Here is a 55,521-nt window from a genome sequence, read left to right as displayed (position 1 = left end):
TCGATGGCTTGACGATCATCCGCGATGGCCAGGATGTCGCGGACCGACTCAGGACCGGCCGCCACCGTCTCGACGGGGGTCGCCAGGATCCCGGAAGGATCACAGGTGCTCACACCGATCCGTACGTCGCCGACGTCGACCCCGATTCGGGTCCCGCGGCGCACGTCAGACCGCGTCCTGGATCGCGCGGCGAACCGCCTCGAGCGCAGCCGGTGCCGCACCGACCTCGGTGCCGCCACCTTGCGCCACGTCGGCCTTGCCGCCGCCACGTCCGCCGAGCGCGTCCATCGCCGGCTTGATGAGGGTGCCGGCAGCGAGACCCGCAGCGCGCCCGGCGTCGTTGACCGCGACGACGCAGGCCGCCTTGCCGTCCGCCGTGCCGATCACCGTGACCACCGACGGCCGCGCGGGGTCGAGACGCCCACGAACGTCGAGCGCGAGTGTCCGTGCGTCCTTGGCGGCGAGCCCGTCGGCGACGTGGCCGACGTACGCGACGCCATCGACGTCCGCCGCGCCCGCGGCGAGGTCGGAGACCGACGACAGAAGCTGCGCCGAGCGGAGCTTCTCGACCTCCTTCTCGACCGCGCGGAGCCGCCCGACGAGGTCGGCGACCCGTCCCGGCACGTCCGCGCGCTGCACCTTGAGCAGGTCGCTGACCTGGGCGACGAGATCGCGCTCACGGGCCAGGTACGAGAAGCCCTCGAGCCCGACGACAGCCTCGACGCGTCGGTTGCCCGCGCCGACCGACGAGTCCGACGTGAGCACGATCGTCCCGATCTGCGACGACCGTGAGACGTGGGTGCCACCGCACAGCTCGCGCGACCACGGCCCGCCGATCTCGACGACCCGCACGTCCTCGCCGTAGGTCTCGCCGAACAGCGCCAGCGCGCCGATCTCCTTCGCCCGCGCGAGCGACATGGTCGCGGCGCTCACGGGCAGGTCCTCGCGGAGCGCGACGTTGGCGGCCTGCTCGACGTCGTGCAGCTGCTCCGGCGACAGCGCGCTGGACCAGCCGAAGTCGAGCCGGAGGTAGCCCGGCCGGTTGTACGAGCCGCTCTGGAGCGCGGTGGGGCCGAGCACCTCGCGCAGAGCGGCGTGGACCACATGGGTGCCCGAGTGTGCCTGGCACGCACCGACACGCCACTGCGGGTCCACGTCGGCCTGCAACGACGTGCCCTCGGTCAGCTCTCCCTCGAGGACCCGCACCTGGTGGACGACCAGACCGCGCACCGGGCGCTGAACGTCGAGGACCTCCGCTCGACCGCCGTCCCACACGAGCACGCCCGCATCCGCGCTCTGCCCGCCGGACTCGGCATAGAAGGGGGTCCGGTCGAGCACGACCTCGGCGACCTGGGACTCCCCCACGGCCTGCGTGCGTCCGGCCTCCTGGATCAGCGAGCGCACCGACGACTCGGTGCTCAGCGTCTCGTACGCCAGCCACTCCGTCGGACCGGACGCACTGAGGGCGTCACGGTAGATCGTGGTGTCGGCGTGCTGGCCCTTCTTGGACTTCGCGTCCGCCTTCGCACGTGCTCGCTGCTCGGACATCAGGGCCCGGAAGCCGGCCTCGTCGACCGCCAGCCCTTGCTCGGCGGCCATCTCGAGCGTGAGATCGATCGGGAAGCCGTACGTGTCGTGCAGCTGGAACGCCTTGTCGCCGCCGAGGGTGGAGGCACCCTCCTGCTTGACGGTGTCCGCCGCGAGGTCGAAGATCTGCGTGCCCTTGGCCAGGGTCTGGCGGAACGCGTCCTCCTCCGCGTACGCGATCTGCGAGATGCGCGCGAAGTCGGAGGCGATCTCCGGGTACGCCCGAGACATCTGGTCGCGGCTGACCGGCAGCAGCTCGGGCAGCGCCGGGTCGTCGTAGCCGAGGAGCCGCATCGAGCGCACCGCGCGACGGAGCAGACGGCGCAGCACGTAGCCGCGCCCTTCGTTGCCCGGCGTGACGCCGTCGCCGATGAGCATGAGCCCGCTGCGGACGTGGTCGGCGATCACGCGGAAGCGGACGTCGTCACCAGCGTCAGCGCCGTAGCGACGACCGGAGAGGGCCGAGGCCCGCTCGATCACCGGGAAGACCTGATCGATCTCGTACATGTTCTGCTTGCCCTGCAGCAGGTACGCCACCCGCTCGAGACCCATGCCGGTGTCGATGTTCTTGCGGGGCAACGGCCCGACCACGTCGAAGTCGGCCTTGCTCCGGACCTGGCTGAGCTCCTCCTGCATGAACACGAGGTTCCAGATCTCGAGGAAGCGGTCCTCGTCGACGACCGGGCCACCGTCCGGACCGTACTCGGGCCCACGGTCGATGTAGATCTCCGAGCACGGACCGCCCGGTCCGGGGACGCCCATGTGCCAGTAGTTGTCCTCCAGCCCGCGGTCCTGGATGCGCTCGTCCGGCAGCCCGGCGACCCGCCGCCACGCGTCGCGCGCCTCGGTGTCGCTCGGCAGGACCGTCACCCAGATCTTGTCAGGGTCGAACCCCAGCCCGCCCTCGGCGACCGACCCGGTGACCAGGGTCCAGGCCAGCTCGATGGCGCCTTCCTTGAAGTAGTCGCCGAACGAGAAGTTGCCGTTCATCTGGAAGAACGTGCCGTGCCGGGTGGTCTTGCCCACCTCCTCGATGTCCTGAGTGCGGACGCACTTCTGGACGCTCGTGGCGCGGGCGAACGGCGGGGTCTCCTGACCGAGGAAGTACGGCTTGAACGGCACCATGCCCGCGTTGACGAACAGCAGGTTGGGGTCGTCCAGGATCAGGGACGCCGACGGCACCACCGTGTGCCCGGACTTCTCGAAGTGTTCGAGGAACCGGCGGCGGATCTCGGCTGTTTCCATGGAGGGTGGCTGTCCTTACTCGTCGTACGGGGAGAGCGGAAGTGGAGCGTGCGGGGCCGCAGGCGGGGCGGCACCGAGGCTACGCCGGTCGTCAGCGGCCGGGGACAGGGCCGGAAGCCCGAGCTGGGCGGCGATCTCGGCCTCGCGGTGGGCCATGCCGGTGCGGAGCTCGTCGGCGAACGCCTGGGCGCCGAGCTGCCAGGCGGCGATCTGGTCGGTGACGCCTGCGGGGGTGAGCCGGTAGGCCAGGCGTCGAGCCTTGACGCTCCCGTACACGCCCGCGGTCGTGCCCGCGACGAACCACAGCACGCGGCCCTTCATCGTGTGCCCTCCTGCTCGGTCGTCGGGGGTGAGCCACCGATCCACGACGTCGTGCTCGTGTCGTCGTGGGAGACCGGGACCGACCGTGCCGCCATCCGTGCGGCACGCCGCCTGAGCTTGCGGCGACGGCGGAACTCGCGACGGACGATCCCTCGGATCCGGTCCCTGCTCTCGGGCCGCAACGCGTACATCAGTCCGTGGCTGAGCACGGCGCCGCGGACCAACGGACGTCCCATGGTAGCCGCCACCACCTGCTCTCCCGAAGGAAGGACGATGACAGTCCCGTCCTGGGTGACCACGGCGTGCTCGTGCGGGAGGACCTGACGCGCACGTCCGTCGGTGCGTTCGAGCGGAACCGGGGCGTAGACGACCTCCCCCGTCCCGTGCTGCGTCGTCGTCGCGTGCGGCGTCTCTGCCGGCAGACGCCGATCGACGTCGTGCGGCAGGTCACCGGCGCGCTCCTGGAGGCCCCGTACCTCTCGTCGTAGCCGCCGCAGCGCGCGAAAGGCCATCAGCGCGGCAGCGAGAGCGAGGATCGCGACGCCGCACGCGAGCACGGTGACCCAGGACTCGTTCGGCATGAGCCGACCCTACCGATCGACGCCGAGCCCTTACCGATCGACGGCGCTCTCAGCCGCCACCGCGGGCACGGGGGTCGCGCAGGATCTCTCGCAGCCGGGCCACGCGCTCGGCGTACGCCGCCTCCTGCCCGCGCCCGGTCGGGCGGTAGTAGTCCTGCCCGTCGATCTCGTCCGGGGCGTACTGCTGGGCCGACACGCCGCGCGGGTCGTCGTGCGCGTACTTGTAGTCGTGGCCGTGCCCCAGCTTCTTGGCGCCGGCGTAGTGGGCGTCGCGCAGCGCCGGGGGGACCGCACCAGCCTTGCCCGCGCGTACGTCGGCGGTCGCGGCCGCGATCGCCTTGTAGGCGGCGTTGGACTTGGGGGCGAGCGCGAGCGTGATCACGACCTGCGACAACGTCAGGGCGGCCTCGGGGAAGCCGATCATCGCGACGGCCTGCGCTCCCGCGACCGCGGTCTGGAGGGCGACCGGGTCGGCGAGGCCGATGTCCTCGCTCGCGAGGATCATCAGCCGGCGAGCGAGGAACTTCGGGTCCTCCCCCGCCTCGACCATCCGCGCCAGGTAGTGCAGCGACGCGTCGACGTCGGACCCACGGATCGACTTGATGAGCGCGCTCGTCACGTCGTAGTGCTGGTCGCCCTGGCGGTCGTAGCGCACGGCCGCCCGGTCGACCGCGCTCGCGGCGTCCTCGACGGTGATGTGCTCCCGCTCCTGAGACGCCGCGGCACCGGCCGCCGCCTCGAGATAGGTGAGGGCACGGCGCGCGTCGCCGCCTGCCAGCCGGACGATGTGGTCACGCGCCTCGTCGTCGAGGCTGACCGTGCCGCCGAGCCCTCGCTCGTCGAGCACCGCCCGCTCGACGAGGGTCGCGACGTCGTCGTCGGTGAGCGGCTCGAGCGTCAGGAGCAGCGACCGCGACAGCAGCGGCGAGATCACGGAGAAGTGCGGGTTCTCCGTGGTCGCGGCGATCAGCGACACCCAGCGGTTCTCGACCCCGGGCAGCAGGGCGTCCTGCTGCGCCTTGGAGAAGCGGTGGACCTCGTCGACGAACAGGACCGTCTCCCGACCGCCCTGGGAGAGCTGTCGCCGCGCCGACGCGAGCGTCTCACGGACCTCCTTGACCCCGGCGGAGACCGCTGACACCTCGACGAAGCGCCGGTTGGTCTGATGACTCACCAGCGAGGCGAGCGTCGTCTTGCCGGTGCCCGGAGGTCCCCACAGGATCAGCGACATCGACTGGTCGCCGTGGATCATGCGCCGAAGCGGCGACCCAGGGCCGAGCAGCGACTCCTGGCCGACCAGCTCGTCGAGGGTGCGCGGGCGCATCCGCACCGCGAGCGGCGCGGCGCGGTGCTGCGCATCGCTCAGGCTGCCGCCACCCGACGCAGGCGGAGCGACGTCGGGGACGTCGAACAGGGCGTCGGAGTCCATCGCACCAGCGTACGCGGCGCCTCAGGTGCCCTGGTCGACGTACGACTCAGTTGCCCTGGTCCACGTACAGGTCCGCGAAGATCGGCATGCCGAGCATCTCGTTGACCGACATGCCCCCGACCCTGCTCCCCCGCGCGAGAGCCACTCCGCGGTGGCCGAGCACCACCGCCGGGTAGTAGCGCGTGCCGATCCGCTCGTCGAGCGCACCCCACGCCCTGGCCGCGGCCGCGGCGGTGAGGGTGCCGAGGATCCGGTCGATCTCGCGCTGGACGCCTGGCTCAGTCAGCATCGACGGATTGGGCCGACCAGGGCCATCAACCGGGGCGGTCTCCCACTGCGCAGGGAACCACGACGAACCCGTCGGCCAGTCGGAGCACCGAGCCGCATCGACCACGTCGTGCGGGCCGTCGGGGTCGAGCTGAACGGTGCGGAGACGATCGGCGGTGGTCGCGATCGGTCGTGGATCGAAGCCTGCACGGCGCAGCGACGTGACCACGACGTCCTTGACGGCGACCTTCTCCGGGACGTCACTGGCGTAGTACCACCGGACCCGCGACCCGAGGGCATCGGCACGCGTCAGGAGACGCCGTGCCTCGGCGACGTCCGTACGACGCCCGCCGTTGCCCAGCGGGTCGTACGAGCGGTGTCCTGTGGTCCCCGGCGGGAGGATCGTCGTGCCCGGGAGCCGGGTCGCCCCGACGGTCTCTCGGCCGGCCCGCCACGCCGCCTCGTACGGGTAGGCCCAGCCGAGTGCACGTCGCACGCGCAGGTCGGGGATCCGGCGGGTGTCGACGTGCCACAGGTAGGTGCAGGGCGACGCCGCCACAGCGACCCGCGAGGGGGCGCGTTCGCGCATCGCGACCAGGCCCTCGGGGCCGAGGGAGTCGTAGCTCAACGCGCGCTGGGCGTCACCGTCGTTCTCGAGCAGCAGCTCGTCGATGCGGTCGGGGGCCTGTCCCCAGAGGAACGTCCAGCCGTCGGCGTACTGGTGGCGTCCCGGATCGGTCGCCGGGTCCCACTGCGCGTTGCGGACGAGGACGAGGGTGGTGCCGCGACGCAGGCTCGCCACCCGGTAGGGGCCGGTGGAGACCAGCCGGTCGCCGTACGCCGCCGGGCGGGCGTCGGCGGCGCGGGGCACCGGCGAGAACTGTGGCAGGGCGACGACGTAGGGCATCTCGGCGACCGGCCGCCGGAGGCGGAAGGTGATCGTCCGTCCGCGCACCTCGACGCCGCGGAAGGCTGCGCCGGCGTACCACCCACGGGCGTACCCGGGACGGCGACGCAGCTCGGCCGCGGACGCGTACGGCCCTTGATAGCGGTCCCCGTCACGGAAGAACGCACGGAGGTACGACGGGGCGCCGGGCAGCACGTCGGCGGCGAAGGCACGCTGGAGGCCGTAGGCGATGTCCTGCGCGGTCACGGCGGTGCCGTTCTCGAAGCGGACGCCCGACCGCAGCGTGAACGTCCAGGCGGTGCGGTCGTCATTGGCCACGCCGAGGTCGGTCGCGAGATCGGGGACGAGCTCCATCCGGCCCGTGACGGGGTTGCGGCGGAGCTGCGTCAGCGAGCGGGTCAGCAGCCCCGACAGGATGCCCCGGGTGTCGACGAACGACGATCGCGCTGGATCGAGCGACTCGGGCACCGTGGAGCTGAGGACCGTCAGCAGTCCGCCGCGCGTCGCCCCCGGGACCTCGGCGGCGGGCGCGGCGGCGTCCGGGGCCGTGGCGCTGCCCGCACGGCCCGCTGCCACCTGGTCCGGCGTCTCCGTGGTCGCCGCGGGACCCGCCGGCCGGTCAGGCGAGGTGCAGGCGCCGAGCAGCACGCCGACGCAGAGCACCGCGAGAACCTGCCTCAGCCCGCGTCTCACGAGCACTCCTCCGTCCCGGGCCCCGTGGGCGGGACACGCTCCCACGACCCTAGGGGAGCCCACCGACACGCGGCGACCACACCGCGGTCACGGTTTCGTCAACCGTCGCTACCCGGCGGTGGCGCGTCGATGCCGGCCTCCTTGCGCTGCTGAGCCGTGATCGGCGCGGGCGCGCCGGTCAGCGGATCGCCGCCGGAGGCCGTCTTCGGGAAGGCGATCACGTCGCGGATGGTCTCCGCGCCGGTCAGCAGCGCGACCACGCGGTCGATCCCGAGGGCGATGCCGCCGTGCGGCGGCGGGCCGTACTGGAAGGCCTCGAGGAGGAAGCCGAACTGGCCCTGCGCCTGCTCCTCGGTCAGTCCGAGCACGTCGAAGACACGCTTCTGCATCTCCGAGCGGTGGATACGGATCGACCCGCCACCGAGCTCGCTGCCGTTGAGCGTGATGTCGTACGCCTGGCTCAGCGCCGAGTCCGGATCGGTGTCGAAGGTGTCGGCGAACTCCGGCGCCGGGGCGGTGAACGGGTGGTGGATCGACGTCCACGCGTCGTGGCCGTCCTCCCCCACGTACTCGAACATCGGGGCCTGGTTGACCCAGAGGAACTCCCACCGCTCGTGGTCGATGAGGCCGCAACGCTCACCGATCTCCACGCGCACCGCCGCCAGCAGCGCCTTGGCGGCGTTGTACTGGTCGGCGGCGAAGAAGATGCAGTCACCCGGCTTGGCTCCGGCGTGCGCGACCAGACCCTCGCGCTCGGACTCCGAGAGGTTCTTGGCGACCGGACCGCCGAGGGTCCCGTCCTCCTGGACGAGCACGTACGCAAGCCCCTTCGCGCCGCGCGCCTTCGCGAACTCCTGCCAGGCGTCGAGCGTGCGTCGGGGCTGGTCGGCGCCGCCGGGCATCACGACCGCGCCGACGTGCCAGTGACGGCCCTTCGGAGCGAAGACGCGGAACGGTGTGTCCTTGAAGTAGTCGGTGAAGTCGACCAGCTCGCACCCGAACCGCATGTCGGGGCGGTCGATGCCGAACCGTGCCACCGCCTCGCGGAAGGACATCCGCGGGATCGGCAGCGGGATCTCGTAGCCGAGGATCTCGCGCCAGATGCGCACGAGGATCTCCTCGGTGAGCGCGTAGACGTCCTCCTCCTCGAGGAAGCTCATCTCGACGTCGAGCTGGGTGAACTCGGGCTGCCGGTCGGCGCGGCTGTCCTCGTCGCGGAAGCACCGTGCGATCTGGTAGTACCGCTCCATGCCGGCGACCATCAGCAGCTGCTTGAACAGCTGCGGCGACTGCGGCAGGGCGTACCAGGTGCCCGGACGCGTCCGGGCCGGCACCAGGAAGTCGCGAGCGCCCTCCGGCGTCGACGCCGTGAGGTTGGGCGTCTCGAACTCGAGGAAGCCCTGCTCGGCCATCACCTCGCGGATGATCCGGGTGACGGCGGCGCGGGTGCGCAGGTTCTTGGCCATCTCGGCACGGCGCAGGTCGAGGTAGCGGTACTTGAGGCGCACCTCCTCGCCGACGGGGCTGGCGTGGAACTCCTCGACCGGGAACGGCAGCGGCGCCGACTCGCTGAGGATCTCCACGGAGTCCGCGATGACCTCGATCTGACCTGTCGGGAGGTTCGGGTTGTCGTTGCCCTCGGGCCGGCGCTCAACGGTGCCCACGACCTTGAGGCAGAACTCGCTGCGCAGGGGCCGGGCCACCTCCTCGTCCCTGATCACGACCTGCGCCACACCCGAGGCGTCGCGCAGATCGATGAACGCCACGCCTCCGTGGTCACGGCGGCGGGCCACCCAGCCGGCCAGCGTGACGCGGGTCCCTGCGTCGGTGGCGCGGAGGCTGCCTGCCTCGTGGGTGCGGATCACGATGTTGCTCCTCGGGTGTCGTTCGTGGGGGTCGGGGCGTTCGGGGTGACGACGGCGGGCCGCAGGTCGTCGGCGGGTGGGGTCCAGACGTCCGGATCGGCGTCGGCCTGGTCTCCGCTGCGGATGTCCTTGACCTGGTCGGCACCGTCGCCGGTCGCCGGGAACCAGACGTACGGGATGCCCCGACGCTCGGCGTACCGGATCTGCTTGCCGAACTTCTGCGGAGCGGCGGCGACCTCCGTCGGGACACCGCGTGCCCGCAGGCGCTGCGCGATCGCGTTGCTCAGCGGACGTGACTCCTCGTCGACGAGCGCGACGAGGACAGCGGAGGGGACGGCACGCGACGTCGTCAGGTGCCCTCGGGAGATCAGCGGGACGAGCAGGCGGGTCACGCCCAGCGAGATGCCGACGCCCGGATAGACGTTGCGGCCGTCGTCGGCCAGCTTCTCGTAGCGTCCGCCGGAACAGATCGACCCGAGGCTCTCGAAGCCTTCGAGCACCGTCTCGAACACCGAGCCCGTGTAGTAGTCGAGGCCGCGCGCGATGCGGAGGTCGGCAGTCACCGTGACACCGTCGAGCTCGACGGCTGCGAGTGCCTCGACCAGCTGGGCGAGCTCCTGCAGGCCCTCGTCGAGCAGCGGGTCGTCGATCCCGAGCGCGCGGACCTGGTCCACGAACGACGCGTCGGAGGTCCGGATGCCGGCGAGCGCCAGGCACTTGCCGGCCTGCTCCTCGTCGAGGTCCTCCTTGGCGAGGAGGTCACGCACGCCGTCCGCCGGGAGCTTGTCGATCTTGTCCATGACCCGCATGACGGCAGCAGGGTCGGCCGCGCCGAGCCCGCGGTAGAAGCCCTCGAGGAGCTTGCGGTTGTTGACCTGGATCCGCAGCGGCGGGACCGGCAGACCAGACAGCGCCTCGGCCATCACGGTCGCGATCTCGACGTCGAAGTGGAACGGGAGCTCGTCCTTGGCCACCACGTCGATGTCGGCCTGGGTGAACTCCCGGAACCGCCCTTCCTGGGGCCGCTCGCCTCGCCAGACCTTCTGGATCTGGTAGCGCCGGAACGGGAACTCCAACTTTCCGGCGTGCTCGAGGACGTACCGCGCGAACGGCACGGTGAGGTCGAAGTGCAGGCCGATCCCGGCGTCGCCCTCCCCCTCGGCCGCCTGGAGGCGCCGCAGGACGTAGACCTCCTTGTCGATCTCACCCTTGCGGAGCAGCTGGTCCATCGGCTCGACGGCGCGAGTCTCCACGGGCGCGAAGCCGTGGAGCTCGAACGTACGACGCAGGTGGTCGAGGACGTGCTGCTCGGCGAAGCGGTCGGCAGGCAGCAGCTCGGGGAACCCCGACAGGGGTGTGGGGCGTGCCATCGTCAGGCGTCCTCTCGTCCGGACGCAGACGGCGAGCCGACGTACTGCTGCACGAACGGGTTGGTCGCGCGCTCGCGGCCCACCGAGCTCTGGGTGCCGTGCCCGGGCAGGACCGCCACGTCGTCGGGCAGCTCCATGAAGCGCCGCAGGCTGGCCACCATCTCGTCCATGTCGCCGCCGACGAGGTCCGTGCGTCCGATCGAGCCGGCGAAGAGGAAGTCGCCGGTGAACGCGACCTGGGAGACGGGCTCGTCGCCGGTGTGGTCGACCCGGTAGACGACCGTGCCCGGAGTGTGACCGGGGAGGTGGTCGACGGTGAAGCTCAGGCCTGCGGCCTCGATCACCGCGCCGTCGGTCGCGTCACGCACGTCGGCGGGCTCACGGAACTCCGGAGCGTCGTCCAGGCCGAACTGCGTACGGAGCATCGCCGCGGACTCCCCCGAGATCGCGGCCATCGGGTCGGCCAGGAGGTGCCGGTCGGCCGGGTGGACGTAGACCGGCACGCCGTATTCCTCCGCGACATCGGCGACCTGCCACATGTGGTCGAAGTGGCCGTGCGTGACGAGGACGGCGACGGGCGTGAGGTTCTGCTCGGAGACGACCGTACGGATGCCCGTGAGGGACTCCATCCCGGGGTCGACGATCACGCACTCCGTACCGGGTCCGCGACCCACGAAGTAGCAGTTGGCCGCCAGCGGGCCGGCGGGAAAAGCGGCGATCAGCACACGGAACAGCGTACGCGAGCGCCCGTGGCGGCGGCGACTCGCTTCGTCGCGACGAGCGCCGCGCTCGCCAAACGGACGGACAGGAGCACCATCGGCCCGTCATCCTTCTAGACTGTGCCCGACACAACGGACAAGGTGGATACGTGAGCGAGAACCTCTCGAACCCTTCTGAGGCCTGGGGCCGCATCGACGACCAGGGGACGGTGTACGTCCGGACCCGGGACGGCGAGCGCGTCGTCGGGCAGTGGCCGGACGGCGACCCGGCCGAGGCCATGGCCCTCTTCACCCGCCGCTACGAAGGGCTCGCGGTCGAGGTGGAGCTCCTCGAGAAGCGGATCGCCTCCGACAGCCTGTCGCCGGAGGACGCCAAGCGTGCCGTCGACCAGGTCCGTACGGCCGTCGACAACGCGGCCGCCGTCGGAGACCTCGACGCCCTGAAGGACCGGCTCGACGCGCTCGGCCCGCTGATCGAGGCCCAGCGTGAGCGCCGAAAGGCCGCCCGCGCGGAGCGAGCCGCCGAAGCGCAGGTCCAGAAGGAGGAGATCGCGCGCACCGCCGAGGAGATCGCCGTCAGCGACGACTGGCGACGGGGCGCCGACCGTCTGCGCGAGATGCTCGAGCAGTGGAAGTCGCTCCCCCGGCTCGACAAGGCCGTCGACGACGAGCTGTGGCACCGGTTCTCCACCGCCCGTACGGCCTACACCCGCCGCCGCAAGGCGCACTTCGCGGAACAGAACGAGCGGCGTGGTCAGGCCCAGCAGATCAAGGAGCGCCTCACCCTGGAGGCCGAGGCGCTCGCCGACTCCACCGACTGGGGACCGACCGCCGGCAAGTTCCGTGACCTCATGGCGCAGTGGAAGGCCGCCGGCCCGGCGCCGCGCGGGATCGACGACCGCTTGTGGAAGAGGTTCCGCGGCGCTCAGGACACGTTCTTCGGCGCGCGCGACGAGGCCAACTCGCGCCTCGACGAGGAGTACGCCGCCAACGCCGAGGTCAAGCTGGAGATCCTCGCCGAGGCCGAGGCGCTCCTGCCCATCGAGGACCTGGACGCTGCTCGTGCCGCATGGCGCGGCATCGCCGACCGCTGGGAGGCCGCCGGCAAGGTGCCGCGTGGGCAGATGAAGGAGCTCGAAGGCCGTCTGCGCGCGGTCGAGAAGGCGATCGCCTCCGCCGCCGACGAGGAGTGGCGCCGGAGCAACCCGGAGACGCGTGCCCGTGTCGACGACACGGTGAGCAAGCTCGAGAAGTCCGTGGCTGACATCGAGGCCCAGCTGGAGTCGGCCAAGACATCGGGCAACGACCGCAAGATCCGCGAGCTGCAGGATGCGCTCGAGGCCCGGCAGGCGTGGCTGGACCAGGCACGCAAGTCCGCGGCCGAGCTCACCTGACCCGTCCGTGCTCGCGGGTCGCCGACGGTGACCCGCGAGCGCCAGACGGTGACCCGCGAGCGCCAGACGGTGACCCGCGAGCGCCAGACGGTGACCCGCGAGGCTACTGGTTGACGCGGTAGACGTCGAAGACGCCCTCGACCGTGCGTACGGCCTTGAGGACGTGACCGAGGTGCGCCGGGTCCCCCATCTCGAAGGTGAAGGTCGACTTCGCCACGCGATCGCGCCCGGTCGACAGCGACGCCGACAGGATGTTGACGTGCTGGTCGGAGAGCACACGCGTCAGGTCCGACAGCAGCCGCGCCCGGTCGAGCGCCTCCACCTGGATCGCGACCAGGAACATGCTCGACGCGCTGGGCGCCCACTCGACGTCGACGAGCCGCTCCTGCTCCTTGAGCAGGCTCGTGGCGTTGGTGCACGACCGCCGGTGGACCGAGACCCCCTGGGTGCGGGTCACGAAGCCGATGATGTCGTCGCCCGGCACCGGGGTGCAGCAGCGCGCCAGCTTGATCGCCACCGAGCCGTCCATGCCCTTGACCAGGACACCCGGGTCGCCACGGCGCACACGGCGACGGCGCGTGGACTCGTCGGGGACCAGCACCGCCTCGGCGAGATCCTCGGTCGCACCCTCCTCGCCGCCGAGGAACGCGAGCACCCGCTCGACGACGTTCTGCGGGCTCACGCGTCCCTCGCCCAGCGCCGCGTAGAGCGAGGTCACGTCCGACAGGTGCAGATCCTTGGCCACCGTCGCCAACGTCTCGTGCTTCAGGAGACGCTGCAGCGGCAGGCCCTCCTTGCGCATCTGCCGCGTCAGGGCGTCCTTGCCGCGTTCGACCGCCTCGTCGCGCCGTTCCTTGGTGAACCACTGCTTGATCTTGTTGCGCGCCCGCGGGCTCTTGACGAAGTCCAGCCAGTCTCGGCTGGGTCCGGCGCCGGGTGCCTTGGACGTGAAGACCTCGACGACGTCGCCGTTCTCGAGCTTGGACTCGAGCGACACCAGGCGCCCGTTGACACGCGCACCGATGGTGGCGTGCCCGACCTCGGTGTGGACCGAGTAGGCGAAGTCGATCGGTGTGGCGCCGGCGGGCAGCCCGATCACGTCACCGGCAGGCGTATAGACGTAGACCTGGTCGGACAGGTCGAAGCGAAGGCTCTCGAGGAAGTCCTGCGACTCCTCGTTCTCCTGCTGCCACTCGAGGAGCTGGCGGATCCACCCGAGGTCGTCGGTCCCGTCGGCCTTGCCCGCGGGCGCGCCGGCGGCACCCTTGACCGCGCCGTCCTCCTTGTACTTCCAGTGGGCCGCGACGCCGTACTCGGCGCGCCGGTGCATCTGCCTGGTCCGGATCTGGAGCTCGACCGCGTTGCCCTGCGGACCGATGACGGTCGTGTGCAGCGACTGATACATGTTGAACTTCGGCATCGCGATGTAGTCCTTGAACCGGCCAGGCACAGGGTTCCAGCGCGAGTGGACGACGCCGAGCACCGCGTAGCAGTCGGTCAGCGAGTCGACGAGCACGCGGATGCCGACCAGGTCGTAGATGTCGGCGAAGTCGCGGCCGCGCACGATCATCTTCTGGTAGATCGAGTAGTAGTGCTTGGGTCGCCCCGTCACCGTCGCCTTGATCTTGGACCGCTTGAGGTCCTCGTTGACCTGGCTGATGACCGTCGACATGAAGTCCTCGCGCGACGGCGCGCGGTCGGCGACGAGGCGGACGATCTCGTCGTACACCTTCGGGTGGAGGGTCGCGAACGACAGGTCCTCGAGCTCCCACTTGATGGTGTTCATGCCGAGACGGTGCGCGAGCGGCGCATAGATCTCGATCGTCTCGCGGGCCTTGCGCTCCTGCTTGTCCTGCCGCAGGTAGCGCAGCGTACGCATGTTGTGGAGGCGGTCGGCCAGCTTGATGATGAGCACTCTGATGTCACGGCTCATCGCGACGATCATCTTGCGGATCGTCTCGGCCTCGGCGTTCTCGCCGTAGCGGACCTTGTCGAGCTTGGTCACACCGTCGACGAGCTGTCCGACCTCCTCACCGAAGTCCTTGGTGAGCTGGTCGAGCGTGTAGGGCGTGTCCTCGACGGTGTCGTGGAGGAGCGCGGCGACGATCGTCGGCGGGGTCATGCCCAGCTCGGCGAGGATCGTGGAGACCGCTAGCGGGTGCGTGATGTAAGGGTCACCGCTCTTGCGCTTCTGACCGCGGTGCATCTTGGCCGCGATCCGGTAGGCACGGACGATCGCCGCGGTGTCGGCCTTCGGGTGGTTGGTGCGGACGATGCGCAGCAACGGGTCGAGAACGACCGGGTTGTCCGAGGACGACCGTCCACCACCGAGCCGGGCCAGACGGGAGCGAACCCGCGCGGGAGTCGGGACGGACTCCTTGCGGGGCTCAGACTCGGTACGAGCGCGATCGGCCACGTGCACCTCCCCTTCCATCGTAGGCCCGCCATCTTAGGGTGCCGGGACCAACGACATGGAAGGCGGTGACGCGAGCTGGGGATCAGCCGAAGAGGACACCGAACGCGGTGGCGCCGCCCGCGAGGACGAGGGCGATCACGACAACGATGGCGACCAGCTTGGTGCTCTCAGGGCTCACGCTGACAATCCTAACCGGCGGCTCGGCAGTGCCGGGTCAGTACGTCCGCAGGGCACCGAACCGCTCCGGGTCGAGCCGCGCCCGTCCGCCGAGCGCGCTGAGCTCCAGGACGACGACGTTGGCGGCGGCCTTGGCCCCGGCCTGCGCGATCACCGCGTCGACCGCGGCCATGGTGCCCCCGGTCGCGAGCACGTCGTCGACGACGAGCACGCGATCTCCGGGGGCGATGGCGTCGGTGTGGATCTCGACCGTCGCCGACCCGTACTCGAGGTCGTAGTCCTCGGCGTACGTCGTCGACGGCAGCTTGCCGGCCTTGCGTGCCGGGACGAACCCGGCGCCGAGGGCCACCGCGACCGGCGCCCCGAAGATGAAGCCGCGCGCCTCGATCCCGACGACCTTGTCGATGTCGGTCCCGGCGAGGTCTCTCCCCAGCGATGCCAGGGAGTCGACGGTGGTCCGGAAGCCCTCGGCGTCGGCCAGCAACGGCGTGACGTCACGAAACGTGATCCCCGTCTCCGGCCAGTCGAGGATGTCGCGGACCAGCGAGTCGAGCATCTCGTCGAGCCCGAGCGGCATCAGACCTTGCCGTCCTCATCCTCGATCGGACGGGTCTCGACGACCTCGTGGGTCGCGGTGCCGGCGTCGGTGCCGTCGATGATCTTGGCGACGACGTTGCGGTGGACCTCGATGTCGACACCGGGGGCGATCTCGAGCGTCATCGTCTCGTCCTCAAGAGCCTTCACCGTCCCGAAGACGCCGCTGGTGAGCATGACGCGAGAGCCGACGACCACGCGATCCTGCATGCTCAGGAACTCGCGGCGACGCTTGCCCTGCGGGCGGATGATGAAGAGATAGAAGATGGCGACGAGCAGGATGATCGGCAGCAGTGCTGCGAGGTCGTTCACGGGTGGCTCCAGCCAGGTCGGTGTCAGGGGGCTTCGTGGTGCGGGACGAGTCTAGCCGGAGCCCGTCAGTCCAACGGCAACGTGGGATCGGCGGTCGTCGTCGGTGGAGTCAGCCCGAGATGCCTCCACGCGGCCGCCGTCGCGACGCGTCCCCGGGGCGTGCGGGCCAGGAACCCCTGGCGTACGAGGAAGGGCTCGGCGACCTCCTCGACGGTCTCCCGCTCCTCGGCGACCGCGACGGCGAGGGTCGAGACACCGACCGGCCCGCCCCCGAAGCTGCGGCACAGCGCGTCCAGCACCGCACGGTCGAGACGGTCCAGGCCGATCTGGTCCACCTCGTAGAGGTCCAGCGCGCGGTGGGCGATGTCGAGGTCGACGACCCCGCTCCCCCGGACCTCGGCGTAGTCGCGGACCCGGCGAAGGAGCCGGTTGGCGATCCGTGGCGTGCCGCGCGACCGCGACGCGATCTCGAAACCGCCCTTGGGTGTTGTCTGGACGCCGAGCAACGCTGCGGAACGGTCGACGATCCGGTGGAGCTCGGTGGCCTCGTAGTACTCCAGCTGCGCGGTGAACCCGAACCGGTCGCGCAGCGGTCCCGGCAGCAGACCGGCCCGCGTCGTGGCGCCGACGAGCGTGAACTGCGGGATCTGCAGCGGGATGGCCGTCGCTCCTGGACCCTTGCCGATCACGACGTCGACCCGGAAGTCCTCCATCGCCATGTAGAGGAGCTCCTCGGCGGGACGCGACATCCGGTGGATCTCGTCGACGAACAGCACGTCGCCCTCGTTGATCCCCGACAGGATCGCGGCGAGGTCTCCGGCGTGCTGGATCGCGGGCCCGCTCGTGAGCCGCAGCGCCGTGCCCAGCTCGGCGGCGATGATCATCGCCAGGGTGGTCTTGCCGAGCCCGGGAGGACCCGAGAGCAGGACGTGGTCGGGCGTACGACCGCGCGCCCGCGCCGCGGTCAGCATCAGCGCGAGCTGCTCGCGGACACGCTCCTGCCCGATCAGCTCGTCGAGCGACCGAGGGCGCAGAGCCGCCTCGTACGCCTGCTCGTCGGAGACGACGTCCGGGCCGACGAGCCGCGCTTCGAGCTCGGCCCGCTCGGCCGCCTCGAGCCGGCTGGTGTCCTGCTCCTCCATGCCGATCTCCTCCCTCATGCCTTCGAGAGCGTACGGAGGGCCGCGCGCAGCAGGACGGACACGTCGACCGCGCCGGTCCCCTCGATCTGCTCGGTGGCGACAGTGACCACGGCGGCGACCGCGGACTCCGCCTCGCGGGTGCTCCATCCGAGCCCGACCAGGGCGGCGTGCACCTGAGGACGCCAGTCCGCGTCGGCGGGCGTCGAGGCAGGTGCGGTCGCGGTCGCCTGGGAGACAGCCGCCGCAGCACCGAGACGGTCCTTGAGCTCGAGCACGATCCGCTGGGCTCCCTTGCGCCCGATGCCGGGGACCTTCGTGAGCGCGACGAGGTTCTCCTCGGCGACCGCACGGCGCAGACCCTCGGGGCCGAGGACCGCGATGATCGCCTGCGCGACCTTGGGGCCCACGCCGCTGGCGGTCTGAGCGAGCTCGAAGGTGTCACGCTCGTCGTCGTCGGCGAAGCCGTACAGCGTCATCGAGTCCTCGCGCACCACGAGGCTGGTCGAGACCTGCGCCTGCTCACCGTGCCGGAGGTCGGCCAGCGTGCCCGGCGTGCACTGCACGAGCATCCCGACCCCGCCGACGTCGAGGACGGCGGAGTCGAGGGCGGTCGAGGCGACGGTGCCGCGGACGAAGGCGATCATCGAGGCTTCCTCTCGGGGAATCTGGGGTTGGTGCGCGCAGCGCCTGGGATGCGGGAACGGATGGGCTCGGCGGCCGTCCGCATCGGACCTGACGGGCGTGCCGCGGCGGCGAGGGCGTCGTCGAGCCGGCTGACCGACGTGCCGCGCCAGACGTGGCAGATCGCGAGGGCGAGCGCGTCGGCGGCGTCGGCGGGGCGCGGCGCCTCGACCAGGCCGAGGATCCGCTTGACCATCGCCGTGACCTGCGCCTTGTCGGCGCGACCGTTGCCGGTGACCGCCGCCTTGACCTCGCTCGGGGTGTGGAGGACGACGGGGAGGCCGTGGCGGGCTGCGACGACCATCGCGACCCCGCTGGCCTGGGCGGTGCCCATGACGGTCGAGACGTTGTTCTGGCTGAAGACACGCTCGATCGCGACCACGTCCGGCCGGTGCGTGGCGATGGCTTCGGCCAGGCCGCGTTCGATCGCGAGGAGCCGGTGGGCGACGTCGTCGGCGGCCGGCGTACGGATCACCCCCACCGAGACCGCCCGCAGAGCGCCCCCCACGCGTCCGTCGACCACGCCGACCCCGCACCGCGTCAGGCCGGGGTCGACTCCGAGAACACGCATCGCGCCGGCGGTCATGCCACCTCGCGGAGGACCCGCAGCGAACACATGTTCGACACCCTAGTCGCACGACGGACGAGTGTGGCGGCGACGCGCCGAGGACCCGTACGAACGACGAGGCCCCTCCACGGCGTACGTGGAGGGGCTTCGTGTCGTAACCTCCACGGCGTACGTGGAGGAGACTTGCGCCGAGCGCGGCGGCTACTTCTTGAAGGCGTCCTTGACGTTGTCGCCGGCCTTCTTGAAGTCGGCCTTGCTCTGGTCGGCCTTGCCCTCGGACTCCTGCGACGTGTCGCCGCGGAGCTTGCCGGAGGCCTCCTTGGCCTTGCCCTCGACGTCCTCGGCCAGGTGCTTCAGCTTGTCATCCAGACCCATCGCACTCACTCCTCGAGATCGGGTTCGGGTGTACCCCGACCCTAGGACGGATCGAGCGCGGGCGCAGATCGCCGTGGCGCGCGCAGACCCATCACCCCGAGCCCGAGTTATCCCCCAGGTGGGGCGACTGCATCGGGTGCCCCCACCCGCCGGTGGTGCCAGGCCCAGGCGGCGGCGCGTACGGAGCCTGCGATGCGTCGTCGCTGGTGCTCACCGTCAGGGGCAGCGCGTACACCGCGTCGCCCAGCTCTCTCATCCGGGCCTTCGACGTCGCGCGTCCCGGGGCCGGCTCGACGTGCACGACGACCCCGCCGCGGGTGACCACGAGAGGGCGCCGGCCCACCTCGGCCGTCGGTGCGACTCCCTCGCCCGCCAGCTCGCGCATCCACGGGAGCGGGTCGGGGAGAGTGCCTCGCCGACGTCGCGCGATCCGCCACATGATCCCGCCGGGCCTCAGGATGTCCATGGCCCATCCTGGCACGCCGGCAGCTCGGGCAGGCGGGTTCGCCGCGCGCCTTCCGCCCGGCACGGGAGAATCCCTCCGCCCCGAGCCGGGCAGAAGGTGGAGCGGCGTGTCAGCCGACCTGCGCCATGACCTCGTCGGAGGCGTCGAAGTTGGCGAACACGTTCTGGACGTCGTCACAGTCCTCGAGGGCGTCGATGAGCCGGAGGACCTTGCCGGCCGCGTCGGCGTCGACCTCGACGGTCATGGAGGGCACGAACGACGACTCGGCGGAGTCGTAGTCGATCCCGGCGTCCTGGAGAGCCGTGCGCACCGCGACCACGTCGCCGGCCTCGCTGATCACCTCGAACGAGCCGTCGTGGTCGTTGACGTCCTCGGCGCCCGCGTCGAGCACCACCTCGAGGACGTCGTCCTCCGCGAGCGTCTTGCCGTCCTGCTCGGCCGGGACGATGACGACGCCCTTGCGGGAGAACATGTAGGACACCGAGCCGGGGTCGGCCATGTTGCCGCCGTTGCGGGTCATCGCCGTCCGGACCTCCATGGCCGCACGGTTCTTGTTGTCGGTGAGGCACTCGACGAGCAGCGCGACACCGCCGGGGGCGTAGCCCTCGTACATGATCGTCGTGTAGTCGACGCCCGCGCCGTCGAGACCGCCGCCGCGCTTCACGGCGCGGTCGATGTTGTCGTTGGGGACCGACGACTTCTTGGCCTTCTGGATCGCGTCGTAGAGCGTCGGGTTGCCCGCGGGGTCAGGCCCGCCGGTGCGTGCGGCGACCTCGATGTTCTTGATCAGCTTGGCGAACATCTTGCCGCGCTTGGCGTCGATGACCGCCTTCTTGTGCTTGGTGGTCGCCCACTTGGAGTGGCCAGACACGGCACTCACCTGCTCTCGCTGTTACGACGGCGTACGGCCGCGGCTCGCGACCGCCCTCGATCCTAGCGGCTGGCCACGTCGCCGTTCGCGTGCACCGACCGGACGAACATCTGGTGGAGGCGGTGGTCCGCCCCGAGCTCGGGGTGGAAGGACGCGGCGAGCAACGCCCCCTGCCGCACCACGACCGGGCGGCGCCCCTGGTCGCCGCGGTCGACCGCCGCGAGGACCTCGACACCGGGACCGTGGCTCTCGACCCAGGGACCGCGGATGAACACCGCGTGCAGCGGGTCGTCGAGGCCCTGGACCCGGAGATCGGTCTCGAAGGAGTCGACCTGCCGGCCGAACGCGTTCCTCCGCACGGTCACGTCCATCCCGCCGAAGGTCTGCTGGTCGTCGGTGCCGCCCTCGACGCGGTCGGCGAGCAGGATCATCCCGGCACAGGTCCCCAGCACCGGCATGCCCGACCCGATGCGCTCACGGATCGGGTCGCGGAGCTCGAAGGCCCGCGACAGCTTGTCGATGGTGGTCGACTCCCCGCCCGGCACGACGAGGGCGTCGACCACGTCGAGCTCGCTCGGCCGCCGCACGGTGGTCGCCTCCGCGCCGCTCGCCGCGAGCATCCGGAGATGCTCCCGGACGTCGCCCTGAAGGGCGAGGACACCGACCCGGGGCGCACTCACGCGTCGGTGAGGCGACGGTGCCAGAACGCCCGGACCTCGATCCGTCCTTCGTCGAAGTGCGCCGCGAGACCGGCAGCGTCCAGCGTCGCGACGACCGCGGAGCACAAAGGGTCGCCGTCGGCGATGTTGGCGGAGTCGGGGTGCCACACGTTGACCTCGAGCATCCCGTGATCGACGGCGTGCCAGACATCGGACGGCGTGAACCACACGATGCCTCGGAGCGCGCTCCCCGTGGCTCCCCCGGCCGCCTCGCGCACGACGCCGGCCGCCGCCCAGTGGTCGTCGACGCCCTGGAGCACGACGAAGCCAGCGGCCTCCAGTGCCTGGAAGGCCTCCTGCAGCGCGTCGTAGTCGGTGCGCGCCGGCCAGCCCGACTGCTCCTCCGCGAGCGCCGCGCGCTCGTCGTCGACGAGTCGCTGGGCCTCGGTCCGGGCCTTCGTGTCAACCAGCCCGGCATCCTCGCGTGCCGCGATCTCGACCTCGGTGACGCAGGCAGCGCGCTCGGTGAGGCCGGCGCGTACGAGGACCCGGGCGTAGCTCCGCAGCGCGTCGGCGTCGGTCAGGCGCGGTGCTGAGAAGAAAGGCACCGTTCACCAGCCCCGCTCGGCCAGCCGGTGCGGCTCGGGGAGGTCGGCGACGTTGATGCCGACCATCGCCTCGCCGAGCCCGCGCGAGACCTTGGCGATGACGTCGGGGTCGTCGTAGAAGGTGGTGGCCTTCACGACCGCGGACGCGCGCTCGGCCGGGTTGCCCGACTTGAAGATGCCCGAGCCGACGAACACGCCCTCGGCACCGAGCTGCATCATCATGGCGGCGTCCGCGGGCGTCGCGATGCCTCCCGCGGTGAAGAGCACTACGGGCAGCGCGCCCTTCTCGGCGACCTCGCGGACCAGCTCGTATGGCGCCTGAAGCTCCTTGGCCGCCACGTAGAGCTCGTCGGCCGGAAGCGTCTGGAGACGGCGGATCTCATCACGCATCGCCCGCATGTGGGTCGTCGCGTTGGAGACGTCGCCCGTGCCGGCCTCGCCCTTGGACCGGATCATCGCCGCACCCTCGGTGATGCGACGAAGCGCCTCGCCCAGGTTGGTCGCGCCGCACACGAACGGCACCGTGAAGGCCCACTTGTCGATGTGGTGGGCGTAGTCGGCGGGTGTGAGGACCTCGGACTCGTCGATGTAGTCGACGCCGAGGGACTGCAGCACCTGCGCCTCGACGAAGTGGCCGATGCGCGCCTTGGCCATCACCGGGATGGAGACGGCCTCGATGATGCCGTCGATCAGGTCGGGGTCGCTCATGCGGGCCACGCCGCCCTGGGAGCGGATGTCGGCGGGCACGCGCTCGAGGGCCATGACCGCGACGGCACCGGCATCCTCGGCGATCTTGGCCTGCTCGGCGTTGACGACGTCCATGATGACGCCGCCCTTGAGCATCTCCGCCATGCCGCGCTTCACGCGTGCGGTGCCCGTGTCCTCCCGGGACACGGCCGGTGTCGGGGCAGTCGGGTTCTCGGACATCGTTCACCTCGGGGCCTGGGACGCGGTGCGCCCGCTCGGACATTGGCCTCATCGTACGACCGTGCACCGACGCCGGAGCGGTCCCGCCACGAGGTGAGCCGATCAGCCCTGCTGCTGCCCCATCTCGGAGGAGGCCACGGGGCGCTCGTGCGCGACGAGGTGCGGCGGCGGCGTGTCGTCGAAGTCCATCCGATTCGGCCACGGCGCGTAGCCGGCGAGCCTCGCCCACCGTACGATCCGCTTGCGCCGCATCCGCTGGGTGCGGGCGACGAGGTCGTCGTGGAAACGGTGCGCCAGCTGGACGCGTTCGCACGCGTCGCCGAGGTCGGCCAGCAGCTCGGCCTGCGGCTCGTCGGCGGCCGCCCACAGCGCGTCGACGTCCTCGGCGTCACCGAAGACGGTGCGCATGACCTCGCTCAGCGCCGTCTCCCGCTCGGCCTGGTCGCTCTTGCCGATCGCCGCGCGCGAGGCATCGGCGGCTTCGACCGCGACCAGAGCGCTGGCAGGGTCCAGGACTCCGCCCACCGCGACGTTGCGCAGGCACGTCGACCGGTCGAGGAGCTGACGGTCCAACGAGGCCTGGGCGGTCGCCAGACGGATGTGCAGCCGGTCGAGCCGGCCGGCCGTCGTCGACAGCGCGACCGTGATCGCCGCGACCACGGCACCGACGACGAGGATCCACTCGAGCGTGCTCATCCGACGCTGCCTCCTCCGAGGACTGTCTCGTACACACGGACCACCTGCGGCGCGACCACACTCCAGTCGTACCGCCGGACCTCGCGTCGCGCCAGGTCCGCACGTGCCTGACGAGCCCGGTCCTCGAGCGTCGAGACGAGGGTCTTGGCCAAAGCCCCGGGGTCCTCGTTGGCGAAGAGGGCACCGAGGCGGCCGTTCTCGAGCACGTCCGCGAACGCGCGGATGTCGCTGGCCACCACTGGTGCGCCCGCCGCCATCGCCTCGATGAGGACGATGCCGAAGCTCTCGCCACCGGTGTTCGGCGCGACGTAGACGTCGGCCCGGGCGAGCAGCTGGGCGCGCTCGGCGTCCGAGACCCGCCCGACGACCTCGACGTGGTGGCGCAGCCCCTCGGGGACCATCGCCGACCCGACCTTGGGGTCCCCCGCCCCGGCGACGACGAGACGGAGGTCAGGGAACCGGTCGACCACCGGCGGCAGGGCGCCCAGCAGGACGGGAAGACCCTTGCGTGCCTCCTCGAACCGCCCCAGGAACAGCAGCTCCGTGCGGCCGGTGGTCCCCGCGCTCCGCGGTACGGCGTCGAAGTCGTCGACGTAGAGGCCGTTCGGGATGATCACCGAGTCGCCGCCCTGGTACTGCTCGACCACGCGGTGCGCCTCCCGCGAGACCGTGATCCGCGCGCTGAGCTTCTCCATCGCCGGGCGCAGCAGCGACTCCGTCGCCGCGAGAGCGCGCGAGCGGCCGATGGAGGTGTGGATCGTCGCGATCGAGACCCCGGAAGACAGGCTCAGCGCCACCAGCGAGACGCTCGGCGTGGCCGGGTCGTGGACGTGCAGCACGTCGAAGCGGCCGTCGCGCAGCCAGCGTCGGGTGCGGGCCATCGCCATCGGCCCGAACGACACGCGCGCGACGGCACCGTTGTAGCGGACGGGCACGGCGCGGCCGGCCGGTGTCACGTAGTCGGGCAGGTCGTCGTCGTCGGCGGCCGGCGCGAGCACCGACACCTCCACGCCCAGCCCTCCGAGCGTCCGGGAGAGGTCCAGGACGTGGTTCTGGACGCCGCCGGGGACGTCGAACGAGTACGGGCAGACCATCCCGATCCTCATCGCACGCCTCCGTCCGGAAGCCGGTCGACCTCGAAGACGCGCTGGAGCATGTGCCAGTCGGCGGGGCTGCGGCGGATCTCTGCGCTGAAGACGTCGGCGAGGTCCTGCGCCATCGCCACCAGTCCGTCCGGGCCTTCCCGGGTCGGCACGACCTCGTGCACGGTCATGCGCAGCCGGTCCTGCTCGTACCGCGAGGTCGCCGCGAAGAGCGCCGCCCCGGTCTGCTGCGCGAGGAGCGCCGGTCCGACGGGCATCCGCGCCTTCTCGCCCAAGAGGTCGACGACAAGTCCGCTGCGGGACATGTCGCGGTCGGCGAGCAGACACACGAAGCCCCCCGCCCGCAGGTGCGCGGCGAGCCGCGGCATCGTCGGCTCTCCACCGGTCAGCGGGAGCACCGTCATGCCGAGTCCCTCGCGGAACGCGACGAACTCGTCGTACAGGCGCTCGGGCCTGAGACGCTCCATCACCGTCATCAACGGGAGGCCCTGGCTCAGCGCCCAGGCGCCCATGAGGTCCCAGTTGCCCATGTGCGGCAGTGCGGCGATCATCCCCCGCCCCTGCGCCTTCAACGCGAACACGCGCTCGGGATGGTCGACCGTGATCCAGTCGTCGACGGTGTCGGCGGTGAAGCGCGGGAGACGGAACACCTCCCCCCAGTAGCGCAGGTAGGAGCGCATGGCGTCTCGCCCGAGCTCGTCGAGCTCTCCGGCCGTCGCGTCCGGCACCGCCCGCGACAGGTTCGAGCGCAAGCGGTCGATGCTGCTCCCGCCGCGCGCGTACAGACGGTCGGCGGTCGTCCGCATGGCCCGGTCGACGAAGGGCTGCGGCAGCCGGACCGCGAGGTCCCAGCCGATCGTGTACGCCGCAGCCTCCGCGTGCGTACGCGCCACGTCCAGGACGCGACCGCTGGGGGAACTCATACGTCCGCCAACGACTGCTTCCGCACCATCAGGATGCGCTGCACGACCGTGATCGTGCTCGCGACCGCCAGCGTCCAGAGCACGATCGTGCGGAGGATCGGCAGGTCGAAGATGCCCGACAGGCCGGTCATCATGAGGATCGCGACGAGCCGGTCCGAGCGCTCGGCGATGCCGCCCTTGGCCTCCATGCCGAGCGACTCCGCCCGGGCACGGGCGTACGAGGTCAGCTGCCCGCCGACCAGGCACCACAGTGCGACGGACGTGAGCACGAGGTCGTCCCCCGTGCCCGCGTACCAGAGGACGAGCCCGCCGAAGACCGCCGCGTCGCCGATCCGGTCGAGGGTGGAGTCGAGGAAGGCACCCCAGGCGCTCGACCGTCCCGACTTGCGGGCCATGAGGCCGTCGATCATGTCCGAGAACACGAAGAGGGTGATCACGGCGGCACCGAGGAAGAACTGTCCCCGCGGGAAGAACCAGAGGGCGGCGGAGGTGACCCCCAGCGTCCCGACGAACGTGACCGCGTCGGGGCTGACCCCGAGTCGGAGCAGCAGGTCGGCGATCGGCGACATGATCCGAGCCCAGGTCGCGCGGAACCTCTCGAGCATCAGGCGTTCCACGCTTTCGCGAGCAGGTCACGCGTCTGCGACAGCAGCTGCGGCATCACCTTGGTGTGCCCCGTGACGGTGATGTAGTTGGAGTCGCCCATCCAGCGCGGGACGACGTGCTGGTGGAGGTGCTGCGACAACGACCCGCCCGCCACCGCCCCGAGGTTGAGGCCGACGTTGAACGCGGCCGGCGCGCTGACGTGCTTGAGCACCCGCAACGCCTGCTGCGTGGTTGCCGTGAGCTCCCACGCCTCGTCGTCGGTCAGCTCCTCGAGCTCTCCCACGTGGCGGTTGGGCACGACCATCAGGTGACCCGGGTTGTACGGGTGCAGGTTGAGCACCGTGTAGACGTGGTCACCGCGAGCGACGATCAACGTCTCCTCGTCGGGCCGCTGCTGCATCACGCAGAACGGGCAGCCCCCCTCGCGTGGGCCGGTATCGGTGATGTAGGCCATCCGGTGCGGGGTCCAGAGCCGGTCGAAGTCCTCGAATCCGGTCTCGGGGCGTCCCCACGGGCCGGAGTCGCCGGCGTCGTGTCCAGACGTCATACCTGGGCCCGGTCGGCGATGGCCTGCGCGATGCGGGCGACCGCATCGTCGAGGGCGACGCCGTTGTCCTGGCTGCCGTTGCGGTAGCGGAACGACACCGCGCCGGCCTCGACGTCGTCGTCACCCGCGATCAGCATGAAGGGGATCTTCTGCGTCTGCGCGTTGCGGATCTTCTTCTGCATGCGGTCGTCGGCCTCGTCCACCTCGACCCGGATGCCCTGCGCCTGCAGCGTCGCCGCTACCTCGCGCAGGTAGTCGACGTGCCGCTCGGCGACTGGGATCGCGACGGCCTGGACGGGCGCGAGCCAGGGAGGAAAGGCGCCGGCGTAGTGCTCGACGAGCACCCCGAGGAACCGCTCGATCGAGCCGAACTTGGCCGAGTGGATCATCACCGGCTGCTGCCGTGAGCCGTCGGCGGCGACGTACTCCAGGTTGAACCGGTCGGCGGAGGGCTGGTTGAAGTCGTACTGGACGGTGCCCATCTGCCAGGTCCGGCCGATGGCGTCGCGCGCCTGGACGGAGATCTTGGGACCGTAGTAGGCAGCTCCGCCCGGGTCGGGCACGAGCTCGAGCCCGGTGCGGAGGGCGACGTCGGCGAGGACCTTGGTCGCGGTCGTCCAGTCCTCCTCCGACCCGATGAACTTGTCCTTGGCCGCGTCGCGGGTGGACAGCTCGAGGTAGAAGTCGTCGAGACCGAAGTCGCGCAGCACGCTGAGCATGAAGCCCAGCAGGTGCTCGACCTCGTCGGGGGCCTGCTCGGGAGTGCAGTAGGAGTGCGAGTCGTCCTGCGCGAATCCGCGCACGCGAGTCAGGCCGTGCACGACGCCCGACTTCTCGTGCCGGTAGACGCTGCCGAACTCGAACAGCCGCAGCGGCAGCTCGCGGTAGGACCGCTGCCGGGACCGGTAGATCAGGTTGTGCATCGGGCAGTTCATCGCCTTGAGGCGGTAGTCCATGCCGTCGACGTCGAGGGGCGGGAACATCCCCTCTCCGTAGTACGGGAGGTGCCCGGAGGTGTAGAACAGCTCCTCCTTGGCGATGTGCGGGGTGCCGACGTACTGGAACCCCTCCTCGATGTGCCGGCGACGGACGTAGTCCTCCATCTCCCGCTTGATCACCCCGCCCTTGGGGTGGAAGACGGGGAGCCCGGAGCCGATCTCGTCAGGGAAGCTGAAGAGGTCGAGCTCGCGGCCGAGCTTGCGGTGGTCGCGGCGCTCGGCCTCCTCGATCCGGTGCAGGTAGGCCTCCAGCGCCTCCTTCGACTCCCAGGCGGTGCCGTAGATGCGCTGGAGCTGCTTGTTCTTCTCGTCGCCTCGCCAGTACGCCGCCGCGCTCCGCATGAGCGTGAAGGCGGGGATGCGCTTGGTGGTGGGCAGGTGGGGTCCGCGGCACAGGTCGGTCCACACCCGCTCGCCGCGACGGTCGAGGTTGTCGTACATCGTGAGGCCACCGGAGCCGACCTCGACGCTCGCGCCCTCGGCGGCGTGGTCCAGGTCGTCGCTGCCCGCAGTGCTCTTGAGCCCGATCAGCTCGAGCTTGTAGGGCTCGTCGGCGAGCTCTACCCGCGCCTCCGCGTCGTCGATCGCGCGGCGAGAGAAACGCTGGTTCTCCTTGATGATCTTGCGCATCCGGGACTCGATCTTGGCCAGGTCCTCGGGCACGAAGGGGGTCTCGACGTCGAAGTCGTAGTAGAAGCCGTTCTCCACCGGAGGCCCGATGCCCAGCTTGGCCTCCGCGAACAGCTGCTGGACCGCCTGCGCCATCACGTGGGCGGTGGAGTGCCGCAGGATGTCGCGGCCGTCCTTGCTGGTGATCGCGACCGGCTCGACGGCGTCGCCGCCCACCAGCTCGTACGCCAGGTCCTTGAGGTCACCGTTGACCCGGGCCGCGACGACGTCGGGGTTCTCGGCGAACAGCTCCCACGCCTTCGTGCCGGACGTCACCGTGCGCTCGGCCTTGGAGTCAGGGCCGACGACGAGGACTACGAGCTCGGACACGGGTGCTCCTCAGGTGGTGCGGACAGACGCCTCGATGCTATCTGCAAGGCCGCCGTGGCCGCGCACCCCTTTGGTCGTGGTCTGTTCTGGCGCTCGAAAGGCGCGCAGCATGGCGACGCCCCGGCTGGGTACCTCGTCGGCACGCCACGGAGGGAGAGTCATGACCGACGAGCAGAGCACGCTCCTCGAGCTGCTGGACGATCTCAGGATCGCGATGTTCACGACCGTGGACATCGACGGGACGATCACGAGCCGGCCGATGGCCCGCCAGCAGGTCGAGCCGAGCGCCGACATGTGGTTCATCACCGCACGGGACTCTCGGCAGGTCGCCCACATCACCGCCCGTCCGCACGTGGGCATCACGTTCTCCTCGCCGAGCACCTGGGTGTCGTTGAACGGGACGGCGACCGTCGTCGACGACCCGGCGAAGCTCGAGGAGCTCTGGAACACGTTCGCGGAGGCATGGATGCCCGAGGGACCCGACGACCCCAACGTCGTCCTGATCCGGGTCGACCTCCAGGGCGGCGAGTACTGGGACACGCCCGGCGGGCGCGTCGCGTCTCTGATCAGCCTGGCCAAGGCAAAGATCACCGGCAACGCCTACGACGGCGCAGACAACGAACGCGTCGACCTCTAGGGCCGAGCGGTCGGCCATGAGACCCCATGGCCGACCCCTCGCCTTCGACTTACAGTCGTCAGGTGCACGTACCCGACGGCTTCCTCGACGCATCCACCTCGGTCGCGACCGGCGCCGCCGCCGTCGCCGGCCTCGCGCTCGCCCTCCGCGGCGCGCGACGTGAGCTGGACGACCGGACCGCCCCGATGGCCGGACTGGTGGCCGCCTTCGTCTTCGCCACCCAGATGATCAACTTCCCCGTCGGGGCCGGCACGAGCGGGCACCTCCTCGGAGGCGTGCTCGCCGCGGTCCTGGTCGGACCGTGGACGGCGGTGCTGTGCATCAGCACCGTTCTCCTGGTCCAGTGCCTCCTCTTCGCCGACGGTGGCATCACAGCGCTCGGCACCAACATCACGCTCATGGGGCTCGTCGGCGTCGGGGTGGGTTGGCTGGTCCTCCGTCTGATCAAGGCCGTGCTGCCGGACCGGCTGGCGTCTGTCACGCCCGCCGCGGCGCTCGCTGCCCTGGTGTCCGTGCCGGCTGCCGCGCTCGCCTTCACCGGCCTCTACGCCGTCGGTGGCGAGGCGCCGATCCCGCTGGGGTCTCTCGCCACCGCGATGGTCGGCTGGCACACCGTCATCGGGCTCGGCGAGGCCGTGATCACCGGACTCGTGGTCAGCGCCGTGCTCGCCGTGCGTCCGGACCTCGTCTACGGGGCCCGGTCGGCACTGACGACGCGGACCTTGGAGCTCCGCCCCTCCAAGAGGGCGGCAGCGTGAGCGCGCGCCGGAAGCGGGTGTCGACCCGAGCCCTCGTCCTCGTCGGCGTCCTCGTCGCGCTCGTGCTGGCGGGGTTCGTCAGCCACTACGCCTCGAGCCACCCCGATGGGTTGGAGTTCGTCGCCGGTGACAAGGGGTTCCTCGGCACCGCGGAGGAACACCGCTCCTCGGCCGACAGCCCGATGTCGGACTACTCGACCAAGGGCATCGACAACCCTCGGCTCTCCGGCGCGGTCGCCGGCGTCACCGGTACGGTCCTGGTCCTCGTGATCGCCGGAGGTGTCGCACTCGTCGTGCGCCGCCGCGGGCGTCACACCGTCTGAGCACCTCGCGATGGGATCAGCGCACCGGCGCAGGACGCACGTCCCGGGACGTACGCCGGTGCACCGTGCGCCCGCACACCTCAAGCTGCTCGCACTGCTCGGGTTCATGCTCGTCGTCGTCGCCACACCTCGGACGGCGTACCCAGCGTTCGCCGCCTACGCGGCTGTGCTCGTCGCCCTGATCGTCATGGCGCGGGTGCCGCTCGGCTTCCTGCTGCCGCGGATGCTCGTCGAGGTCCCGTTCGTCGTCTTCGCCGTCCTGCTGCCGTTCATCGCCACCGGGCCCACGACGACGTTCCTCGGCCTCACGGTCAGCGAGCCCGGTCTCGAGGCAGCCGCGGCACTGCTCATCAAGGCCACGATCGGCGTCGCGGCGAGCCTGACGCTGGCCGCCACCACCGAGCCGCACGAGCTGCTGACCGGCCTCGGCCGGTTGAGGCTCCCCCATGAGATGGTCCAGATCATGGCGTTCATGATCCGTTACGTCGACGTCGTCGCCGACGAGATGCACCGCATGCGCATCGCCCGCGAGTCTCGCGGCTTCCGCGGCTCCTCGATCCGCCAGTGGGGTGTCCTCGGCCGTACAGCCTCAGCACTGTTCATCCGGTCCTACGAGCGTGGCGAGCGGGTGCACCTGGCGATGATGTCGCGGGGTCACGACCCGTCGGGCGGTCGATCGTGAGCGTCCCCGTCATCGACGTCCGCGGGCTGGCGTACGCCTATCCGGACGGCAGCCAGGTCCTGTACGGCGTCGACCTGCACATCCACGCCGGCGAGCGCGTCGCCCTCCTCGGACCCAACGGCGCGGGCAAGACCACGCTCGTGCTCCACCTCAACGGGATCCTGCTGCCCGGTGCGGGGACGGTGGCGGTCTCGGGGCTGCCTGTGGTGAAGAAGAACTTCCGGGAGATCCGGCGCCGGGTCGGCATCGTGTTCCAGGACCCCGACGACCAGCTGTTCTCCGCGACGGTCCGCGCCGACGTCGCGTTCGGCCCGGCAAACCTCGGCCTGCGCGGCGACGCGCTCGAGCAGCGGGTGATGCACGCGCTCGACCAGGTCGGCATGGCCGACTACGCCGACCACCCGCCCCACCACCTCTCCTTCGGCCAGCGACGGCGCGTGGCGGTGGCCACCGTGCTGGCGATGGAGCCGCAGATCCTCGTGCTCGACGAGCCGTCGTCGAACCTCGACCCGATGGCGCGCCGCGAGCTTGCCGACATCGTGCGCTCGCTGTCGGTCACGGTGCTGATGGTCACCCACGACCTCCCGTACGCGCTCGAGCTCTGCCCCCGGTCGGTGGTGCTCGCCGACGGGGTCGTGGCCGCCGACAGCGACACCCGCAAGCTGCTCTCCGACGAGGACTTCATGCGCGCTCACCGGCTCGAGCTGCCGTTCGGGTTCGACCCGCGGACGGTGTGAGGCCGTGGGTCACGCGGCGAGGTGGAACGTGCTCGCGAAGCGAGCGAGGAGATCGCCGCGACCACGAAGGACCTCGATCTCACCCGTGGCGAGCGCGCGATCGGGAGCGAGCTCGCCGGAGATGAGCCGACGGAGGCCGGGTCCCGCCGCGAACGCCAGGTCGACCGGCCCGTCTCCACGTGTGACCTGGAGCGTGGAGCCGTCCACCCGCACGAGCAGCTCGGCGGGACCGAGGCGTGCCGCGTAGGCGGTCGCCGGCAGCTCCAGGGCCACCTGCGGCCGGAAGGCGGTCCGCAGGGTCATGGTCAACGAGTCGGGCGTGACGACCTGCTCCTCTCGTGGCTCGTCCATCGCTTTGAAGCCCCACGCGCCGAGGGCCAGCACGACGGGCTCCAGCTCGCGTCCGAAGGGCGTCAGCTCGTAGACGATGACCCGCGAGCGCGGGACCCGGCGGAGGATGCCGGCCGCCTGGAGCTCCTTGAGCCGTGCCGCCAGGACGTTGCTCGGGATCCGGGGAAGTCCCGCGGCAAGCTCTCCGTAGCGGCGCGGCCCGACGAGCAGGTCGCGGACGATGAGGAGGGCCCAGCGCTCACCTACCAGCTCCAGGGCTCGGGTGATGCCGCACCACTGCCCGTAGTCGCGTGGCGCCATCGACCTCAGGCCTGCTGCTCCATGAAGGCCTCGGGACCTTGCTCGGCGGCGGCTTTGTCCATGTAGCCGAACTCGATGATGTTGCCGTCGGGGTCGGCGAGCCCACGCTGGTACATGAAGCCGTAGTCCGCAGGGGGACGAGGCTCGGAGCCGCCGGCACCGATGCCGTTGGCGACGGCCGCGTCGACCTCCTCCCGCGTGTCGACGAAGATCGCGGTGGACGAGGCTGGGCTCGCGGCCGGGTCACCGAGCGGGAGATCGGTGAAGGTCTGGAAGTAGTCGCGCACCAGGATCATGACGTAGCTGTGGTCCTCCTCGACCACGACGCAGGCAGCGTTGTGATCGGAGAAGGCTGGGTTGATGGTGAACCCGAGCGCTGTGTAGAACGCCTTCGCGCGCTCCAGGTCGGTCACCGGCAGGTTGACGAACATCGCGGTCATCGTGGGGTCTCCCTCATGGGTAGGTCGTGCGTCTTGCGGTTCCGTCACACTTGCAAAAAACAAGTGCCGAGGTCAAGACCTTGTCGACGGCTACATTTCCTGCATGACGCTCACCGTCCCGCTCGACGACGGCCGCGCTGCGTGCCTCGACACGATCGACGCGTTCGTGCGTGCCGTCGACGCTCTGAGCGAGTACGAGCTGCTCGGCGCCTCTCGCTGCCACGGCTGGAGTCGCCTCGACGTCGTGGTCCACGTCATCGGCGGATGGCAGGAGATGCTCGGGGGCCTGGTGTCCTCGGTCGACTCAGAGCCCACGGTCGATGCGGCCAGCTACTGGACGGCCTTCGTCGTCGAGTACGCGACCGACGACCCTGTCCCGGAGCTGATGTCGCAACGCCGTCGCACCATGGCGTACGCACGACCGGCCTCGGCGACAGCCCAGCTTCGCGACGTCGCCGCAGCGCTGCGCCGCGGGGTCCTCGCACTCGGCGAGCGCCCGCGTGCGCGGCAGTGGCACGTTTTCGCTCCTGGCGACTACCTGGCTGTCTGGGCCGTCGAGGTCGTGGTGCACCACCTCGATCTGCTGTCCGACGAGCCGCCACCGCCCGGCGCCCTCGCGCTCGCGCGAGCGACGGTCGAGGCCCTCGTCGACGAGCCCCTCCCGTCGTCGTGGACGGACCTGGACGTCACGCTCATCGGCACCGGTCGACAGCCCGCACCGGCGTGGCCGGGAAGCGCGACCGTCCGGTTCCCGGTCTTCGATTGACGGGCAGCCCGCTAGCGGACGTTCGCAGCTATGGCGGCAGCGACCGGCGTGGTCCCCTGGTTGAGCTCGAGGACCTGTCGGCCGATGCGGTGTTCGTACAGAAGTCCAGCCAGGACGCTCGCGACGTCGGCGCGAGCGATCTCCTCGTGCCTCTCGGCCGGGCCGAGTGACACACGACCGAGACCATCGCGGTCGTGCAGCATCGAGGGCCGAAGGATCACCCAGTCCAGATCGCTGTGGCTGAGGAAGATGTCGGCTTCCTTCTTCACGGCGAAGTAGTGCTCGGTCTCAGCATCGAGACCGCGCTCTCGCCATGCCTCGGGCATCACGGACACGTGCAGCAGACGGTCGATGCCCGCCAGGCGCATGGCGCCCACGGTCTTTCGGAGCCCGCCGGCGTCGAGCGCATCGGTGACCGCTCGAGAACCGCCGTTCGAGCCCGTCGCGAAGACGACCGCGTCGACAGAGCCGAACGCAGGCGCCAGGTCTTCCTGGGACATCGTCGTCAGGTCACCGACGACGGCGTCGACACCCGACGCCGCGAGATCGGCCCGTTGTCCAGGTCGGCGTACGAGCCCGCGCACCGAGGCGCCCCGACCACGGAGCTCCTGGGTCAGCAACCGTCCGACTCCCCCGGTCACCCCGATGATGAAGACGTCCACATCGAGTCCCTTCATCAGCGTTCGACCGATCGGGTCGGCCCCTGGAACGGCACGAGGCCGGCTCCGCTTCGGGAACCGACCTCTGACCTGTGGTGCTGCTGGTGGGCGATACTGGGTTCGAACCAGTGACCTCTTCGGTGTGAACGAAGCGCGCTACCACTGCGCCAATCGCCCGCTCGGACGTCCCACCGGAGCGGGACGACACAGAGACTAGCGTACGCGCATGACCTCTCCGAAATCCGGGTCTGGCTCGTCGCGCCGTACCCTCGCCGTCCTTGACATCGGCGCCAAAGCGTTGCTCGTCGTCCTCCTCCTCGTCGCCGTCGCGTACCCCGATCTCGGGAACCTTCGCGGCAAGGCGATGGGGTTCCGAGCGGTCGCGTATCCCCTCGGCGCCGCCATCGTGCCGCTGCTGTGGTGGTGGCTGTGGCGGCCTCGCGGCACGGCGTACCCGTGGCTGGGCGACCTGCTGATCACCCTCCCCTGGCTCACCGACACCCTCGGCAACCGCTTCGACCTCTTCGACACCGTCTGGTGGTTCGACGACTGGATGCACTTCATGAACTGGGGTCTGCTGACCGCCGGCTTCGTCGTCCTCACGCTCCCCCGTGACGCGGCTCTGAGTGCCGTGACCGAGAGGGCGCTCGCCTTCGGGCCTGTGACGGCCGTCGCCTGGGAGGCCGGGGAGTACGTCGCGTTCGTCCGCCACTCCTCCGAGCTGGTGACTGCCTACACCGACACGCTCGGCGACCTGACGCTCGGCACCCTGGGCGCGTACGTCGGCGGCCTCTGCGTCTACGCGCTGTCGCGCCGCCGCACGATCGTCGAGGATCCGGTCACGGGTCGACCGTCTCCGCCGAGCGTCGCGCAAAGATCTTCGCTGCCAGCGCGGTGACCGGTCCCGGGGCGGGCAGCTCGCGGTCGTCGACCCGGTGGACGCCCTGGACGTCGCGCGTCGTGCCGGCGAGGAAGACCTCGTCGGCACGCTGCAGCACCTCGATCGGCTCGTCGCGCTCGACGACGTCGATCTCGTCGCGGCACCACTCGAGGACCAGTGCTCGCGTGACGCCGGCCAGGCACCCCGACTCGAGGGTGGGCGTCACGAGCTGACCGTCGAGGACGTAGAAGATGCACGACCCGGTGCCCTCGCAGAGCAGGCCGGCGGTGTTGGCCATGACGGCCTCCGAGGCGCCGTGACGGAGCGCGTGCTCGACCATCAGCGCATTCTCGGCGTACGAGGTGGTCTTGAGGCCGCTCAAGGCGCCACGCTCGTTGCGCGCCCAGGGCACGGTCGCGATCGCGGTCGTCGCCGGAGGTGGCGTGGACGGCTCGGTCACGACCACGAGCGTCTGCCCCTGGTCCCCGCGCGGCGAGCCGAGCGGACCAGGCCCGGAGGTGACGGTGATCCGGATCCGACCGAACGGGATCACCTGCCCGTCGACCGTCGCCTCCACCCCATGGCGTACGAGGTCGAGGTCCGGCTCTCCGATGCCGAGACCGCCGGCCGAGCGGGCCAACCGCTCGAGGTGACGGGTGAGAGCGAACGGGACACCGTCGACGACCTTGATCGTCTCGAAGACGCCGTCGCCGACGACGAGGCCGTGGTCGAGGACCCCGAGAGCGGGTTCGTGTGGGGATTCCAGCGTTCTTCCGTTGATCCAGGCGCGCATGGCGCCACGTTAACGTGCGCGGGCGACCCCCGGTTTGGACCGCCTGAACCCATCCGCTAATGTTTCTCTCGCACCGGGGAAGCCCGGAAGCACGCGGACGTGGCTCAGTGGTAGAGCATCACCTTGCCAAGGTGAGGGTCGCGGGTTCGAATCCCGTCGTCCGCTCGGAGTGGGTCCCAGGGCCCCTTCTCAGACATCGTAGATGTCCGGTGGAGTGGCCGAGAGGCGAGGCAACGGACTGCAAATCCGTTTACACGGGTTCAAATCCCGTCTCCACCTCGATGGGGCCGCAAGGCTCCATCCCTGGTCCGCAAGGACCACGGGCGATTGGCGCAGCGGTAGCGCGCTTCCCTGACACGGAAGAGGTCACTGGTTCAAACCCAGTATCGCCCACCAGTAATCACCGCAAGTCCGAGGCCGGTTCCCGAGGGGAGCCGGCCTCGTCCCGTTTCCGACGCCGAGATGTCGTGACCGTGCGCGGCCGTCGACCGGCGAGTGTGAGAGCCCGTCAGGCGACGGACTGCTGCGACTGCTCGAGGCGCCGGGCGACCCGAGCCTGCCACGTCAAGACCAGAATCGGTCCGACAACGGGCACGGCGAGCAGAACGACCCAGCCGAGAATCCCGTACGGCACCGTCAGCCGACCCCGCAGCAGCTGAACGACCACCAGCAGGATGAGAGCCACGTTCACGACCGCAGCGACCCCGGCACCCAACTCCGACCAGGTGGGCGTGAGGGGTTCGAGCTCGGCCGATTCGGGCATGGCGGTCCATCTCCTGCTCACGACGGGGTTTGCAGCGCAGAGGCTACAGGCCCGAGCACGACACGAGGCGCGCGGCGTACGGGCGACTCCCACCGATCAGCCGATCTCCATCGCGGCGTCGGCCGCGGATCGGAGTGTCATGATGGTTCATGGACATCCTCCGGGCGGGCGGCACGTTCTGGCGCATCGGGCGTCGACGGTGTCCTGAGGTCGGCGACGCGGCGCCCTGGATGCCGGAGTTCGCCGCAGGCGCGGACGCTCCGCCGGCTGCCTCGGAGCTCGGCCGCCGCCCGATCGTCGTGACGTGCGACGGCGTCGTGATGCACGTCGAGCCGGCGCCGGGACGCCGTGACACGGAGCGCCGGATCACGGAGATCGCCGCGGCTCTCTACGCGCTTCCGTGGGCGGTGGGGACGGCCGACGACCCCGACCACCGGCCGCACGGTCCGGTGCCCCGCCCCAGCGACGCCAGATGGCTGGGACACACCTTCAACGGGTTCGGACCGCCCTGACCCCCGTACGAACGAGGACGTCTCCCCCCGGCCGACGTCACGATCACGGCGCCGAAAGGTCCAACACCCCGGCATAAGTCGGCCCCGAGAAGAGGTGGAAGCTCTGCTCGGGGCCTCGGCACAGGAAGGCGAGTTCCCGTGAACCGTGCCTCCATTGTCGCACCCTCCGGTGACGACCGGACGTGCGGCCTCATCGCTCGTCCAGCAGCTGGGTCAGCCCGTGCTGGCCGACCGCACGTAGGACGGGCGCGTCGTCGGACGCGGCGATGAGGACCGCCGCGAAGAGCACCGCCCACCCACGTGCGCGTTCCCACGTCATGGCGTCGGCGTAGCCGGCCCGGGACACCTGCTCACGGAACTCGGCGCGCCCCGGTGCGTCGAAGGTCAGCCACGCCGTCGCGAGGTCGGTCGCCGGATCACCGGACGTCATGTCGCCGAAGTCGATCACCGCCGACAGAGCGAGGTCGTCTCCCCCGTCGGTGACGAGCACGTTCGCGGGATGGAGGTCGCCGTGGAGCCACAGCGGCGGCCCCTCCCAAACAGGCGCCGCCACCGCCGTTTCCCAGAGGCTCAGCAGCTCCCCCGCGTACGGCACGTGTCCGGATGCGACGCGCTCCCGCATCCCCTCGTCGCGGGCGGCGAGCGGAACGCCTCGGTACGGGTTGCGCGGCGCGTCCTCCGGAGCCGGTCGGTGCAGTGCGGTCACGACGTCGGCGAGCGGCCGCGCCACCGTGCGGCGGTCGACCACCGGAGTCTCCCCCAGCATGCGTCCGTCGAACCAGGCGACGATGCTCCACGCCCACGGGTATTCCGGCCCGCGCGTGCCGTCGCTCGGCAGCCCGGTGCGTACGGGCTCGGGGACGGGGACCGGGAGGTGCGGCGCGAGGATCGGCAGCCAGTTCTGCTCGTGGCGGACGAGGTCCGCGGCGAGTGCCCGCCGAGGCACCCGGAGCGCGAGCTCATCACCGAGCCGCAGCACCACGTTGTCCCACCCGTTCGCGACGAGTCGGATCGGGAGGTCGGCGAGATCGGGATGCTGAGCCTCGAGGAGCCCTCGGACGAGCGGTATCGTCACGTCGACCTCGGCGGCGGGCATGGGCGGCACCGCTCGATGTTAGTGCGATGCAAGAACTCGGCCCGGCTGAACCGCCTTTGCGATCATGCGGGGGTGGACCGGTCGGTACCGTCCCCCACGACTGCGCTCGTCGGTCGTGACCGCGAGCGCGGCCTGCTTAGCGCCCTCCTCGACGAGACCGAGGCAGGACGCGCGTGCACCGTGCTCGTGCACGGTGAGGCGGGAGTGGGCAAGACATCGCTCGTCCGTGCTGTCACCGAAGCCCGCACCGAGGGTGTCGCCCTGTACGGAGCGGGTCTGCCGTTGTCGAGCCTGACGGTGCCGCTGCTCGCCATCCGGTCTCTGGTGCGCGAGCTGCCCGACGACGTCCCGCCCCTCGATCTGCCCAATGGCCATGACGCCGCCGATGCTCTGGTGAGTATCGATGCCTGGCTCGACAGGCTCGCGGAGACACGCCCCGTCGCACTTGTGGTCGACGACCTCCACTGGGCAGACCAGACGTCGCTGGACGTGCTGCAGTACGTCGTCGCCGGGCCGGAGCGCCGTCGGTTGTCGATCATGGCCACGGTCCGTTCCGGGGCGGTGACCGATGAACACCCGCTCACGCGCTGGCTCGCCGACGTGCGTCGACTGCCGCGTGTCGAGGAGATCGAGCTCGCACCGCTCGACCGGGCGTCCACCCTCGACCAGCTCACCAGCCTCCTCGGGGAGACGCCCCACGGCTCTCTCGTCGGCGAGGTGTACGCCCGGGCCGGTGGGAACCCCTACTTCACCCGCCTCCTAGCGACCGGTCTACGCAGCGACGCTCGTCACCTGCCCACCGCGATGCCGGGATCGTTGCACGACGCGCTCCTGCGAACCTCCTCCACGCTCTCGGCGTCGGCGAGACGCGGGACCCAGACCCTCGCCGTCGGTGGCCATCCGGCGACCTACGACGAGCTTGATGACGTCGCCCCGGATCTCCGGTGGGACGAGATCGTGCCCGAGGCCGTCGCCGCTGGGGTCGTCGACGCACTTCCAGCTGGGCGGTTCTGGATCCACCACCCGCTCCTCGCCGAGACCATGGAGGCGGAGATGCCCGGGCGGGAGCGACGTGCCCGGCACCGCGCCTTCGCGCAGTGGTGGGAGCGACAACCGCCGTTGCACGAGGAGACGGCCGAGGCCGCACGCGTCGCTCTGGTGGCCGACCACTACTTCCAGGCCCAGGACACCGATCACGCCCGGACCTGGGCGCTGCGTGCGGCAGAGGCCGCCGAGTCGGCGGGCGCCTGGTCGGAGGCACATCGTCTGCTCGAGCGAGAGCTCACACACGACTCGTCGGACGGACGCGACGACACGCGGCTCGGCCTCCTTCACCGCGCCCGGGCCGCCGCCGAGATGTCCGGAGACCTCGACGCCGAGCTCGCCCTGGTCGACGAGCTGATGACGTGCGTGGACCCAGCGACCGACCCGCTCGCCGTGGCCGACCTGATCGTGCGGCGCGCCAGCGTCCGCCACCTGACGGGCCGGACGTACGTCGACGACGACGCACTGGAGGCCGCCGAGACGCTCGCCCGCTCACAGCCTCCGTCGGCCACGCTGGTGCGAACGCTTGCGTGGAGCGCGATGCATGGTGACTGGGAGCCCGCCAAGTGCGCCGCGCTCAGCGAGGAAGCCGTCATGATCGCCCACGAGATCGGCGCCGCCGTCGGCATGGCGCTCACGGCCAAGTCCGTGACGGCCTTCGTCGGTGACGACGCCACGGCATCGATCGCCTGCGCAGGTGAGGCAGTTGCCGCAAGCATGCGCGAAGGCGACTGGCCATCGGCGGCGAGGAGTGCGGAGTACCGCACCTGCGCCGGCGACTCGGCCTGGTCACCCTGGTTCGCCGAGCAGATCGCGCGCGACCGCGAGCACCTCGCCGCTTCCGGCGCACCGCGGCACGAGATCGTGCTCTTCGACATCCTCGAAGCCGATGCTCGCCTCTGGATCGGCGAGTGGGAGGAGTGCGTGGCGATTCTCCGCTCCTGCATGGCGACGCGCCTGCAGCCGATGTGGGACGCCGGCGGGCGTCTGTCGCTCGCCCATCTCGCGGCGGGGCAAGGGCGCCACGAGGAGGCAGCGTCGCACCTGGCGCGAGCCGAGGAGCTCGTTGTCGACACGCAGAGCTTCTACGAGCTCGAGTTCGACGCGGTCCGGGCGCTGGTGGCGCTCGCCGCTGCCGATCCTGAGGCTGCCTACTCCCACGCGGTCGCGGGTCTGGGGTTCGACACGCTTCCGCCGTCCATGATCGAGTACCTGCTCCCGCTGGCGGTGCGGGCTCTCGCCGACCAGATCGAGCGACGTCGAGCCGCCGGGGAGGGCACCGACGACCTGCTGCGCATGCTCACCGAGCTCGCTGCGACTCACCGCCACATCGTCCTGGACATCGGTGAGATGCAGCCGTGGGTGGCAGCCCAGATCGAAGCGATCCAGGTGCTCTACCGTGCCGAGCTCGCACGCGCGATGTCGAGCCCGGACGCGCCCCTGCTCTGGCGTGTCACCACGGTCCGCGCCCGCCGCGCGCACCTGCGCTGGGACGAGGCGTACGCGGGATGGCGCTGGGCCGAAGCGCTGCTGCGCTCCGGCGATCACGGACGTGAGACCAACGGGATCCTGCGCGACGCCCACGTGCTCGCGAGCCGGCTCGGGGCCGTCCCCGTGATCGACGCCCTCGAACGGCTCGCGGCAAGCGCCCACATCTCGTTGGCGGAGGTGGTGGGCGAGCCCGCCGGGACGTGGGCCGACGGCGCCCTTCCCGGCCTCACCCCACGCGAGAACGAGATCGTGGCGCACCTGGTCGCCGGGCGGACGTACGCGGAGATCGCTGATGCGCTCGTCATCAGCGAGAAGACGGTGAGCTCCCACGTGTCGAACATCTTGCGCAAGAGCGGTGCGAAGAACCGCGTCGAGCTCGCGGTGCTGGCCCAGCACCGGGTGGGCCCCTGACCGTCAGCGACTGGCACCCTGCTCTGGCACCGTCTGAGGTGCCGGAGCGGCTCCGGCCAGGTGGTCGCACTGCACGAGCCGATCTCCGACGCGTTCGATCTTGCAGTGGCTGTCGTTCAGCGAGGGTGAGACCGTCGCGGCGGGAGCATCGTCGGCGTACGGGCCGTCCTCCGGGACTGGCTTCGCGTGCGTGGGTTGCGTACCGGCGAGCACCAGGGCGAGGGTCGCGGCAACAGCAAAGATGCTGCGGTGTGGGTGGTGAGGTGTGTTCACGGGATCCTCCTGCGATGTGGATTCCACCGTCGAACGCGCGAACGCCGGTGAGCATCGGGGAGCACCCCTCAGATCTCTGCATCCGATCCCTCAGAGCATGACCCCCGTCTCACGGGTGAACTTCGCTGGACCGGTGCCGTCGCCGCACGCCATCCTTGTCCGTATGAGCGACGACCCCGCAACAACGGCCGCCAGCGGGGTCATCTACGGCAAGCGGGCCGCGCACCGTCCGCCGAGTGCGCCGGGTCCCGAGTGGCCGTATCCGACCTGTGTCCGGTTCTGCGCGATGCCCCACGAGGTCGGAGCACCGTGCCGCTCGTTCGGCGACGACGTCTTCCTCAGCCTTCGCGGGGTCGACCCGAAGACCGGCGAGCCGGTGTTCGTCCTCGTCTTCCCCGAGCACCCGGACTCGCCCGAGGTCGTGCTGACCGCCTACCAGGCGTCGGTCCTCGCTGCCGAGCTCTCACCGGAGAGCCTCCGCTAGCTCCGCGTCGGCGTCAGTCAGTGCGCGTGCGGCTCGAGGGGGACCGTCGGCGACGACGGGTCGCCGCCACCAACGCCGTACGAGAGAGCGAGGGTCAGAAGGCCCAGGGCGACGACGACGAGCGTCCCGTCGCCTCGAGCGACGTTTCTCCCGCGCCTCCGCTCGAGCACCCCCAGCACGGTCGCCGCGGCCATGACGACAAGCCCGTGGCCGATCATCACCGCCGTCATGAGGACGCAGCAGGTCGCGACGCACCGCCGCGCCGTCGCGACGCCGTAGCGGACACAGTCGCGGTCCGCCCTCCATCCGCTCACCGCCAACGGCATCGTCATCGCGCACTGGCGGAGGAGGCGTCGCCGCGACGGGGCTGCGTACGCCGCGGCGGCGACCGCGAAGCCCACCACGATCGCGGGGCGCCATCCCACGAACGTGACGAGCAGGCCGCCGAGGACGACAGACGCGGTCGCGACCGCCGTCCAGACGGCGAGATAGCCGACCAGGTAGCCCGCCGCGGCCCGGTAGCGCCGCGACCAGAGGCTGGACTGGGCGACGAACGCGACCTGCGGAAGGACGAACGGCACCATCATCGCCGTCACCATCACCGCCGCATGCCCGAACGCGTGCAGCGGAGGGTGGACCTCGGGCGAGCCGAAGAAGCGGACGGGATCGGCGAGCGCGAGCCACGTGAGGACCACCCAGGCCGAGGCCGCGAGCGCCACGGCGCACCACTCGGGGTGGTACCAGTGCGTCCGTACGACGAACGTCGCGCCGCTCATGCGTGGGCCGTGCTCATGCGTAGAAGAGGCTGACCCGGCCGACGGTGACGTCACCCGACGGGACGTTGCCGGTGGCGTCGGGGATCGGCGTGAACGAGACGTCAAGCTTCTTGGGGTCCCACTGCCCCGCCGCCGCCAGCGCCTTCACGATGCGGGTGATCTCGAACGTGGCGTTCTTCCCGCTGCCGCTGTGGGTGTCGGACTTCGTGGAGGACTCGATCACCCCGAACATCGAGAGCAGACCCGCCTTGCGGTCGGGGAAGTCTCGCGGCGATGCCCCCGGGGGTACGTTCACGTGAACGACGACCGATCCCGCACCGAGCCGGGTCGCGGTGACGTTCTCCAGGCGGAGGAAGACACGCGAGCCTGGGGGGACTCCCCCCGACTCCTCGATCAGCCGCGCGACCGGACCCCTCGGGGCGTTCACGTCCACGCGCGCCGAGGAGGGTCGTGAACCCACCTGTACGGGCCCGCTGGACGCACCGACCATCTCCGGCGGCCGTTCCTCCTGCTCGGCAACGGGCTGCGGCACCTCGTCGAACCGTTCGGCGAGCGCTTCGCGGGCGGCGGCAGCGGGCATGTCCGCGTACCGGTATCCCAACGGCGGCCGGCGGGGGTCGATCACCTGTGCCGTGGTCAACGTCGTGGTGGTGGTGCCGGACCCGAACACCCATCGGGCGTCTCGCCAGTCGTTCCGGGTCGGGTTGCGGTTGTTGCCTCGGCGCAGCCACGCCTCCCAGAGCCGGTCGATGTTGGCGTGGTGGAGCCAGAAGAGCGGATCGCGGCCCGCGGTCTCGAAACGTGCCATGAGTCCTCGGGGCGCCGAACCACCGACGGCCATGTGGACACCGCCGTGGGGTGAGTCCTCCAGCGCACCGGAACCGGGACCACCGGCGTGGGTGCCCACGGGTGCCGACCGCCCGCCGAACCCTGGCGAGAACGGCCCGGTGAACTGGTTGGTCTCCATGGCGCTGGTGAGCTCGACGGCGTCCGCAGCCATCGCTGCCCCTCCGTTGATCCCGGGTGCACGCTGGGACACGAGCAGCGGGTTGGGCTGGTTGTCGGGCGTCCGGGCGTCACGAAATGCCGGGGGGATCCTGCGGACGTCCGAACGGGACTGGTCGCTGTAGTTCCAGAACGGCAGCGCCCAGCCCTGCGGACCACCGAGGCGGGTGATCTCGTCTCGCACGATCCGCTCGAAGTGGTGGAGGTAGACGCGGTGCCACGGCAGGAAGTGCCAGCTCTCGTGCTCACAGGCGTTCCAGCGCGCACCGGACGGCCAGGACGACCGGTCGATGTCGGTGCCGTGCGTCTCGGCGAGGTGACGCCAGCAGCGCGGGTCGGCGAACGTCGTACCGTCCCTGGCCTGGAGCGCGGTGATCGCGCGGGCGTACCAGAGGATGGTGGGGTGCCACCGGTCGGCCGCGCTGAGAGTCCAGACGTCTTCACGGACTCGTACGCCCGGCGTGGGCATGGGTGTCGGGGTGGGCGCAGGTGTCGGGGTGGGCACAGGTGCGGGGCCGGGTACTGGCGCCGGGCCCGGCGCGAGCTTCTCGAGCTCCGGCCACGTCTTCGGTCCGATCATCCCATCACGGACCAGGCCGCGACACGCCTGGAACATCTTCGTCGCAAGCTCCGTGCCCTGCCCGAACCGGCAGTCGACGACGAGCGGGTCCTGGCCGATCGCCTTGAGCTGCGGCTGCAACGACGCTATGTACTGACGCGTCGCCTGGCTGGTGTCGCTGCACGCCGGCGTGCCGGAGCGCCATGCCTCCAGGAACCGGTTCAGGAGGTGCTGCGCGTAGCCGACCGCGGGGTTGCGCGCCTTCGAGGCCGAGGTGCTGCGGTGGATGAGCGGCCGCGGCCCGACCGGGGCTGCCGGCGGCCCGTCACCCGGCGCGCACCGGTGCGCGCCCCAGGTCTCGGCCTCCGTGGTGGGATCTTCTCCCCACTCGGTCTCGCCCCACTCCGTCTCGCCCCACTCGGTCTGGGTCGACGACACGGCCTCTGCTCCACCCTCGGTCCGGAACGGGCTCTCGTCGAACCACTCCTGCGTGCCCGCATCGGTCTCGGTCTGCCACGGCACCTCGTCCTCGAGCATGGTTCACCCCGTCATCGCTTGGTCAGCGGCCGCGGTGCGGCGACGACCTGGATCGGTGTCGGGCGTTCCTTGAGGTTGCGCCCGCTCGCAGCCGCCCACTCGGTGATCACGCGACGCACCTCGGTGCCCAGCGGGACCGCGCCGGGCGGCAACGGTGGCAGGGCCGGCGGCACTGTGCTCTGATACAGCAACCATGCGGTGCCGCTGTCGGTCACCCAGCCGGCCTCGAGCGCACGCAGCACCAGGGACAGCTCCTGGGCCATCGCGAAGAACGAGTTCGCCCGCGAGTGCGGTGTCAGCCCGACCCGCTCGCCGATCACCCGGAGCCGGTCGGCCGCGCTCGTCGCCTGAGCCCGCAGGTCCACCACGACCGGAGTGTTGGAGCCGAGCGTCAGCTCCACCCATCCCATCGCGGTCGTCGCCGCGAGCTCCTCGCGGCTCAGCAGCGCGTTCTGGCGGCGGGAGCGCAGCATGAACCCGATCTGCTCGGCGAGCCGATAGATTCGGTCGTCGTCGGTGGTGTTGCCAGCGACCAGGTTCCGCACGTTCTCGATCGCGCGCCACAGCTCGTACAGCAGCTCCTCGAGCAGCGCGACGAACGTCCGGTTCGAGGCCTCGGCCTTCTCGTACGGGTACGGCGCGTTGGCGTCGGTGCCGTGGGCGAGGTCCATGCCGAACATCCGGTAGTACGCGTTGCGGCGTACGGCTTCGGCGTCGGGACGCACGGCGCTCGTCGACAGCCACGCGGCCACGGGGTTGTGGGCGCCGAACAACAAGGTCTCGGTCGCGTCCAGCCAGCGCTGCGTCGACACCGAGGGGATGCCGAGCCCTTCGCCACCACGGAACGCACGCACGACACGCGCCAGGATGTGGGCGGCACGGGTGTTCTCGATCGCGTAGGCATAGATCAGGTGGTCCCACGCCGGCTGCGACGGCATCGCGACGCCGCCGAACGCCCCCTGGTTGAAGAGCGCGACGCGCGCGGGGCCGGCCGGGGGCGGGTTCGGTGCCCACGGGTTGGCCGCGTCGAGGACCTGCTCCATGCGCCAGACGAGGTCGAGCGGGTCCGCGGTGATGACCTGGGCCTCCGCGGCGGGACCGCCGCCGAGCTGCTGGACGAGCTGCGTGATCATGCCACCTGCTCCTCGTAGTACGGGCCGGTGACCACCGGCCGGGCCTGACCGATGAACGAGACGGGGAGCTCGTAGTCCGTGGCCAGCTGCTGGAAGTTGGAGTCCCGGTCCCCGCCGAGCGAGTCCCGGATGACGGCGAGTGCCTCACCGACCCCGGGATCGAGCTCGAGGGCGGTGGACGGCGGGACGATGCTGCGCAGCGGTCCCATCACCTCCGCGATCTCGGCAAGGCCGACCGCGAGGCCGTCGAGCCCGGCGATCCCGCCGAGCGTCGTCCACACCTTGGCGAACTCCCGCGACGAGCTGTGCTGCATCGCCTCGACAGCCTCGAGCAGCTCCTCCGTGCGCTCCTCGATCGTCTCCATCGACGACGCCAGCGACCTGGTCGTCGGGTTCGCGCTCGTCTTCTTCGCCACGTCTGCCACCTCCGCTAGGCGCCGCTCACGCGGCGACGCTCCGTTGTCCGGTCATCCAGGTCCTCGCCCGCGAGATCCACTCGCCGGCCCTCTCAGGGTTCTCGGCCTCCCGCAGCCCGGCGAGGGCGATCAGCCGGATGCCCTCCGTCCCGCGCCAGTGCGGCGAGGTCCACAGCGCGGGTCCTGCGCTCCGCTCCAGCTCCGCGAGCGCCGACGGCGACACCCGCTGGGGGTCGACCAGCGCACTGACCGGCCGGTCCCGGAACCCGGGCACCGGGGTGTCGAGGCAGGTCGCGGCGATCGCGTCCAGGCGACGCTGCGAACGCAGGATGAGCGGCACGCTGCTCGCGTCGGCACGGCTCGCCGGATAGGTCGTCATGACCGCCCGCTCGAGCCGGTCCCACGGCCCAGGGCCGTACGCACGCCGACACATCGCGCAGCCCAGCAGGGTTCGCAACCACCCGATCGGGTGCGGATCCCCCAACGGCCACCGGAAGAGCGTCCGCTCGTCGCCGACCACGTCGTGCAGGGCGGCGACGGAGGCGAACCCGGTCAGGACGAACGCGTACACGTCCGCAGCGATCTCGCTGCTCCACGGCTGCCACATCGCCTTCAGGGCGGGATCGTCGGCGAGGGTCTTGCCGAGCGCGTCCGCGAGGGCGGCGTTCCATCCCGCGAGGTGGGCGACCTGGTGCCCCGTCTCGTGGAAGAGCGAGGTGGGACGATAAAGGTTGTGCCGCACGATCTTGACGGCGGCGACGGGGTTGACGGCCCCAGGGGCCCAGAGCCGGATCCCCACCCGGAGGATGCTGGCGCCCAAGCCCTCCCCCAGGTACGTGAGCACTGGGGGAACAGGGAGGCCGAGCGGCCGCAGGACCTGCTCGATGCTCTGGTAGGCGACCGAGTCGAGGAACTGCAGCGTCGTACGGAGATGTGTGCTCGTGCGGGTGTTGACCGCCTGTCCGAAGAAGTCCAGCGTCGTCTCCACCTGGACGTAGCGACGGCGGAACTGCTGCACCGCTGCGTGCGCCTCCGCGAGCCGCCCGGGATCCAGGCGACTGGCCCGGACCGCCGCCGTGGTCGTCCGGCCGTTCTCCAGCAGCTGGTCGACCGTCTGCGCCAGCTGGGTCCGCACCGGCAGGCCGATCGAGCGCTCGAGCGACTCCCACGCGTGCCGTGACGCGAACTCCTCGGCGTCGACGAAGCACTGCGCGGCACCGGTCCAGTGACCGAGCTGACGCTCGAGCTCGTCGGCGATCAGGCGGTGCTCGTTCACGGTTCGACCCTCCCGGGGACGACCGTGACCGTGGCGGGCGCCGCGGGCACCGCCGTCGTCCCGTTGCTGCCGGCGGTCGCAGCCTGTGGCGCCGTCCCGGGCGTCTCACCGGCGTCCGCGTCGTCGGCCGGGCCGGCGACGCCTCGCAGATGCACCTGAACGGTGACTCCGCGAGCCGGGTCCTGGGCGGCCCGCACGAACTCGTTGCCCCGCGTCCGGACGAACTCGGCCAACGCCTTGGCCAGGCCCGCACGCAACCGCCGCTGCGCACGCGACGGCCCTCGCCCACGCCCTCGGCCCCGTCCCCGCGGTGCCGTGGGTCGACGCCGACGCGGACCCCGCGCCGTCGCGAAGGCAGAGCGGAGCAGCGCGCGGAGCAGGGTCGTGCCCCCGCGGCCCGAGGCGACGGCAGCGGCGAGGCGTTGCGCGTCGGCCTCGGAGAAGAACAGCGACAGGCGGACGTCGCCACGTGACTCGTCGCTCCTGACCCTGCCGTCGCTCGGACGGACGGCCTCGGCGGCCGAACCCGGCGTCGCGTCGGGAGCGCCGCTCTGGCCCACAGGCTCGAGACGGAAGAAGCGCTGGCCCACGGAGATGCGGTGGCGCGACGCCAGGAAGCGGACGGGGGCATCGACACCGAGCCGCGGCTCGCGCAGCAGCACCCCCGCGTTGGCGATCGTCAGCGGATGCAGCTGGCTGTGCGCACCTCGGGCGGACGCCGACCCCGCGATCCTCTCGAGTCGCGCGAGGCGCACCAACGTCGTCCCCGGACCTGACTCGTACACGTGCACGCGGAACCGTCCCGGCAGGGCGATCCCCGCTGCTCGCAGCGCGGCAGCCAGCGTGACGCCGCCGAATGTCGTCACGGTCGAGGCGACCGCAGCGGTCACCTCGATCTCGGGCACCCGGGAGAACTTCTTGTAGGCGTAGGCCGTGCGAGCGTGCCGGACGACGAACGACCCGCCGAGCGACGGCGCGATCTGCAGGTCGGGCCGTACGAGCTGGGTGGGGAAGTTCGCTGCCACCGCCTCCTCGAAGGCCTCGGACAGAGCCACCTGGAGGAGGTCCTCGTCCTCGAAGAACGCCGCCGGCTGCTCCGAGAGCCGCCGCACCGTGTCCTCGACCGTCGCAGCGAGCGCCGCGGGGGCAGCCTCCTGCTCGAGATCGCCCGGACGGCCTTGCTCGAGCCCGATCACACGCATGCCCACATCGACGATCGCCGACGACAGGGGGCCGGAGAGCTTCGGCCCGACCCACTGTCCGATGAGCTTGGCGAGGAAACCCGACAGGAAGCCCACCACCTTCGGGCGACCGACGAGCCGGACGCCGAGCCTGAGCGCGGGCAGGATCGCGGGGAGGAACTGGTCGATCGCCGGGGTGAGGTCCTCACCCTCCTGTGCCGAGGCGACGCGGTCGATGAACGCGCTGCGAGCCGCTGCCAGCGACTCGAGCTCGTCGGACGCCGCCGGAGCGGCGCCGCGTTCCTGGTCGTGGCCGAAGCTCTCCCCTTGCTCCAGCGACTCACCACCGAGGACGGACTCCGCCAGAGCCGCGTCGAAGGACTCGGCAAGACTCTCGGGATCTCCCGCGGTCACCGGCGTCGGGGCGAACGACGAGACGAGGAACTCCTCCTCGGCGTCACCCTCGGTCTCGACGAGGTCCTCGGTCTCCTTCTGGGCCAGCCCGAAGCGCCGCGCGAGAGCGCGAGCGGGTTCGTGCAGCGCTGCCGGAAGCTTGTTGATGGCGATCGCGAGGACGCGCTGGAGCAGCGGGCGCACGAGCGCCTTCAGCTTGTTGAGGATGGGGCCGAGCACCGAGAGCGCCGCCTTCCCGATCTTGCCCGCAGTGCTGACCACCGTCTTCACGACGCTCTTGGCCTTCTTGATCAGGCCTCCGATGAACTCCTCGCCCGCTGGAGTGACGTCCAGCTCCCCGACCTCGAAGCGGCCGAGGAGCTCGTCGAGCTGGTCGGGTGCCATCGCCTCGACGTCCAGGTTCTGCAGGTGGTCGGCGAACCGTTGGACGCACCGCTCGGCCTCGGAGCCGATCGGTGCCAGGTGGGCATCGGCGATCTGCTGCCGCTGCAGAGCGAGCTGCTGCGGCTGCTCGGCGACCAGCCCCGTCTCGGCCGCTTCCGCGGTCTCCGCGATGAGCTCGGCAAGAGCCTCGTCGAACTGCTCGTCGTGGATGCTCTCGAAGGCTTCGGCGATGACCTCTGCCGTCTCCCCGTCTCCCTCGGCCTCGCCGGTGAGCAGCTCGGCGAACGGCGTTGTCACCTCGGTCCACGGGAGGAAGCCGAGGGTCGAGGGCAGCGTCTCCAGCGTGGTGGCGTCCTCGGCGAAGGGGGTCTCGACCTCTCCCTCGAGGCGTTCCCCTGCAGCTTGGTCGATCACGGTCATGAGACCCTCCCGGAGCTTGTCGATGCGCGACAACCAGCAGCCTGCAGGGCCGCCGTAGCCGGCGGGGTCTCGCTGTCGTCCCCGCCGCGACGAGGCCCCGTACCCCGCCCTGGTCGGTTCGCGTCCGTGCTGCGTCCCTGTTTCGTGCGCGGCGCGTCCTCGTCGTCGGGCGCAGGTGACAATGCCCGCGAGCGCGAGCCCGGGGGCCCCTATGCTCGTGAGGTCGAACCCACGCCGCCGTCGCCCGGCCCTCGCTCGACTCCGCGGCACGTGGCCCCCGGACGCCTACTCAGGACGTGCCAGGGACCAGGAGCAAACGGTGACCAGCTCGAACGGATCGCGCCGCGTCGGCGTCCTCGGAGGGCTCGGGACACGTCCCCCCGAACGCCTCTCGGGAGCCGGACGGCGGCTGCTCGCCTACGCCGCGGTGAAGGGACCCCGGGTGAATCGGCTCCTCACCGGCACCGACCTCTGGCCAGAGCTGACGGAGGCAAGGGCGCGCGCGAACGTGCGGCGTGCCCTCTGGCAGCTCCCCCGCCGCTGGGTCCGTGCCGACGGCCCCGACCTGGAGCTGGCGGCGAGCGTCGACCTGGGCGAGGCGCGCCGCGTGGCCGACCAGGCCCTGGCCGACGCCGAGGTGGGAGCGGAGGAGGTGGAGATGCTCAAGCACGACCTGCTGCCCGGGTGGTACGAGTCCTGGGTGCTGGACGAGCAGGACCAGTTCCACCTGCACCGTATCCAGGCTCTCGAGGCGGTGTGCAGGACCGCGTCGGCGGCAGGCGCCTACACGTTGGCGACCGGAGCAGGACTTGCCGCCGTCTGTGCGGAGCCGCTGCGCGAGTCGGCGGTGACGGTCCTCGTCCAGGCGCTGGTGACCGAGGGGAACCGCTTCGAGGCCGCGCGACGCTACCGTGCGTACGCGCAACGACTCCGCCACGAGCTCGGCGCCGCTCCGGGTGACGACCTGGTCGCGCTGGTGCGGCCCTTCCTCCGCCGTCGGGCGTGACGGCCGCGTACGACGGCCCCGTCGACCTCTCGCGCGATCGGTCGGTCGGAGTGAGACTGAGGTATGAGGAGATCCGCCGTCGCCATCGCAGGCCTGGCCGCCGCGGCCCTGCTCGTCCCCGAAGCCGGGGCGGGTGCGGAGCGCGAGAGCGGGGCTGCCCCACCGATCGCTCCCAGCACCGCTTCCGCCCGGCCCACGACGGCCCCGGCCCCGGCCGCGGCCCTGAGAGCCGCGCCGATGCGCGTCACCACCGTCCTGGGTGGCCTCGACCATCCCTGGGACATCGCGTTCATCTCTTCTCGGCAGTTCCTGTTCACCGAGCGCGCCCGCCGTACGATCTCGATCGGCACCCTCAGCGGCGGCAAGCGCGTCGTGGGGCGAGCGAGGGGAATCTGGGCGAGCGGGGAGACCGGGCTCATGGCGCTCGAGCTCGCGCCTGACTTCGCCCGTACCGGGGCCTTCTACACCTGCCACGGCTACCGCTCGGGCTCGACGACGGACGTCCGTGTGGCCCGCTGGCGCCTCAACGCCGCCCGCACCCGTGCCCGCCTGGTCACGACGATCGTGCGAGGGCTCCCCGCCACCACCGGACGCCACGGTGGGTGCGCACTGGCCTTCGGCGCGGGCAGGACGCTCTTCATCGGGACCGGTGACGCCGTGGTCGGGCGCAACCCGCAACGGCTCCGGTCCGGGGGCGGGAAGGTCCTCCGCGTCGATGCGCGGACGGGTCGCGGTCTGCGGACGAACCCGTACGCGAAGTCCCGCTACGCGATGAAGCGCCGGGTCTACACCTACGGCCACCGCAACGTGCAGGGCCTCGCACGGCGTGCGGGCCGCATGTGGTCGGTCGAGCAGGGCTCCTCACGCGACGACGAGGTCAACGCGCTGTTCCGCAAGGGCAACTACGGGTGGAACCCGGTGCCGGGCTACAACGAGTCCGTCCCCATGACGAACCACCGGCTCCCGGGCAAGCAGCGCAGCGCACGGTGGCGTTCGGGCCGCACGACCCTCGCGACGACGGCTGCCGCCTGGCTGCGGGGGTCGGTCTGGGGCAACCGGGCCGGGCGCGTGCTCGCGGTGACGGCGCTGAAGGCCGAGCAGATCCGCCTGCTGCGGTTCGACAAGCGAGGGCGGCTGCGTGGCCAGTCGGTGGCGCTCCAGGGCCGGTACGGCCGGCTGCGGGCGATCACGGTCGCACCCGGGGGCGCGCTGTACGTGTCGACCTCCAACGGCAACGGAGCCGACCGCATCCTGCGCGTGCTCCCGGGCTAGGCGTCGGGCCCGAGGTCGGCGGGTGCGGCCGTGGACGCCGACCTGCGGAGGTCCGGCTCGAGGTAGATGACCCGGGCGATCGGGACGGCGGCGCGGATCCGAGCCTCCGCACCGTCGATGGCCGCGGCGATGTCGGCGGCGTCCTCCGTGGTGTCGACCTCGATCTTCGCGGCGACCAGCAGCTCCTCCGGGCCCAGGTGGAGGGTACGCAGGTGGATGACCGACGGCACGCCCTCCCCGACGACAGCCGCCTTGATGGCGTCGACGTCCTTGCGGCTCGCCGACTCACCGAGGAGCAGGGACTTGATCTCGATCGCCAGCACTACGGCGATGGAGACGAGGAGCACCCCGATGCCGGCCGTACCGAGGGCGTCCCAGCGCCCGTCGTCGGTCGTCAGGGTCATGCCGACACCGAAGAGCGCCAGGACCAGGCCGATCAGGGCGCCGAAGTCCTCGAGAAGGACGACCGGGAGCTCCGGCGACTTCGCGTTGCGGATGAACGAGACCCACGACTGGGGCCCGCGGACGGCGTTGGACTCGACGATGGCGGTGCGGAAGGAGAACCCCTCCATCCCGATCGCGGCCAGCAGCACCACGATCGGCACCCACTGCCAGGAGTCGATCGGGTGCGGGTCCTCCCACTTGTGCCAGGCCTCGTACAACGCGAAGAGACCACCGACGGAGAACAGCACGATGGACACGATGAACGCGTAGATGTACCGCTCCCGCCCGTACCCGAACGGATGGCGCTCGTCGGCCCGACGCCGGGCACGCTTGCCTCCGAGGAGCAGCAGCCCCTGGTTGCCGGAGTCGGCGACCGAGTGCACGGACTCGGCGAGCATGGACGAGGCACCGGTGAGGAGGAAGGCGACGAACTTCGTGACCGCGATCCCCAGGTTGGCCGCGAGAGCGGCGACGATCGCCCTGTTGCCCCCGTGTGCCGTCACGTCCGTCCTCCTCGAGCCAGGGCCGGAGCCCGCCTGTTCCGCGCCTGGCAGCGTACCGCCGTGAGACCGTGGCCGCCGTACGTCAGCGCGCCCTGCAGAGGCCTCGGCGGTGCGGGATCCCACTGATACGCTCCCAGTGACCTCGGACACACGCATGCCTCAGGAGCCCCCGTGCCGCACTCACCTCGCGTCCACGCGTTCGGTGACGACGTTCTCGGTGACCTGGACGCGACCGGCGTCGCCGAGCTCGTCGCGACCCGTCAGATCAAGCCGCGCGAGGTCGCCGAGGCGGCGCTCGCCCGGGTCGAGGCGGTGTCCGCCCTCGATGCCGTCGAGCACCTCGACGCCGACCGAGCGCTCGACGCGGCCGACCGTGCCGCAGCGGGCGCGTTCGGTGGAGTGCCGACCTTCGTCAAGGACAACGTCGACGTCGCGGGCTGGCCGACGGGCAACGGCTCGGAGGCGTACGCGCCGCGACTCGCCCGCGCCGACAGCGACTTCGTACGGATGTGGTCCGACCAGGGCCTGACCTACCTCGGGAAGTCCCGGCTCCCGGAGTTCGGGTTCAGCGCGACCACCGAGTTCATGACCCGGCCGCCGGTGCGCAACCCGTGGAACCCTGCGTACTCGTCCGGTGCGTCGTCCGGTGGCTCGGCGGCGCTCGTGGCCGCCGGGGCGGTCCCCCTCGCTCACGCGAACGACGGCGGCGGATCCATCCGCATCCCGGCGGCGGCGTGCGGGCTGGTGGGCCTCAAGCCGACCCGTGGTCGCATCACTCCTGACCGCCTCGACGAGACGATGCCGGTCAAGGTGGTGACGCAGGGTGTCGTCACGCGGTCGGTGCGCGACACGGCTCGGTTCTTCGCGGCCGCCGAGCGCACCTACCGCAACCCGCGCCTGCCTGCGGTCCGGCTCGTCGAGGGCCCGGGCACGACCCGACTGCGCATCGGCGTCATCCACGACTCGGTGACGCGGGCCAGCGACCGCGAGACCCACGACGCAACCACCGGGACCGCCGAGCTCCTGGCGTCGCTCGGCCACCACGTCGAGGAGATGCCGCTCCCGATCACCCAGCAGTTCGCCGACGACTTCGCGCTCTACTGGGGGTTCCTCGCCTGGTACCTCACCGTCTCCGGCAAGCGTGGCCTCGGACCCGACTTCGACCCGGCGCTGACGGACAATCTCACCCAGGGCCTCGCCGCGGCGTTCCGCAAGGGTGTCCGCCGGTTCCCCGGAGCGATCTACCGCCTTCGCCGCGCCCAGCACTCCTACCGCGCGATCTTCGCGACCTACGACGTGCTGCTCTCCCCCGTGCTCTCGCACACGACGCCCAAGCTCGGCTACCTCTCGCCGACGCTGGACTTCGACCGGCTCTTCGCGCGTCTGTATTCCTACGTCGGCTTCACACCGCTCAACAACGTCGCGGGAGGGCCGGCGATCTCGCTGCCTCTCGGGCAGACCCGCTCGGGGCTTCCCATCGGGTCCCACCTGTCCGCCGACCACGGTGACGAGCGGACGCTGCTGGAGCTCGCCTACGAGCTCGAGGCAGCGCGTCCCTTCGCCCGCATCCAGGACGCCTGAGACCCCGCGTCCACCGCGTGCGCCGGACGAGCCAACGGCTCTGCCGGGGCCTACGGTGGGATGGTGAAAGCAGCTCGCGCGCTCACCCTCCTCGTCACCGTCCTGGTCGGCGCCCTCGTCGGCTCGCTGCTCGGTGCGGCACCGGCCTCCGCCGCACCGCCCCAGCTCACCGTCTCGGCGCCGGCGAGCGCGTACGCGGGGACGACCGCCACGATCCGCGGCACCACCTCACGGTTGGACGGCGAGATCCTGCTCGAGCGCGGTCGCAACGACGGAGCCTGGGAGAGGCTGGCCGCGACGCGGCCCGCGTCAGACGGCTCGTACGCGGTGGGCGTCTCCGTCGTCCCGGGCGCCCAGCGACTGCGTGTACGTCACGTCACCGTTGAGGGGACCGCGGTTCGCGAGCTGGGTCTCACCGGGACCGCCGCACCGTCTCGACTCGCCCTGTCCGGGCCGGCCAGGCTCACCGACGGCCGTACCGCCACGCTGACGGCCCGCTGGACGACCGGTGACGGTCGCGCGGTGACCGGGACGGCCGCCCTGTGGGGTCGTCGCTCTGGGGAGTCGGCGTGGACACGGCGCGGCTCGGTGGCGGTGCGCGCAGGGTCCGGGAAGGTGCGGGTCAAGCCTCGTGTCGACGTCGCCTACCAGCTGCGCACCGCCCGGACGGCGTACGTCCTGGCGGGGACCTCCGCCCCGCGCGTCGTCGACAACGTGCCCCCGGGTCGGGTCTTCGTCCGTCCGCCGGGCGCAGCCTCGCCGCGCATCAGGCTCCCCCGGCAGCCTCGAGCACGTAAGGCCGGCGCGCACGTCTCCGTCAGCCGGATCTCCAACGCGGTGTGGCGCTCGATGAAGGGCCGCACCTGGCACCGCGGCTGCCCCGTGGGCCGGTCCTCACTCCGGATCCTGCGGACCAACTACTACGCCTACGACGGTTATCGGCGCCGTGGCGAGATCGTGGTCCACGCGCGCGTCGCGAAGGCGACCAAGCGCGTGTTCCGCGACCTGCACGCCGCGAAGGCTCCGATCCGGTCGCTCTACCGGGTCGACCGCTTCGGCTGGTCGCGCAGGCTGCGCGGTGGCGACGACATGAAGTCGATGGCCGCCGGCAACTCCTCGGGATTCAACTGCCGCAGCGTCGTGGGACGACCGGGACGGCGCAGCCCGC

56 protein-coding genes and 4 tRNA genes (2 of these 60 only partly in view) are annotated in these 55,521 nt (G+C 71.0%); 18 read left to right on the top strand and 42 right to left on the bottom strand.

Annotated elements, in window-relative coordinates; translation table 11 throughout:
* From ruvX to KV102_RS18420, 9 genes are all read right to left on the bottom strand, one after another.
* A protein-coding gene (gene ruvX, locus KV102_RS18460) for a Holliday junction resolvase RuvX (RefSeq protein ID WP_220344617.1) crosses the window boundary here: on the bottom strand, positions 1–164 show its 5' portion. Its footprint begins 295 nt before the window's first position; 164 of the gene's 459 nt are visible here — the first part of the coding sequence; it begins with the start codon at positions 162–164; its stop codon lies off the left edge, out of view.
* 1 nt (position 165) lies between these two features.
* Positions 166–2,832 carry an alanine--tRNA ligase gene (gene alaS / locus KV102_RS18455; RefSeq protein ID WP_220347149.1) on the bottom strand — a complete coding sequence of 889 codons (2,667 nt, stop codon included), beginning with the start codon at positions 2,830–2,832 and terminating at the stop codon, positions 166–168.
* Positions 2,833–2,847: 15 nt separating this feature from the next.
* Positions 2,848–3,153: a DUF6167 family protein gene (locus KV102_RS18450; RefSeq protein ID WP_220347148.1), complete on the bottom strand. Its 306-nt coding sequence runs from the start codon at positions 3,151–3,153 to the stop codon at positions 2,848–2,850.
* Entirely contained in the window at positions 3,150–3,734 is a 585-nt protein-coding gene (locus KV102_RS18445) for a hypothetical protein (protein WP_220347147.1), read from the bottom strand. Before KV102_RS18445 ends, KV102_RS18450 begins: the two co-directional genes overlap by 4 nt.
* A 49-nt stretch (positions 3,735–3,783) precedes the next feature.
* Positions 3,784–5,163, bottom strand: a complete 1,380-nt coding sequence (locus tag KV102_RS18440) for a replication-associated recombination protein A (RefSeq protein WP_220344613.1) — start codon at positions 5,161–5,163, stop codon at positions 3,784–3,786.
* A gap of 46 nt (positions 5,164–5,209) precedes the next feature.
* Entirely contained in the window at positions 5,210–7,030 is a 1,821-nt protein-coding gene (locus KV102_RS18435; protein ID WP_220347146.1) for an ABC transporter substrate-binding protein, read from the bottom strand.
* Positions 7,031–7,128: 98 nt separating this feature from the next.
* Positions 7,129–8,895: an aspartate--tRNA ligase gene (gene aspS, locus KV102_RS18430; RefSeq protein WP_220347145.1), complete on the bottom strand. Its 1,767-nt coding sequence runs from the start codon at positions 8,893–8,895 to the stop codon at positions 7,129–7,131.
* A complete protein-coding gene (gene hisS, locus KV102_RS18425; RefSeq protein WP_220347144.1) occupies positions 8,892–10,265 on the bottom strand; it encodes a histidine--tRNA ligase in 1,374 nt (457 codons plus the stop codon). Before hisS ends, aspS begins: the two co-directional genes overlap by 4 nt.
* A gap of 2 nt (positions 10,266–10,267) precedes the next feature.
* On the bottom strand, positions 10,268–10,990 hold the full coding sequence (locus tag KV102_RS18420) for an MBL fold metallo-hydrolase (protein ID WP_220344606.1): 723 nt from the start codon (positions 10,988–10,990) through the stop codon (positions 10,268–10,270).
* A 143-nt stretch (positions 10,991–11,133) separates the two neighbouring features.
* Here KV102_RS18420 and KV102_RS18415 point away from each other — a divergent pair, with 143 nt between their 5' ends.
* Positions 11,134–12,378 (top strand): DUF349 domain-containing protein, encoded by a 1,245-nt coding sequence (locus KV102_RS18415; RefSeq protein ID WP_220344604.1) that lies wholly within the window; start codon positions 11,134–11,136, stop codon positions 12,376–12,378.
* Between the two features lie 103 nt (positions 12,379–12,481).
* Here KV102_RS18415 and KV102_RS18410 read toward each other — a convergent pair whose 3' ends face one another.
* The 18 genes from KV102_RS18410 to thrS all read right to left on the bottom strand — a co-directional run bounded on the left by KV102_RS18410 (position 12,482) and on the right by thrS (position 28,046).
* Positions 12,482–14,812 carry a bifunctional (p)ppGpp synthetase/guanosine-3',5'-bis(diphosphate) 3'-pyrophosphohydrolase gene (locus tag KV102_RS18410; RefSeq protein WP_220344602.1) on the bottom strand — a complete coding sequence of 777 codons (2,331 nt, stop codon included), beginning with the start codon at positions 14,810–14,812 and terminating at the stop codon, positions 12,482–12,484.
* Between the two features lie 196 nt (positions 14,813–15,008).
* Positions 15,009–15,548: an adenine phosphoribosyltransferase gene (locus tag KV102_RS18405; RefSeq protein ID WP_220347143.1), complete on the bottom strand. Its 540-nt coding sequence runs from the start codon at positions 15,546–15,548 to the stop codon at positions 15,009–15,011.
* The gene (gene yajC, locus KV102_RS18400) at positions 15,548–15,877 is read right to left on the bottom strand and encodes a preprotein translocase subunit YajC (RefSeq protein WP_220347142.1); all 330 of its coding nucleotides are present in this window, start codon (positions 15,875–15,877) and stop codon (positions 15,548–15,550) included. Before yajC ends, KV102_RS18405 begins: the two co-directional genes overlap by 1 nt.
* Before the next feature lie 65 nt (positions 15,878–15,942).
* A complete protein-coding gene (gene ruvB, locus KV102_RS18395) occupies positions 15,943–17,019 on the bottom strand; it encodes a Holliday junction branch migration DNA helicase RuvB (protein WP_220344752.1) in 1,077 nt (358 codons plus the stop codon).
* Between the two features lie 14 nt (positions 17,020–17,033).
* The gene (gene ruvA / locus KV102_RS18390) at positions 17,034–17,663 is read right to left on the bottom strand and encodes a Holliday junction branch migration protein RuvA (protein ID WP_220347141.1); all 630 of its coding nucleotides are present in this window, start codon (positions 17,661–17,663) and stop codon (positions 17,034–17,036) included.
* Entirely contained in the window at positions 17,660–18,271 is a 612-nt protein-coding gene (gene ruvC, locus KV102_RS18385) for a crossover junction endodeoxyribonuclease RuvC (protein WP_220347140.1), read from the bottom strand. Before ruvC ends, ruvA begins: the two co-directional genes overlap by 4 nt.
* Positions 18,272–18,469: 198 nt before the next feature.
* Positions 18,470–18,643, bottom strand: a complete 174-nt coding sequence (locus tag KV102_RS18380; RefSeq protein ID WP_220344593.1) for a CsbD family protein — start codon at positions 18,641–18,643, stop codon at positions 18,470–18,472.
* A 91-nt stretch (positions 18,644–18,734) separates the two neighbouring features.
* Positions 18,735–19,109: a hypothetical protein gene (locus KV102_RS18375; protein WP_220347139.1), complete on the bottom strand. Its 375-nt coding sequence runs from the start codon at positions 19,107–19,109 to the stop codon at positions 18,735–18,737.
* 109 nt (positions 19,110–19,218) lie between these two features.
* The gene (locus tag KV102_RS18370; RefSeq protein ID WP_220347138.1) at positions 19,219–19,980 is read right to left on the bottom strand and encodes a YebC/PmpR family DNA-binding transcriptional regulator; all 762 of its coding nucleotides are present in this window, start codon (positions 19,978–19,980) and stop codon (positions 19,219–19,221) included.
* 62 nt (positions 19,981–20,042) lie between these two features.
* Positions 20,043–20,660 carry a pyridoxal 5'-phosphate synthase glutaminase subunit PdxT gene (gene pdxT / locus KV102_RS18365; protein ID WP_220347137.1) on the bottom strand — a complete coding sequence of 206 codons (618 nt, stop codon included), beginning with the start codon at positions 20,658–20,660 and terminating at the stop codon, positions 20,043–20,045.
* Positions 20,657–21,247 (bottom strand): hypothetical protein, encoded by a 591-nt coding sequence (locus KV102_RS18360; RefSeq protein ID WP_220344586.1) that lies wholly within the window; start codon positions 21,245–21,247, stop codon positions 20,657–20,659. The genes pdxT and KV102_RS18360 overlap by 4 nt, the downstream gene beginning before the upstream one ends.
* 3 nt (positions 21,248–21,250) lie before the next feature.
* Entirely contained in the window at positions 21,251–22,174 is a 924-nt protein-coding gene (gene pdxS, locus KV102_RS18355; protein WP_220347136.1) for a pyridoxal 5'-phosphate synthase lyase subunit PdxS, read from the bottom strand.
* A 102-nt stretch (positions 22,175–22,276) separates the two neighbouring features.
* On the bottom strand, positions 22,277–22,870 hold the full coding sequence (locus KV102_RS18350) for a hypothetical protein (RefSeq protein ID WP_220344583.1): 594 nt from the start codon (positions 22,868–22,870) through the stop codon (positions 22,277–22,279).
* Positions 22,867–23,976, bottom strand: coding sequence for a glycosyltransferase family 4 protein (locus KV102_RS18345; protein WP_220347135.1), 1,110 nt, complete (start codon positions 23,974–23,976; stop codon positions 22,867–22,869). The genes KV102_RS18350 and KV102_RS18345 overlap by 4 nt, the downstream gene beginning before the upstream one ends.
* A complete protein-coding gene (locus KV102_RS18340; RefSeq protein ID WP_220347134.1) occupies positions 23,973–24,896 on the bottom strand; it encodes a phosphatidylinositol mannoside acyltransferase in 924 nt (307 codons plus the stop codon). Before KV102_RS18340 ends, KV102_RS18345 begins: the two co-directional genes overlap by 4 nt.
* Complete coding sequence (gene pgsA / locus KV102_RS18335; protein ID WP_220344578.1) at positions 24,893–25,501, bottom strand: phosphatidylinositol phosphate synthase; 609 nt, start codon at positions 25,499–25,501, stop codon at positions 24,893–24,895. Before pgsA ends, KV102_RS18340 begins: the two co-directional genes overlap by 4 nt.
* Positions 25,501–26,049 carry an HIT domain-containing protein gene (locus KV102_RS18330; RefSeq protein ID WP_220344576.1) on the bottom strand — a complete coding sequence of 183 codons (549 nt, stop codon included), beginning with the start codon at positions 26,047–26,049 and terminating at the stop codon, positions 25,501–25,503. Before KV102_RS18330 ends, pgsA begins: the two co-directional genes overlap by 1 nt.
* Positions 26,046–28,046, bottom strand: a complete 2,001-nt coding sequence (thrS, locus tag KV102_RS18325) for a threonine--tRNA ligase (RefSeq protein WP_220347133.1) — start codon at positions 28,044–28,046, stop codon at positions 26,046–26,048. The genes KV102_RS18330 and thrS overlap by 4 nt, the downstream gene beginning before the upstream one ends.
* Before the next feature lie 160 nt (positions 28,047–28,206).
* On the opposite strand from thrS, the gene KV102_RS18320 reads away from it, so the two are divergent.
* The 5 genes from KV102_RS18320 to KV102_RS18300 all read left to right on the top strand — a co-directional run bounded on the left by KV102_RS18320 (position 28,207) and on the right by KV102_RS18300 (position 31,183).
* Positions 28,207–28,683: a pyridoxamine 5'-phosphate oxidase family protein gene (locus tag KV102_RS18320; protein ID WP_220347132.1), complete on the top strand. Its 477-nt coding sequence runs from the start codon at positions 28,207–28,209 to the stop codon at positions 28,681–28,683.
* 62 nt (positions 28,684–28,745) lie between these two features.
* Entirely contained in the window at positions 28,746–29,441 is a 696-nt protein-coding gene (locus tag KV102_RS18315; RefSeq protein WP_220347131.1) for an energy-coupling factor ABC transporter permease, read from the top strand.
* Positions 29,438–29,764 carry a PDGLE domain-containing protein gene (locus KV102_RS18310; protein ID WP_220347130.1) on the top strand — a complete coding sequence of 109 codons (327 nt, stop codon included), beginning with the start codon at positions 29,438–29,440 and terminating at the stop codon, positions 29,762–29,764. The genes KV102_RS18315 and KV102_RS18310 overlap by 4 nt, the downstream gene beginning before the upstream one ends.
* Before the next feature lie 10 nt (positions 29,765–29,774).
* Positions 29,775–30,446 carry a cobalt ECF transporter T component CbiQ gene (gene cbiQ, locus KV102_RS18305; protein WP_220347129.1) on the top strand — a complete coding sequence of 224 codons (672 nt, stop codon included), beginning with the start codon at positions 29,775–29,777 and terminating at the stop codon, positions 30,444–30,446.
* Positions 30,443–31,183 carry an energy-coupling factor ABC transporter ATP-binding protein gene (locus KV102_RS18300; protein WP_220344567.1) on the top strand — a complete coding sequence of 247 codons (741 nt, stop codon included), beginning with the start codon at positions 30,443–30,445 and terminating at the stop codon, positions 31,181–31,183. The genes cbiQ and KV102_RS18300 overlap by 4 nt, the downstream gene beginning before the upstream one ends.
* A gap of 9 nt (positions 31,184–31,192) precedes the next feature.
* Here KV102_RS18300 and KV102_RS18295 read toward each other — a convergent pair whose 3' ends face one another.
* Positions 31,193–31,834 (bottom strand): helix-turn-helix domain-containing protein, encoded by a 642-nt coding sequence (locus KV102_RS18295; RefSeq protein WP_220347128.1) that lies wholly within the window; start codon positions 31,832–31,834, stop codon positions 31,193–31,195.
* A 5-nt stretch (positions 31,835–31,839) separates the two neighbouring features.
* Positions 31,840–32,274: a VOC family protein gene (locus tag KV102_RS18290; protein WP_220344563.1), complete on the bottom strand. Its 435-nt coding sequence runs from the start codon at positions 32,272–32,274 to the stop codon at positions 31,840–31,842.
* Positions 32,275–32,377: 103 nt separating this feature from the next.
* On the opposite strand from KV102_RS18290, the gene KV102_RS18285 reads away from it, so the two are divergent.
* Positions 32,378–33,040: a maleylpyruvate isomerase N-terminal domain-containing protein gene (locus tag KV102_RS18285; RefSeq protein ID WP_220347127.1), complete on the top strand. Its 663-nt coding sequence runs from the start codon at positions 32,378–32,380 to the stop codon at positions 33,038–33,040.
* Between the two features lie 11 nt (positions 33,041–33,051).
* Here the strand turns inward: KV102_RS18285 and KV102_RS18280 are convergent, their stop codons facing one another.
* Positions 33,052–33,717, bottom strand: coding sequence for an NAD(P)H-binding protein (locus KV102_RS18280; RefSeq protein WP_255561215.1), 666 nt, complete (start codon positions 33,715–33,717; stop codon positions 33,052–33,054).
* An 84-nt stretch (positions 33,718–33,801) separates the two neighbouring features.
* Positions 33,802–33,876 (bottom strand) — tRNA-Val (locus KV102_RS18275).
* Between the two features lie 49 nt (positions 33,877–33,925).
* On the opposite strand from KV102_RS18275, the gene KV102_RS18270 reads away from it, so the two are divergent.
* Entirely contained in the window at positions 33,926–34,597 is a 672-nt protein-coding gene (locus KV102_RS18270; RefSeq protein WP_220347126.1) for a hypothetical protein, read from the top strand.
* Here the strand turns inward: KV102_RS18270 and KV102_RS18265 are convergent.
* Positions 34,539–35,372 carry an aminotransferase class IV gene (locus tag KV102_RS18265; protein ID WP_220347125.1) on the bottom strand — a complete coding sequence of 278 codons (834 nt, stop codon included), beginning with the start codon at positions 35,370–35,372 and terminating at the stop codon, positions 34,539–34,541. The genes KV102_RS18270 and KV102_RS18265 overlap by 59 nt on opposite strands.
* A 93-nt stretch (positions 35,373–35,465) precedes the next feature.
* On the opposite strand from KV102_RS18265, the gene KV102_RS18260 reads away from it, so the two are divergent.
* From KV102_RS18260 to KV102_RS18250, 3 genes are all read left to right on the top strand, one after another.
* Positions 35,466–35,537: transfer RNA gene (locus KV102_RS18260), tRNA-Gly, on the top strand.
* 43 nt (positions 35,538–35,580) lie between these two features.
* Positions 35,581–35,651: transfer RNA gene (locus KV102_RS18255), tRNA-Cys, on the top strand.
* A 42-nt stretch (positions 35,652–35,693) separates the two neighbouring features.
* Positions 35,694–35,768 (top strand) — tRNA-Val (locus tag KV102_RS18250).
* Positions 35,769–35,880: 112 nt separating this feature from the next.
* Here the strand turns inward: KV102_RS18250 and KV102_RS18245 are convergent.
* Positions 35,881–36,135 (bottom strand): hypothetical protein, encoded by a 255-nt coding sequence (locus KV102_RS18245; protein WP_220347124.1) that lies wholly within the window; start codon positions 36,133–36,135, stop codon positions 35,881–35,883.
* A gap of 149 nt (positions 36,136–36,284) precedes the next feature.
* On the opposite strand from KV102_RS18245, the gene KV102_RS18240 reads away from it, so the two are divergent.
* Positions 36,285–36,647 carry a hypothetical protein gene (locus KV102_RS18240; RefSeq protein WP_220344546.1) on the top strand — a complete coding sequence of 121 codons (363 nt, stop codon included), beginning with the start codon at positions 36,285–36,287 and terminating at the stop codon, positions 36,645–36,647.
* A 190-nt stretch (positions 36,648–36,837) separates the two neighbouring features.
* Here the strand turns inward: KV102_RS18240 and KV102_RS18235 are convergent, their stop codons facing one another.
* Positions 36,838–37,743 (bottom strand): aminoglycoside phosphotransferase family protein, encoded by a 906-nt coding sequence (locus tag KV102_RS18235; RefSeq protein WP_255561253.1) that lies wholly within the window; start codon positions 37,741–37,743, stop codon positions 36,838–36,840.
* Positions 37,744–37,815: 72 nt separating this feature from the next.
* On the opposite strand from KV102_RS18235, the gene KV102_RS19415 reads away from it, so the two are divergent.
* A complete protein-coding gene (locus KV102_RS19415; protein ID WP_220347122.1) occupies positions 37,816–40,689 on the top strand; it encodes a helix-turn-helix transcriptional regulator in 2,874 nt (957 codons plus the stop codon).
* Positions 40,690–40,692: 3 nt separating this feature from the next.
* On the opposite strand, the gene KV102_RS18225 is transcribed toward KV102_RS19415, so the two are convergent.
* Complete coding sequence (locus KV102_RS18225; RefSeq protein ID WP_220347121.1) at positions 40,693–40,962, bottom strand: hypothetical protein; 270 nt, start codon at positions 40,960–40,962, stop codon at positions 40,693–40,695.
* Between the two features lie 163 nt (positions 40,963–41,125).
* On the opposite strand from KV102_RS18225, the gene KV102_RS18220 reads away from it, so the two are divergent.
* Positions 41,126–41,446: a hypothetical protein gene (locus KV102_RS18220; protein WP_220344543.1), complete on the top strand. Its 321-nt coding sequence runs from the start codon at positions 41,126–41,128 to the stop codon at positions 41,444–41,446.
* 17 nt (positions 41,447–41,463) lie between these two features.
* Here KV102_RS18220 and KV102_RS18215 read toward each other — a convergent pair whose 3' ends face one another.
* The 6 genes from KV102_RS18215 to KV102_RS18190 are packed head-to-tail and all read right to left on the bottom strand — an operon-like array spanning position 41,464 to position 49,547.
* Positions 41,464–42,222: a DUF2182 domain-containing protein gene (locus KV102_RS18215; RefSeq protein ID WP_220344542.1), complete on the bottom strand. Its 759-nt coding sequence runs from the start codon at positions 42,220–42,222 to the stop codon at positions 41,464–41,466.
* A 13-nt stretch (positions 42,223–42,235) separates the two neighbouring features.
* Positions 42,236–44,323, bottom strand: a complete 2,088-nt coding sequence (locus KV102_RS18210; RefSeq protein ID WP_220344540.1) for a tyrosinase family protein — start codon at positions 44,321–44,323, stop codon at positions 42,236–42,238.
* 11 nt (positions 44,324–44,334) lie between these two features.
* Entirely contained in the window at positions 44,335–45,456 is a 1,122-nt protein-coding gene (locus KV102_RS18205) for a hypothetical protein (RefSeq protein WP_220344538.1), read from the bottom strand.
* On the bottom strand, positions 45,453–45,872 hold the full coding sequence (locus KV102_RS18200) for a hypothetical protein (protein WP_220344535.1): 420 nt from the start codon (positions 45,870–45,872) through the stop codon (positions 45,453–45,455). Before KV102_RS18200 ends, KV102_RS18205 begins: the two co-directional genes overlap by 4 nt.
* A gap of 25 nt (positions 45,873–45,897) precedes the next feature.
* Positions 45,898–47,148, bottom strand: coding sequence for a hypothetical protein (locus KV102_RS18195; RefSeq protein WP_220344533.1), 1,251 nt, complete (start codon positions 47,146–47,148; stop codon positions 45,898–45,900).
* Positions 47,145–49,547, bottom strand: a complete 2,403-nt coding sequence (locus KV102_RS18190; protein ID WP_220344532.1) for a hypothetical protein — start codon at positions 49,545–49,547, stop codon at positions 47,145–47,147. Before KV102_RS18190 ends, KV102_RS18195 begins: the two co-directional genes overlap by 4 nt.
* Positions 49,548–49,866: 319 nt before the next feature.
* Between KV102_RS18190 and KV102_RS18185 the strand changes: the two genes are divergently transcribed.
* Positions 49,867–50,553 carry a bacterial transcriptional activator domain-containing protein gene (locus KV102_RS18185; RefSeq protein WP_220347120.1) on the top strand — a complete coding sequence of 229 codons (687 nt, stop codon included), beginning with the start codon at positions 49,867–49,869 and terminating at the stop codon, positions 50,551–50,553.
* Positions 50,554–50,616: 63 nt separating this feature from the next.
* The gene (locus KV102_RS18180; protein WP_220347119.1) at positions 50,617–51,825 is read left to right on the top strand and encodes a sorbosone dehydrogenase family protein; all 1,209 of its coding nucleotides are present in this window, start codon (positions 50,617–50,619) and stop codon (positions 51,823–51,825) included.
* Here KV102_RS18180 and KV102_RS18175 read toward each other — a convergent pair.
* A complete protein-coding gene (locus tag KV102_RS18175; protein WP_374197371.1) occupies positions 51,822–52,823 on the bottom strand; it encodes a cation diffusion facilitator family transporter in 1,002 nt (333 codons plus the stop codon). The two genes, KV102_RS18180 and KV102_RS18175, sit on opposite strands and share 4 nt — an antisense overlap.
* A 120-nt stretch (positions 52,824–52,943) precedes the next feature.
* Between KV102_RS18175 and KV102_RS18170 the strand changes: the two genes are divergently transcribed.
* Positions 52,944–54,353, top strand: coding sequence for an amidase (locus KV102_RS18170; protein WP_220347117.1), 1,410 nt, complete (start codon positions 52,944–52,946; stop codon positions 54,351–54,353).
* Positions 54,354–54,416: 63 nt separating this feature from the next.
* A protein-coding gene (locus tag KV102_RS19690) for a M15 family metallopeptidase (RefSeq protein WP_220344523.1) crosses the window boundary here: on the top strand, positions 54,417–55,521 show its 5' portion. It continues 254 nt past the right edge of the window; 1,105 of the gene's 1,359 nt are visible here — the first part of the coding sequence; the start codon lies at positions 54,417–54,419; its stop codon lies beyond the right edge, outside the window.

Source organism: Mumia sp. zg.B53 (genome assembly GCF_019550935.1).
In the GTDB taxonomy this organism is placed as follows: Bacteria; Actinomycetota; Actinomycetes; order Propionibacteriales; family Nocardioidaceae; genus Mumia.
Note: the sequence above shows the minus strand (reverse complement) of the source record. Positions and strands in the feature narration are given on the sequence as shown.

What these genes read in the sequence shown, in the direction of transcription:
- alaS (WP_220347149.1), bottom strand. Translation starts at nt 2,832, where the DNA reads ATGGAAACAGCCGAGATCCGCCGCCGGTTCCTCGAACACTTCGAGAAG.
- ruvA (WP_220347141.1), bottom strand. Translation starts at nt 17,663, where the DNA reads ATGATCGCCTTCGTCCGCGGCACCGTCGCCTCGACCGCCCTCGACTCC.
- KV102_RS18375 (WP_220347139.1), bottom strand. Translation starts at nt 19,109, where the DNA reads ATGGACATCCTGAGGCCCGGCGGGATCATGTGGCGGATCGCGCGACGT.
- KV102_RS18330 (WP_220344576.1), bottom strand. Translation starts at nt 26,049, where the DNA reads ATGACGTCTGGACACGACGCCGGCGACTCCGGCCCGTGGGGACGCCCC.
- KV102_RS18270 (WP_220347126.1), top strand. Translation starts at nt 33,926, where the DNA reads ATGACCTCTCCGAAATCCGGGTCTGGCTCGTCGCGCCGTACCCTCGCC.
- ruvB (WP_220344752.1), bottom strand. Translation starts at nt 17,019, where the DNA reads ATGGAGGAGCAGGACACCAGCCGGCTCGAGGCGGCCGAGCGGGCCGAG.
- KV102_RS18240 (WP_220344546.1), top strand. Translation starts at nt 36,285, where the DNA reads ATGGACATCCTCCGGGCGGGCGGCACGTTCTGGCGCATCGGGCGTCGA.
- KV102_RS18295 (WP_220347128.1), bottom strand. Translation starts at nt 31,834, where the DNA reads ATGGCGCCACGCGACTACGGGCAGTGGTGCGGCATCACCCGAGCCCTG.
- KV102_RS18220 (WP_220344543.1), top strand. Translation starts at nt 41,126, where the DNA reads ATGAGCGACGACCCCGCAACAACGGCCGCCAGCGGGGTCATCTACGGC.
- KV102_RS18320 (WP_220347132.1), top strand. Translation starts at nt 28,207, where the DNA reads ATGACCGACGAGCAGAGCACGCTCCTCGAGCTGCTGGACGATCTCAGG.
- KV102_RS18190 (WP_220344532.1), bottom strand. Translation starts at nt 49,547, where the DNA reads ATGACCGTGATCGACCAAGCTGCAGGGGAACGCCTCGAGGGAGAGGTC.
- KV102_RS18380 (WP_220344593.1), bottom strand. Translation starts at nt 18,643, where the DNA reads ATGGGTCTGGATGACAAGCTGAAGCACCTGGCCGAGGACGTCGAGGGC.
- KV102_RS18290 (WP_220344563.1), bottom strand. Translation starts at nt 32,274, where the DNA reads ATGACCGCGATGTTCGTCAACCTGCCGGTGACCGACCTGGAGCGCGCG.
- hisS (WP_220347144.1), bottom strand. Translation starts at nt 10,265, where the DNA reads ATGGCACGCCCCACACCCCTGTCGGGGTTCCCCGAGCTGCTGCCTGCC.
- KV102_RS18205 (WP_220344538.1), bottom strand. Translation starts at nt 45,456, where the DNA reads ATGATCACGCAGCTCGTCCAGCAGCTCGGCGGCGGTCCCGCCGCGGAG.
- KV102_RS18345 (WP_220347135.1), bottom strand. Translation starts at nt 23,976, where the DNA reads ATGAGGATCGGGATGGTCTGCCCGTACTCGTTCGACGTCCCCGGCGGC.
- KV102_RS18410 (WP_220344602.1), bottom strand. Translation starts at nt 14,812, where the DNA reads ATGGAAGGGGAGGTGCACGTGGCCGATCGCGCTCGTACCGAGTCTGAG.
- KV102_RS18235 (WP_255561253.1), bottom strand. Translation starts at nt 37,743, where the DNA reads ATGCCCGCCGCCGAGGTCGACGTGACGATACCGCTCGTCCGAGGGCTC.
- KV102_RS18445 (WP_220347147.1), bottom strand. Translation starts at nt 3,734, where the DNA reads ATGCCGAACGAGTCCTGGGTCACCGTGCTCGCGTGCGGCGTCGCGATC.
- KV102_RS18245 (WP_220347124.1), bottom strand. Translation starts at nt 36,135, where the DNA reads ATGCCCGAATCGGCCGAGCTCGAACCCCTCACGCCCACCTGGTCGGAG.
- KV102_RS18210 (WP_220344540.1), bottom strand. Translation starts at nt 44,323, where the DNA reads ATGCTCGAGGACGAGGTGCCGTGGCAGACCGAGACCGATGCGGGCACG.
- ruvC (WP_220347140.1), bottom strand. Translation starts at nt 18,271, where the DNA reads ATGCGTGTTCTCGGAGTCGACCCCGGCCTGACGCGGTGCGGGGTCGGC.
- KV102_RS18180 (WP_220347119.1), top strand. Translation starts at nt 50,617, where the DNA reads ATGAGGAGATCCGCCGTCGCCATCGCAGGCCTGGCCGCCGCGGCCCTG.
- KV102_RS18350 (WP_220344583.1), bottom strand. Translation starts at nt 22,870, where the DNA reads ATGAGCACGCTCGAGTGGATCCTCGTCGTCGGTGCCGTGGTCGCGGCG.
- KV102_RS18405 (WP_220347143.1), bottom strand. Translation starts at nt 15,548, where the DNA reads ATGCCGCTCGGGCTCGACGAGATGCTCGACTCGCTGGTCCGCGACATC.
- pgsA (WP_220344578.1), bottom strand. Translation starts at nt 25,501, where the DNA reads ATGCTCGAGAGGTTCCGCGCGACCTGGGCTCGGATCATGTCGCCGATC.
- KV102_RS18265 (WP_220347125.1), bottom strand. Translation starts at nt 35,372, where the DNA reads ATGCGCGCCTGGATCAACGGAAGAACGCTGGAATCCCCACACGAACCC.
- cbiQ (WP_220347129.1), top strand. Translation starts at nt 29,775, where the DNA reads ATGGGATCAGCGCACCGGCGCAGGACGCACGTCCCGGGACGTACGCCG.
- KV102_RS18440 (WP_220344613.1), bottom strand. Translation starts at nt 5,163, where the DNA reads ATGGACTCCGACGCCCTGTTCGACGTCCCCGACGTCGCTCCGCCTGCG.
- pdxS (WP_220347136.1), bottom strand. Translation starts at nt 22,174, where the DNA reads ATGTCCGAGAACCCGACTGCCCCGACACCGGCCGTGTCCCGGGAGGAC.
- KV102_RS18280 (WP_255561215.1), bottom strand. Translation starts at nt 33,717, where the DNA reads ATGAAGGGACTCGATGTGGACGTCTTCATCATCGGGGTGACCGGGGGA.
- KV102_RS18450 (WP_220347148.1), bottom strand. Translation starts at nt 3,153, where the DNA reads ATGAAGGGCCGCGTGCTGTGGTTCGTCGCGGGCACGACCGCGGGCGTG.
- KV102_RS18340 (WP_220347134.1), bottom strand. Translation starts at nt 24,896, where the DNA reads ATGAGTTCCCCCAGCGGTCGCGTCCTGGACGTGGCGCGTACGCACGCG.
- KV102_RS18215 (WP_220344542.1), bottom strand. Translation starts at nt 42,222, where the DNA reads ATGAGCGGCGCGACGTTCGTCGTACGGACGCACTGGTACCACCCCGAG.
- KV102_RS18285 (WP_220347127.1), top strand. Translation starts at nt 32,378, where the DNA reads ATGACGCTCACCGTCCCGCTCGACGACGGCCGCGCTGCGTGCCTCGAC.